At 68.0% G+C, this 44,764-nt stretch carries 43 protein-coding genes and 1 pseudogene; 13 read left to right on the forward strand and 31 right to left on the reverse strand.

The window, feature by feature from the left end; genetic code table 11:
• The 12 genes from C666_RS09200 to C666_RS09255 all read right to left on the reverse strand — a co-directional run.
• Positions 1–395 (reverse strand): S8 family serine peptidase (locus C666_RS09200; protein WP_039919157.1); only part of this gene is annotated, 395 nt, incomplete at its 3' end.
• On the reverse strand, positions 392–2,143 hold the full coding sequence (locus C666_RS09205) for an ABC transporter ATP-binding protein (RefSeq protein WP_004337381.1): 1,752 nt from the start codon (positions 2,141–2,143) through the stop codon (positions 392–394). The genes C666_RS09200 and C666_RS09205, both read right to left, overlap by 4 nt.
• A 26-nt stretch (positions 2,144–2,169) precedes the next feature.
• The gene (locus C666_RS09210) at positions 2,170–3,090 is read right to left on the reverse strand and encodes an MBL fold metallo-hydrolase (RefSeq protein ID WP_004337382.1); all 921 of its coding nucleotides are present in this window, start codon (positions 3,088–3,090) and stop codon (positions 2,170–2,172) included.
• Entirely contained in the window at positions 3,087–3,293 is a 207-nt protein-coding gene (locus C666_RS09215; protein ID WP_004337384.1) for a DUF1289 domain-containing protein, read from the reverse strand. The genes C666_RS09210 and C666_RS09215 overlap by 4 nt, the downstream gene beginning before the upstream one ends.
• A complete protein-coding gene (locus C666_RS09220; protein ID WP_004337386.1) occupies positions 3,290–3,490 on the reverse strand; it encodes a DUF1289 domain-containing protein in 201 nt (66 codons plus the stop codon). The genes C666_RS09215 and C666_RS09220 overlap by 4 nt, the downstream gene beginning before the upstream one ends.
• Positions 3,491–3,644: 154 nt before the next feature.
• Positions 3,645–4,583: a hydroxymethylglutaryl-CoA lyase gene (locus C666_RS09225; protein ID WP_004337388.1), complete on the reverse strand. Its 939-nt coding sequence runs from the start codon at positions 4,581–4,583 to the stop codon at positions 3,645–3,647.
• Positions 4,584–4,605: 22 nt separating this feature from the next.
• Positions 4,606–6,297 carry an AMP-binding protein gene (locus tag C666_RS09230; RefSeq protein ID WP_004337390.1) on the reverse strand — a complete coding sequence of 564 codons (1,692 nt, stop codon included), beginning with the start codon at positions 6,295–6,297 and terminating at the stop codon, positions 4,606–4,608.
• Positions 6,298–6,392: 95 nt separating this feature from the next.
• Positions 6,393–8,399: an acetyl/propionyl/methylcrotonyl-CoA carboxylase subunit alpha gene (locus C666_RS09235; protein ID WP_004337393.1), complete on the reverse strand. Its 2,007-nt coding sequence runs from the start codon at positions 8,397–8,399 to the stop codon at positions 6,393–6,395.
• A gap of 39 nt (positions 8,400–8,438) precedes the next feature.
• On the reverse strand, positions 8,439–9,104 hold the full coding sequence (locus C666_RS09240; RefSeq protein ID WP_004337395.1) for a DUF4126 domain-containing protein: 666 nt from the start codon (positions 9,102–9,104) through the stop codon (positions 8,439–8,441).
• Positions 9,105–9,125: 21 nt separating this feature from the next.
• Complete coding sequence (locus C666_RS09245; RefSeq protein WP_004337398.1) at positions 9,126–9,923, reverse strand: enoyl-CoA hydratase/isomerase family protein; 798 nt, start codon at positions 9,921–9,923, stop codon at positions 9,126–9,128.
• Positions 9,924–9,941: 18 nt separating this feature from the next.
• On the reverse strand, positions 9,942–11,549 hold the full coding sequence (locus tag C666_RS09250) for a carboxyl transferase domain-containing protein (RefSeq protein ID WP_004337399.1): 1,608 nt from the start codon (positions 11,547–11,549) through the stop codon (positions 9,942–9,944).
• A 15-nt stretch (positions 11,550–11,564) separates the two neighbouring features.
• Positions 11,565–12,746: an isovaleryl-CoA dehydrogenase gene (locus C666_RS09255; RefSeq protein ID WP_004337401.1), complete on the reverse strand. Its 1,182-nt coding sequence runs from the start codon at positions 12,744–12,746 to the stop codon at positions 11,565–11,567.
• Positions 12,747–12,906: 160 nt separating this feature from the next.
• Between C666_RS09255 and C666_RS09260 the strand changes: the two genes are divergently transcribed.
• Both C666_RS09260 and C666_RS09265 read left to right on the forward strand, forming a co-directional pair.
• On the forward strand, positions 12,907–13,956 hold the full coding sequence (locus tag C666_RS09260) for an AraC family transcriptional regulator (RefSeq protein ID WP_028792331.1): 1,050 nt from the start codon (positions 12,907–12,909) through the stop codon (positions 13,954–13,956).
• A gap of 102 nt (positions 13,957–14,058) precedes the next feature.
• A complete protein-coding gene (locus tag C666_RS09265) occupies positions 14,059–14,679 on the forward strand; it encodes a DUF5610 domain-containing protein (protein WP_004337406.1) in 621 nt (206 codons plus the stop codon).
• A 24-nt stretch (positions 14,680–14,703) separates the two neighbouring features.
• Here the strand turns inward: C666_RS09265 and C666_RS09270 are convergent, their stop codons facing one another.
• Positions 14,704–15,615 carry a LysR family transcriptional regulator gene (locus C666_RS09270; RefSeq protein WP_211206735.1) on the reverse strand — a complete coding sequence of 304 codons (912 nt, stop codon included), beginning with the start codon at positions 15,613–15,615 and terminating at the stop codon, positions 14,704–14,706.
• An 83-nt stretch (positions 15,616–15,698) separates the two neighbouring features.
• On the opposite strand from C666_RS09270, the gene C666_RS09275 reads away from it, so the two are divergent.
• On the forward strand, positions 15,699–16,436 hold the full coding sequence (locus C666_RS09275) for a sulfite exporter TauE/SafE family protein (RefSeq protein WP_004337411.1): 738 nt from the start codon (positions 15,699–15,701) through the stop codon (positions 16,434–16,436).
• A 45-nt stretch (positions 16,437–16,481) separates the two neighbouring features.
• On the opposite strand, the gene C666_RS09280 is transcribed toward C666_RS09275, so the two are convergent.
• From C666_RS09280 to acuR, 5 genes are all read right to left on the reverse strand, one after another.
• On the reverse strand, positions 16,482–16,940 hold the full coding sequence (locus C666_RS09280) for a PaaI family thioesterase (protein ID WP_004337413.1): 459 nt from the start codon (positions 16,938–16,940) through the stop codon (positions 16,482–16,484).
• 9 nt (positions 16,941–16,949) lie between these two features.
• Positions 16,950–17,861: an AEC family transporter gene (locus C666_RS09285; protein WP_028792330.1), complete on the reverse strand. Its 912-nt coding sequence runs from the start codon at positions 17,859–17,861 to the stop codon at positions 16,950–16,952.
• Positions 17,862–18,008: 147 nt separating this feature from the next.
• A complete protein-coding gene (locus C666_RS09290; protein WP_004337417.1) occupies positions 18,009–18,587 on the reverse strand; it encodes a peroxidase-related enzyme in 579 nt (192 codons plus the stop codon).
• Between the two features lie 49 nt (positions 18,588–18,636).
• Complete coding sequence (gene acuI, locus C666_RS09295) at positions 18,637–19,620, reverse strand: acrylyl-CoA reductase (NADPH) (RefSeq protein WP_004337418.1); 984 nt, start codon at positions 19,618–19,620, stop codon at positions 18,637–18,639.
• A 47-nt stretch (positions 19,621–19,667) separates the two neighbouring features.
• Positions 19,668–20,306 (reverse strand): acrylate utilization transcriptional regulator AcuR, encoded by a 639-nt coding sequence (gene acuR / locus C666_RS09300; protein WP_028792329.1) that lies wholly within the window; start codon positions 20,304–20,306, stop codon positions 19,668–19,670.
• 84 nt (positions 20,307–20,390) lie between these two features.
• Between acuR and C666_RS20445 the strand changes: the two genes are divergently transcribed.
• Positions 20,391–20,762 carry a hypothetical protein gene (locus C666_RS20445; protein ID WP_157280489.1) on the forward strand — a complete coding sequence of 124 codons (372 nt, stop codon included), beginning with the start codon at positions 20,391–20,393 and terminating at the stop codon, positions 20,760–20,762.
• Positions 20,763–20,874: 112 nt separating this feature from the next.
• Here the strand turns inward: C666_RS20445 and lldD are convergent, their stop codons facing one another.
• The 7 genes and pseudogenes from lldD to C666_RS09340 form a co-directional block, all read right to left on the reverse strand.
• Positions 20,875–22,014, reverse strand: coding sequence for an FMN-dependent L-lactate dehydrogenase LldD (gene lldD / locus C666_RS09310; protein ID WP_004337425.1), 1,140 nt, complete (start codon positions 22,012–22,014; stop codon positions 20,875–20,877).
• Positions 22,015–22,054: 40 nt separating this feature from the next.
• A complete protein-coding gene (gene lldR / locus C666_RS09315; protein WP_004337426.1) occupies positions 22,055–22,840 on the reverse strand; it encodes a transcriptional regulator LldR in 786 nt (261 codons plus the stop codon).
• 19 nt (positions 22,841–22,859) lie between these two features.
• Positions 22,860–24,542, reverse strand: coding sequence for an L-lactate permease (lldP, locus tag C666_RS09320; RefSeq protein ID WP_004337427.1), 1,683 nt, complete (start codon positions 24,540–24,542; stop codon positions 22,860–22,862).
• A 403-nt stretch (positions 24,543–24,945) separates the two neighbouring features.
• Positions 24,946–26,079 carry an acyl-CoA dehydrogenase gene (locus C666_RS09325; protein WP_004337428.1) on the reverse strand — a complete coding sequence of 378 codons (1,134 nt, stop codon included), beginning with the start codon at positions 26,077–26,079 and terminating at the stop codon, positions 24,946–24,948.
• A gap of 14 nt (positions 26,080–26,093) precedes the next feature.
• A complete protein-coding gene (locus C666_RS09330) occupies positions 26,094–27,305 on the reverse strand; it encodes an acetyl-CoA C-acetyltransferase (protein WP_004337429.1) in 1,212 nt (403 codons plus the stop codon).
• Between the two features lie 38 nt (positions 27,306–27,343).
• Positions 27,344–28,504: pseudogene (gene can / locus C666_RS09335) on the reverse strand (carbonate dehydratase); the annotation flags it as partial.
• Positions 28,505–28,755: 251 nt separating this feature from the next.
• The gene (locus C666_RS09340; RefSeq protein WP_004337431.1) at positions 28,756–29,199 is read right to left on the reverse strand and encodes a MerR family transcriptional regulator; all 444 of its coding nucleotides are present in this window, start codon (positions 29,197–29,199) and stop codon (positions 28,756–28,758) included.
• A gap of 166 nt (positions 29,200–29,365) precedes the next feature.
• Here C666_RS09340 and C666_RS09345 point away from each other — a divergent pair, with 166 nt between their 5' ends.
• From C666_RS09345 to C666_RS09355, 3 genes are all read left to right on the forward strand, one after another.
• Positions 29,366–30,388 carry an MBL fold metallo-hydrolase gene (locus C666_RS09345; RefSeq protein WP_004337433.1) on the forward strand — a complete coding sequence of 341 codons (1,023 nt, stop codon included), beginning with the start codon at positions 29,366–29,368 and terminating at the stop codon, positions 30,386–30,388.
• A gap of 50 nt (positions 30,389–30,438) precedes the next feature.
• Positions 30,439–32,265 (forward strand): class I poly(R)-hydroxyalkanoic acid synthase, encoded by a 1,827-nt coding sequence (gene phaC / locus C666_RS09350; RefSeq protein ID WP_004337435.1) that lies wholly within the window; start codon positions 30,439–30,441, stop codon positions 32,263–32,265.
• Positions 32,266–32,345: 80 nt separating this feature from the next.
• On the forward strand, positions 32,346–32,795 hold the full coding sequence (locus C666_RS09355) for a putative toxin-antitoxin system toxin component, PIN family (protein WP_004337437.1): 450 nt from the start codon (positions 32,346–32,348) through the stop codon (positions 32,793–32,795).
• Between the two features lie 5 nt (positions 32,796–32,800).
• On the opposite strand, the gene C666_RS09360 is transcribed toward C666_RS09355, so the two are convergent.
• On the reverse strand, positions 32,801–33,646 hold the full coding sequence (locus C666_RS09360; RefSeq protein WP_004337438.1) for a helical backbone metal receptor: 846 nt from the start codon (positions 33,644–33,646) through the stop codon (positions 32,801–32,803).
• A 210-nt stretch (positions 33,647–33,856) separates the two neighbouring features.
• On the opposite strand from C666_RS09360, the gene C666_RS09365 reads away from it, so the two are divergent.
• Positions 33,857–34,825 (forward strand): TAXI family TRAP transporter solute-binding subunit, encoded by a 969-nt coding sequence (locus C666_RS09365; protein ID WP_004337440.1) that lies wholly within the window; start codon positions 33,857–33,859, stop codon positions 34,823–34,825.
• Between the two features lie 187 nt (positions 34,826–35,012).
• Here C666_RS09365 and C666_RS09370 read toward each other — a convergent pair whose 3' ends face one another.
• The 4 genes from C666_RS09370 to argS form a co-directional block, all read right to left on the reverse strand.
• Entirely contained in the window at positions 35,013–35,447 is a 435-nt protein-coding gene (locus C666_RS09370; protein ID WP_004337442.1) for a hypothetical protein, read from the reverse strand.
• Positions 35,444–36,079, reverse strand: a complete 636-nt coding sequence (locus C666_RS09375) for a thiol:disulfide interchange protein DsbA/DsbL (RefSeq protein ID WP_004337443.1) — start codon at positions 36,077–36,079, stop codon at positions 35,444–35,446. Before C666_RS09375 ends, C666_RS09370 begins: the two co-directional genes overlap by 4 nt.
• A 75-nt stretch (positions 36,080–36,154) precedes the next feature.
• On the reverse strand, positions 36,155–36,787 hold the full coding sequence (locus tag C666_RS09380) for an SPOR domain-containing protein (RefSeq protein ID WP_004337445.1): 633 nt from the start codon (positions 36,785–36,787) through the stop codon (positions 36,155–36,157).
• A gap of 15 nt (positions 36,788–36,802) precedes the next feature.
• Positions 36,803–38,566, reverse strand: a complete 1,764-nt coding sequence (gene argS / locus C666_RS09385; RefSeq protein ID WP_004337447.1) for an arginine--tRNA ligase — start codon at positions 38,564–38,566, stop codon at positions 36,803–36,805.
• Positions 38,567–38,722: 156 nt separating this feature from the next.
• Between argS and C666_RS09390 the strand changes: the two genes are divergently transcribed.
• The gene (locus C666_RS09390; protein ID WP_004337448.1) at positions 38,723–39,154 is read left to right on the forward strand and encodes a hypothetical protein; all 432 of its coding nucleotides are present in this window, start codon (positions 38,723–38,725) and stop codon (positions 39,152–39,154) included.
• 128 nt (positions 39,155–39,282) lie between these two features.
• Positions 39,283–41,403, forward strand: coding sequence for a TonB-dependent receptor domain-containing protein (locus C666_RS09395; RefSeq protein WP_004337450.1), 2,121 nt, complete (start codon positions 39,283–39,285; stop codon positions 41,401–41,403).
• A gap of 74 nt (positions 41,404–41,477) precedes the next feature.
• Here C666_RS09395 and C666_RS09400 read toward each other — a convergent pair whose 3' ends face one another.
• On the reverse strand, positions 41,478–41,969 hold the full coding sequence (locus C666_RS09400; protein WP_004337451.1) for a hypothetical protein: 492 nt from the start codon (positions 41,967–41,969) through the stop codon (positions 41,478–41,480).
• 237 nt (positions 41,970–42,206) lie between these two features.
• Here C666_RS09400 and C666_RS09405 point away from each other — a divergent pair, with 237 nt between their 5' ends.
• The 3 genes from C666_RS09405 to ubiB all read left to right on the forward strand — a co-directional run bounded on the left by C666_RS09405 (position 42,207) and on the right by ubiB (position 44,517).
• Complete coding sequence (locus C666_RS09405; RefSeq protein WP_004337454.1) at positions 42,207–42,437, forward strand: AAA family ATPase; 231 nt, start codon at positions 42,207–42,209, stop codon at positions 42,435–42,437.
• Positions 42,438–42,517: 80 nt separating this feature from the next.
• Positions 42,518–42,904 carry a hypothetical protein gene (locus tag C666_RS09410; protein WP_004337456.1) on the forward strand — a complete coding sequence of 129 codons (387 nt, stop codon included), beginning with the start codon at positions 42,518–42,520 and terminating at the stop codon, positions 42,902–42,904.
• Between the two features lie 83 nt (positions 42,905–42,987).
• Positions 42,988–44,517, forward strand: coding sequence for a ubiquinone biosynthesis regulatory protein kinase UbiB (gene ubiB / locus C666_RS09415; protein WP_004337458.1), 1,530 nt, complete (start codon positions 42,988–42,990; stop codon positions 44,515–44,517).
• Positions 44,518–44,764 lie beyond the last annotated feature (247 nt).

The following is a 44,764-nucleotide window of genomic DNA, read 5'->3' on the forward strand; positions in this document are numbered from 1 at the left end:
GCCGACGCGCACAGCACCACCCCCGCCGCCAGCGCGCGCGCGCAGGCCGCCGCCAGCACCGGGCGCGGCTCGCGCAGGCCCAGGCTCAGGTTGATCAGCCGGGCGCCGCCGTCCACCAGCCAGTCGATCGCCGCCGCCACCTGCGCGGCGGAGGTAGTCAGGCGCTCACGGAACACCTGGGCGACGAGCAGCTCGGCCTGCGGCACGCAATGCAGCAGGCTGTCGCCGACGCGGCTGCCGTGTCCGAGCCTGTCCGGCTCGGCAGGTACGCGGCACGGCTCGCCACCAACGAGCACAAAAGCAGCGGACGCAGCCACGTGCGGCGCCTGGGCGGCAGCGTGGCTGCTATCGACCACGCCGATGCGTATCCGCCCACTCGTCCAGCCCTGATTCATCCGATGTCCCCGGCGGCCGGCAGCACCGCCAGGCGCCCCGCCTGCAGGCACACCCGCAGATCGCAGCCGGCCAGCGTGGCCGGGCGATGGCTGATGAGGATGCGGGTGCGGCCGGCGAACAGCGTGTCCACTTCGGCGATGATGCCGGCTTCGGTCGCCTCGTCCACCGCCGAGGTCGCCTCGTCGAGCACCAGCACGCAGGGCTGCTGCAGCAGCGCGCGCGCGATCGCGATGCGCTGGCGCTGGCCGCCGGAAAGCTGCTGGCCGCGCTCGCCCAACGGCGTGTCCAGGCCCTGCGGCAGGCGCTCGACGAGTTCGTCCAGCCGCGCCCGCCGCACGGCCTCGCGCACCGCCTCGTCACCGGCCTGCGGTGCGGCATAGCGGATGTTGTCGGCGAGCGTGCCACGGAACAGCACGATGTCCTGGCTGACCACCGCCACCGCGCGCCGCAGCTCGCCGAGCGCGAGCTGGCGCAGGTCGGCGCCGTCGAGCCGGATCGCGCCCGCGGCCGGGTCGTAGTGGCGGTGCAGCAGGTCGATCAGCGTCGACTTGCCGGCGCCCGACGCGCCGGTCAGCGCCACTTTCGCGCCGGTCGGAATCGACAGGCTGGCGCCGTCGAGCACCGCGTCGGCCCGCTCCGCATGGCGGAACACCACCGCGTCGAACTCGATCGCGCCGCGCCATGACGGCCGTCCGCCCGCCGCGGCGCCGGACGCATAAGCTCCGTCGCTGTCATCATCACCGCCAGCCACGTCGGCCCGCGCCTCGCGCAGTTCGCTGACCCGCATCAGGCTCACGCTCATGCGCTGGACGGCGACGTACAGGCCGAGCAGGCTGTTGACCGGGCCGGTCGCCATGCCCAGGTAGGTGGAAAACGCGATCAGCGCGCCGAGCTGCCAGCTGCCTTCGATGACCCACCAGCCGCCGATCAGGAAGGCCGCGGCGCGCGTCAGCGAGGTCAGCGTGGACGGCACGGCCTGGGTGAGGAACTCGGTCCACTGCAGCCGCAGCAAGTCGTCGAGGTAGCGCCCGCCGAGGCCGTCGAGCCGCGCGCGCTCGTCGGTTTCGCGGCGCGAGGCCTGGATGAACTTCATCGCCGGCAGGGTTTCGACGAGAAAGCTCGACATGTCCGCCGCGCGCTCGCGCACGGTGCGCGTGCGCGCCTCCACCTTGCGCCGCATCCAGCGCAGCCAGGCCGTCTCGGCCGGCACCAGCAGCAACACCAGCAGCGACAGCTCCCACGACAGGCTCAGCATCAGCGCCAGCGCGCCGACCAGGCCGATGACGCTGCTGACCGCGGCGAACAGGCTGTCGACGGCGAAGCGCTGGATCTCCGCCACGTCGCCATCGAGGCGCGACATCAGATCGCCCATGCGCTGGCGGCCGTAGAAGGCCGGCGACAGGGTCTGCAGGTGGCGGTAGAGGTCGCTGCGCAGCGCGAACAGGATGCGGCCCGACAGGCGCGTGTGCAGTTGCCGGTTGACGCCGGCCAGCACGGTGCCGGCGATGCCGGCCAGCACCATGCCGCCAGCGACCGCCACCAGCGTGCGGTAGTCGCGCGCGATCAGGCCGTCGTCGATCAGCATCTTGGTCAGCCACGGCTGCAGCAGCACCAGCAGCGTCGCGCACAGCGACAGCAGCAGCAGGCCGGCGATCGCGCGCCGCTGCGGCCGCACGAAGCCGTACAGCCAGCGCAGGCCGCGGCGCAGTTCGTCCGGCCGCTCGGCGTGGATCAGGCGGTTCAGCACGGCGCCCCCTTCACTCCCCGCATGGCTCAGTTCGCCACCAGCGAATCATGCTCCCGCCGCGCGACGCCGGCGCGCTCCAGTTCCTTGACCAGCCAGGCAGCCAGCGCATCGGGGGCGAGGCCGAGGAAGCGCCGGTTGGCCTCGCGGTACAAGGGCGTCTCATCGAGATGGCGCGGCAGTTCGTCGAGCGCCATGCGCCGCACGTCGAGCAGCCTGAAGGTGATGCAGGCGCGGATGGCGTTGCGCGCCATGCGCGCGCCGTCGGCCTCGAAGGCGCGCAGGCGGGCGAAAGCGCGCTCGAGCGCATCGTCGAATTCGGCGAAGGGCGCGCCATGGCCGGGGATGACTGCGTCCACCGCCAGCCGGCCGATGGCTTCGAGCGTGCGCCGCGCCTCGCCGAGCGCATCGCCGGTGCCGAGCACGTCGGCGAACAGGATGCCGAAGCCGTCGCGCCACAGCGCGTCGCCCGACATCAGGATGCGGCGTTCGGCGTTGTAGTAGGCCAGCGCGTCCATGTCGTGGCCGGGCGCGGCGATGGCCTGCCATTCCAGCTCGCCGGCGACGAAGCGGCTATCAGCATCAAGCGTGGCATCGGCCTGGAAAGGCTCGCCGGCCTGGTCGATGACGCTGAGCAGCAGCGCGGCCTCGTCCCAGTCCGCCACCGCCTGCGCCATGCCCTTCGGCACCGTGATTCTGCAGCCGAAAGCACGCTGCACGGCGGCATTGCCGCCGATGTGGTCGGAATGCGAATGAGTGTTGACCAAGCGGCCGAGCCGCCGGCCGCCGAGCGCGGCGCGCAGCAGCGCCACGGTCTGCGCCGCGTGCGTGACGTAGCCGCTGTCGACCAGCGTCGCCTCGCCGCCGTCGAACAGCAGCACGTTGTTGGCCGACAGCCAGCCGCGTTCGAGCACCTGCAGCGTGGCGGGCAGGCGGGGCGGCGTGCTCAAGCGCCGTCCTTTCCGGCGTGTGCGGATTCGCCGGCGGCCGGCGGCGCATCCGCGGTCGGCGCGTGTCCGGCGGGCGGCGGTGGCGCTTCTTCGGCGGACGTCGTCTCGCCGTAGATTTCGCTGGTCGTGCGGCCGCAACCCTGGCAGATGCCTTCGTCCCAGTCGATCACGCACACGCCGACACACAGTTCGTCGCCACTCATGCGCATCCCTCCACGGGCCGGCCGGCCTCGCCCAGCCATTCGCGGCGCTCGGCCACGGCGGCGAGGATGGCGCGGCGGTCATCGTCGGTCGTGCGGCTCCAGCGCGCGATCTCCTCGATCGTGCGCTGGCAGCCTTCGCACCAGCCGGTTTCCGGGCTCATGCGGCAGATGTTGATACAGGGCGAAGCAAGGCTCATGGCGGCTGTCTCTGTCGGGTGCGGGCGCATGCGCGGGCGCCGTCTTCTGGCTTTGTGCCCGGATTATGAACGAGTCCGGGCAGCGCGCGGACGAATCGGCGTCCCACCCGGCCGCGGCGGCCTCCCACACCGCTGCCCGCCCCACCCGCGCGCGCTACGCGCAGCCGGCCTGCGCGCGCTTGGCCAGCACCGCGCGCGCCACGCGCGAAGCCGGTTCGCGCTCCAGCTGCGCGCTGATCCAGGCGGCGACGTCGACCAGCGCGTCGAGGTCGATACCGGTGCCCACACCGAGCCCGTTCAACAGCCAGACCACGTCCTCGGTGGCGACGTTCCCCGACGCGCCCGCCGCGTAGGGGCAGCCGCCCAGGCCGCCGACCGAGGCGTCGAACACCGCCACGCCCATCTGCAGCGAGGCGTGGATGTTGGCCACCGCCATGCCGTAGGTGTCGTGGTAGTGGCCGGCCAGCCTGGCGGCCGGCACCCGGCGCATCACCGCTTCGAGCATGCGCGCGATGCTGGCCGGGTTGCCGCTGCCGATGGTGTCGCCCAGCGATATCTCGTAGCAGCCCATGTCCATCAGCGTCGCCGCCACCTCGGCCACGGCCTGCGGCGCTACCGCGCCTTCGTAGGGACAGCCGGCGACGCAGGACACGTAGCCGCGCACCCTGACGCCCGCCGCCCGCGCCGCCTCGGTGACCGGGCGGAAGCGTTCGAGCGATTCGGCGATCGAGCAGTTGATGTTCTTGCGGCTGAAGGATTCGGAGGCGGCGCCGAACACCGCCACCTCCTTCGCGCCGGCAGCCAGCGCGGCCTCGAAGCCCTTGAGGTTGGGCGTCAGCACCGGGTAGGCGACGCCGGGCACGGCGGCGGCGAGCACGCGGCCCAGGACCTCGGCGTTGTCGCCCATCTGCGGCACCCACTTGGGCGACACGAAGGCGGTCGTCTCGATCGCCTTCAGCCCGGCGGCTTCCAGGCGGCGCACGAGCTCGACCTTGGTGTCGGCGGACACGAGCCGCTTTTCGTTCTGCAGCCCGTCGCGCGGCCCCATCTCGACGATGCGGACGGCGGCGGGCAGGGCGGGGCTTGTGGTCATGGGTCGGCCTCTTGCGGAATGGTCAGGCGGTTTTCGTTTCGTCGAGCCCGAGCGCTTCCTTCATCTTCTGGCGGATCAGGAACTTCTGGATCTTGCCCGTCACCGTCATCGGGAAGCTGTCGACGAAGCGGATGTGGCGCGGGATCTTGTAGTGGGCGATCTGCCCCTGGCAGAAGGCGCGCACGTCGTCCTCGCCGATCGCGCCTTCCTCGCGCAGGATGATCCAGGCGCACAGCTCCTCGCCGTATTTTTCGTCGGGCACGCCGACTACCTGCACGTCGAGGATCTGCGGGTGGGCGTAGAGGAATTCCTCGATCTCGCGCGGGTAGATGTTCTCGCCGCCGCGGATCACCATGTCCTTGATGCGGCCGACGATGTTGCAGAAGCCTTCGTCGTCGATCACCGCCAGATCGCCGGTGTGCATCCAGCCGCCGGCGTCGATGGCTTCCCGGGTCTTGGCCTCGTCGCCCCAGTAGCCGAGCATCACCGAGTAGCCGCGCGTACACAGTTCGCCCGGCGTGCCGCGCGGCACGATGCGGCCTTCGGTATCGACGATTTTGACTTCGAGATGCGGCTGGATGCGGCCGACGGTGGACACGCGGCGGTCGAGGGGGTCCTCGGTGCCGCTCTGGAAGCTGACCGGCGAGGTCTCGGTCATGCCGTAGGCGATGGTCACCTCGGCCATGTTCATCTTGCCGATGACGCGCTTCATGACCTCGATCGGGCAGGGGCTGCCGGCCATGATGCCGGTGCGCAGACTGGAGAGGTCGAATTCGGCGAAGCGCGGGTGGTCGAGCGCGGCGATGAACATCGTCGGCACGCCGTACAGGCCGGTGCATTTTTCCCCGGCGACCGCCTCCAGCGCCGCCAGCGGCTCGAAGGCCTCGGACGGATACACCATGGTGGCGCCGTGCGTCAGGCAGCCGAGGTTGCCCATCACCATGCCGAAACAGTGGTACAGCGGCACCGGAATGCACACCCGGTCGCCCGGCACGAGCTTGATCGCCTCTCCGACGAAGAAGCCGTTGTTGAGGATGTTGTGGTGCGACAGCGTGGCGCCCTTGGGGTGGCCGGTGGTGCCCGAGGTGAACTGGATGTTGATCGGGTCGTCGAACTGCAGCTCGCTCGCCAGCAGCGCCAGCGCGGTCTGCTCCTCGCGCGTGGGCGCCGCCAGCAGGTCGTCGAAGTTGAGCATGCCGGGCGTGCGCCCGCCGCCCATGCGGATGACGAACTCCAGCGTCGGCAATGCATGGCTGCGCAGCAGGCCGGGCTCGCAATGGCCCAGCTCGGGCGCGAGGTCGGCGACCATTTCCAGGTAGTCGCTGGTCTTGAACGCGGGCGACAGGATCAGCGCGCGGCAGCCGACCTTGTTCAGCGCGTATTCCAGCTCGGCGCGGCGGTAGGCCGGATTGATGTTGACCAGCGTCAGGCCGGCCTTGGCGGTGGCGAACTGGGTCAGCGCCCATTCGGCGTTGTTCTGCGACCAGATGCCGATGCGCTCGCCCGGCTTCAGGCCCAGCCGCATCAGGCCGCAGGCCAGCGCATCGACGCGGCTGCGCAGTTGCGCATAGGTGAGCCGCAGGTTCTGGTGGCGCACCACCAGCGCCTCGCGTTCGGCGTGGCGGGCGCAGGCCTCGTCGAAGAAGCGGCCGATGGTCTGGCCGATCAATTGCTTGCCGGACGCGCCATGCACGTAGCTCGCGGTACTGTTCATCGTTTTCGTCTCCTCTCGTTCTTCATCGCCGCGCCGGCTCTTCATGGCCGGTTTGCAGCATGCTCGAATGCGCTCCCCAGGTGCGCGTGACCTCTTCAGGCAGCCGCGGCCGCCTCGAATTCGACCAGTTCGGCGCCGTCGCCCACTTGGTCGCCGACGGCGAAGCGGAAGGCCTTGACCGTGCCGGCGGCGGGCGCGGTGATGGTGTGCTCCATCTTCATCGCCTCCAGGATCAGCAGCGGCGCGCCCTTCTCCACCCGGGCGCCTTCGGCCGCGACCAGGGCGATGACCTTGCCCGGCATCGGCGCCAGCAGGCCGCCTTCGGCACCGCCGCCCTCGCCGCTGTGGTGCAGCGGGTCGACCGCGGCGAGCTGCCAGGCGCGGCCGCGGGCAAAGACGTGGCGGCGGCCGGCGGCCGCGATCACGGTGGCGTCCATGCGCGTGCCGTCGAGCTCGACGCGCAGCAGGCCGCGCGGATTCAGTTCGCCGCGTGCCTCGACCCCGCGCCCGTCGACCGTAAGCTGGTAGGCGCCGGGCAGGTAGGCGGCCTCGACCGCGTAGCCGGCCTCGCCGTGGCGGAACAGCAGCGTGCGGCGCGCGGTGGCGTTCATGCGCCAGCCGTCGCGCGCGTGCCAGGGCGAACGCGCGTCGGCGCTGCGCTGCGCGCGCTTGTCGGCGAGCGCGGCCTCGCGCAGCAGTTCGGCCAGCGCGGCAATGTGCAGCACCTCGTCGGGCAGCGCCGCGTCGCCGGGGAAGAGATAGGCCTTTTCGCGCTCGATGAGCCCGGTGTCGAGGTCGGCGCCGGCAAACGCCGGGCAGGCCGCCAGGCGCGACAGGAAGTCGATGTTGTTGGCCACGCCGACCACGCGGTAGTCGGCCAGCGCCTGCAGCAGGCGTGCCAGCGCGCGCTCGCGGTCGATGTCCCAGACGATGAGCTTGGCGATCATCGGGTCGTAGTGCGGGCTGATCTCGTCGCCCTCTTCCACGCCGGTATCGACGCGCACGTGCAGGCCTTCGGCCGGCGGCGCCAGATGGATCAGCCTGCCGGTGGAAGGCAGGAAGCCCTTGGCCGGGTCTTCGGCATAGATGCGTGCTTCCAGCGCATGGCCGCGGATCTGCAGCTGCTCCTGCTCCAGCGGCAGGGCTTCGCCGGCGGCCACGCGCAACTGCCACTCGACCAGGTCCAGCCCGGTGATCATCTCGGTGACCGGGTGCTCGACCTGCAGCCGGGTGTTCATCTCCATGAAGTAGAAGGAGCCGTCCTGGTTGGCGATGAACTCCACCGTGCCGGCGCCGACGTAGCCTACCGCCTGCGCCGCGTCGACCGCCGCCTTGCCCATCGCCGCGCGGCGCTCGGGCGTCATGCCGGGCGCGGGCGCTTCTTCCAGCACCTTCTGGTGGCGGCGCTGCACCGAGCAGTCGCGCTCGAACAGGTAGACGACGTTGCCGTGGCTGTCGCCGAACACCTGGATCTCGATGTGGCGCGGCCGGGTGATGTACTTCTCCACCAGCACGTGGTCGTCGCCGAAGCTGGAGGCCGCCTCGCGCTTGCACGAGGCCAGCAGGTCGATGAAGTCTTCCGCCTTGTCGACCAGGCGCATGCCCTTGCCGCCGCCGCCGGCCGCGGCCTTGATCAACACCGGGTAGCCGATGGCGTCGGCCTGGCGGTGCAGCAGCTCGGGTGTCTGGTCGTCGCCGTGGTAGCCGGGCGTCAGCGGCACGCCGGCCGCTTCCATCAGCTTCTTGGCCTCGGACTTGGAACCCATGGCGCGGATCGCCGACACCGGCGGGCCGATGAAAACGATGCCTTCGCGTTCGCAGGCTTCACAGAAATCCTCGTTCTCGGACAGGAAGCCGTAGCCGGGGTGGATGGCCTGGGCGCCGGTCTGCTTCGCCGCGGCGATGATCCTGTCGATGACGAGATAGCTCTCGCGCGCCGCGGCCGGGCCGATCAGCACCGCCTCGTCGGCCAGACGCACGTGGCGGGCCCTGGCATCCGCCTCGGAATAGACCGCGACGGTCTTGATGCCCATGCGGCGGGCGGTCTTGATCACTCTGCACGCTATCTCGCCACGGTTGGCGATAAGGATCTTGTCAAACATCTTGTCTCCCCCAGTTTGGGTCAATCTTGTCGCGTTTGGTCACACAGCGGTCGGCCGGGGCCTCGGCCGGAAAATGCGTTTGAGGAAACGCCACAACAGCACGATGAGCACGATCGCGCACAGCACGAACACCACCAGGCCGAAGGCGAACCACAGCGGGTTGTTGAACATCAGCCACAGGCCGCCGATGAAAATCCCGTCCTCGCCGAACGAGGCCAGCACGTTGCTCACCGGCTCCGGCGAGGTGTTGAGCGCGGCGCGCGCGGTGGCCTTGGCGAAATGGGTGCCGGCCGCGAGCGAGCCGCCCAGCAGCGCGCCGGCAAGCTGCAGCGCGGCTCCCTGGTCGCCCATCACGCCAGCGGCCAGCGCCGCGCCGGCGGGGATGCGGATGAAGGTGTGCAGCGCATCCCACAGCGAATCGAGCCAGGGCAGCTTGTCGGCGAAGAATTCGGTGAACAGCATCAGGCCGGACAGGCCGAGCACCCAGGGATGGGTCAGCACTTCCAGCCCGCCCGGCAGGTGAACGCCGCCCCAGCGGCCCATCGCGCCCAATACGAACACCAGCGCGTACAGCCGCAGCCCGCTCGCCCAGCCCAGTCCGGCGGCCAGCACCGCCAGCGAGGCGAGGTCCAGCGGCAGCCCGCTCCAGTCCAGCAGCGGCGTCAGGCTGCCCAGCGCGGCAAACCATCCGGACAGGGTGTCCACGTGCGTCGCCTCCGGCGCCGCTCAGCCCTGCTGCCCCGGCACCCAGGCCGCCGGGCGCTTGGACAGGAAGGCATCCAGGCCCTCGCTGGCCTCGGGCGTGACGCGCAGGCTGGCGATGCGGCGCGCGGTGTCTTGCACCAGCGCGTCATCCACCGGCCGGTTCGCCACCGCGCGGATCAGGTCCTTGCCCGCGGCCTGCGACTTCGGCCCCCCCTGCAGCAGCGCCTCGACGACGGCCCGCACGCGGGCGTCGAGTTCGTCGCCGGCCACCGCCTCGTGCGCCAGCCCCAGCTCGGCCGCGCGCCGGGCGTCGATGCGCTCGGCGGTCTGGAAGTAGCGATAGGCCTGGCGCTCGCTGATGGCGCGGATGACGTAGGGGCTGATCGCCGACGGGATGATGCCGAAGCGGACTTCGGAGGTGGCGAACACCGCCCTCTCGCCCGCGATGCAGATGTCGCAGGCGCTCGCCAGTCCCATGCCGCCGCCCAGCGCCGCGCCATGCACGCGGGCGATGGTCGGCTTGGCCATGCCGGACAGCGCGCGCAGCATGCCGGCCAGCTTCATCGCGTCGGCGAAGTTGTCCGCTTCGCTGGCTTCGCCGGCGGCCTTCATCCAGTTGAGGTCGGCGCCGGCGGAAAAGCTCTTGCCGCGCCCGGCCAGCACCACCACGCGCACGCCATCGTCGGCGTCCAGCGCCTGGCAGGCGGCGGTGAGATCGGCGATGAGCTGCGCGTTGAAGGCGTTGTGCACGTCCGGACGGTTCATCCAGACCGTCGCCACGCCGCCGTCGCGCTGGATATCCAGGGTTTCGTAGTCCATCTTTCTGCCCCCTGTCGCTTACATGCGGAACACGCCGAAGCGGGTCGGCTGGATCGGCGCGTTGAGCGCGGCCGACAGCGACAGGCCGAGCACGCGGCGAGTCTGCGCCGGATCGACCACGCCGTCGTCCCACAGGCGCGCGGTGGCGTAGTAAGGGTGGCCCTGAGCTTCGTACTGGTCGCGGATCGGCGCCTTGAAGGCTTCCTCGTCCTCGGCGCTCCAGCTGCCACCCTTGGCCTCGATGCCGTCGCGGCGCACGGTGGACAGCACGCTGGCGGCCTGTTCGCCGCCCATCACGCTGATGCGCGCGTTGGGCCACATCCACAGGAAGCGCGGGCTGTAGGCGCGGCCGCACATGCCGTAGTTGCCGGCGCCGAACGAGCCGCCGATGAGCGCGGTGATCTTGGGCACCTGCACGGTGGCGACCGCGGTGACCATCTTGGCGCCGTCCTTGGCGATGCCGCCGTTCTCGTACTTGCGCCCGACCATGAAGCCGGTGATGTTCTGCAGGAACAGCAGCGGGATGCCGCGCTGGCCGCACAGTTCGATGAAGTGCGCGCCCTTCTGAGCGGATTCGCCGAACAGGATGCCGTTGTTGGCGACGATGCCCACCGGATAGCCGTGGAGCTGGGCGAAGCCGCACACCAGCGTGCTGCCGTAGCGCGCCTTGAACTCGTCGAAGCGCGAACCGTCGACAACGCGGGCGATGATCTCGCGCACGTCGAAGGGCTTGCGCGTGTCGGTGGGGATGATGCCGTAGATCTCTTCCGGGTCGTACAGCGGCGCTTCGCCCTGGCCCAGCGCCAGGCCGACCGGCTTGGTCCGGTTGAGGTTGGCGACGATGCGGCGCGCGATGTAGAGCGCGTGGGCGTCGTTCTCGGCCAGGTGGTCGGCCACGCCGGACAGCCGCGTGTGCACGTCGCCGCCGCCGAGGTCTTCGGCGCTGACGACCTCGCCGGTGGCCGCCTTCACCAGCGGCGGGCCGCCGAGGAAGATGGTGCCCTGGTTCCTGACGATGACGGTCTCGTCGCTCATCGCCGGCACATAGGCGCCGCCGGCGGTGCACGACCCCATCACGACCGCGATCTGCGGGATGCCCTGGGCCGACATGTTGGCCTGGTTGTAGAAGATGCGGCCGAAGTGGTCGCGGTCGGGGAAGACTTCGTCCTGCTTCGGCAGGAAGGCGCCGCCCGAATCGACCAGGTAGATGCAGGGCAGGCGGTTCTGCTCGGCGATCTCCTGCGCGCGCAGGTGCTTCTTGACCGTCATTGGGTAGTAGGTGCCGCCCTTCACCGTGGCGTCGTTGGCCACGATCATGCATTCGACGCCCTGCACCCGGCCGATGCCGGTGATGACGCCGGCGCTAGGCGCCTCGTCGCCATACATGCCGAAAGCCGCCATCTGGCCGACTTCGAGGAAGGGCGTGCCGGGGTCGAGCAGGTGGTCGACGCGGTCACGCGGCAGCAGCTTGCCGCGCGCGGTGTGCTTGGCGCGCGCGGCCTCGCCGCCGCCCAGGCCGAGTTGCGCCGCCTTGGCCTGCAGGTCGCCGACCAGGCCGCGCATGGCCGCCGCGTTGGACTGGAAATCCGCGCCGCGGGTGTTGATGCTGGATTTGATCACGCTCATCGTCGCGCGCTCCGCTCAACGGGTTTCGGAAAAAAGTTCGCGGCCGATCAGCATGCGGCGGATCTCGCTAGTGCCGGCGCCGATCTCGTACAGCTTGGCGTCGCGCCACAGGCGGCCGACCGGGTATTCGTTGGTATAGCCCACGCCGCCCAGGGTCTGGATGGCTTCGCCCGCCATCCAGGTGGCCTTCTCGGCGGTGTAGAGAATGACGCCGGCAGCGTCCTTGCGCAGCGTGCGTGCGTGGTCCGTGCGGTCGCAGGCCTGGCCCACGGCGTAGGCGTAGGCACGGCAGGCGGACCAAGTGGAGTACAGGTCGGCGACCTTGCCCTGCATGAGCTGGAATTCGCCGATGGGCGTGTCGAACTGCTTGCGCTCGTGCAGGTAGGGCACGACCGCATCCATGCACGCCGCCATGATGCCGAGCGGGCCGCCGGACAGCACCGCGCGCTCGTAGTCGAGGCCGGACATCAGCACCTGCACGCCACGGCCGATGTTGGCCTCGCCGCCGAGCACGTTGTCCACCGGCACCTCGACGTCGTCGAAGAACATCGGGAAGGTGTTGGAGCCGCGCATGCCGAGCTTGTCGAGGTGGGTGCCGTGGGAGAAACCCTTCATGCCCTTCTCGATGATGAAGGCGGTGATGCCCTTCGGGCCGGCGTCGACGTCGGTCTTGGCATACACCACCAGGGTGTCGGCGTCGCCGCCGTTGGTGATCCACATCTTGCTGCCGTTGAGGATGAAGCGGTCACCCTTGCGCTCGGCGCGCAGCTTCATCGACACCACGTCGGAGCCGGCGTTGGGTTCGGACATCGCCAGCGCGCCGACCTGTTCGCCGGAAATCAGCCCGGGCAGGTACTTGCGCTTCTGCGCCTCGGTGCCGTTGCGGCGGATCTGATTGATGCACAGGTTGGAATGCGCGCCGTAGGACAGGCCCACCGAGGCCGACGCGCGCGAGATTTCTTCCATCGCCACGATGTGGGCGAGGTAGCCCATGTCGGTGCCGCCGTATTCCTCGCTGACCGTCATGCCATGCACGCCGAGGTCGCCGAGCTTCTTCCACAGGTCGGCGGGGAATTCATTGACGCGGTCGATCTCGGCCGCGCGCGGCGCGATCTCGGCCGCACAGAAAGCCTGCAGCGTGTCGCGCAGCGCGTCGATGGTCTCGCCGAGGTTGAAGTTCAGGCTGGGCACGTTCATGGGGCGTCTCCTTCTCGATTTGTCCTGGCGCCGGGGGCTGGCCGCACGGTCCGACGATGGACGGCGCGCACCCGGGGATGGAGCGAGATTAGTCCGAAGCGGCGCGCGACAACTGCCATCGGGGTTGCAAATCGTGCCATGCGGACTAGCATCCATGATCATGAAGATCCTCACCCCCTCGCCCGCCGAACTCACACTCGGCCGGGCCGCCACGCCGATCGCCTTCATCCGCGCGATCGCCACCGCGTACCACCGCCGGGGGATGGATCCGGCCAGCGCACTGCAACAGGCCCAGATCCCCGCCAGCCTGCTCGACGACCCCGATGCACGCGTCACCGCCGCGCAGATGGAAGCGATCTCCGGCATCGCCATGCAGGCGCTGGACGACGAGGCGCTGGGCTGGTTCTCGCGCCGCCTGCCGTGGGGCAGCTACGGCATGCTGTGCCGCGCCTCGCTCACCTCGCCCACGCTGGAAGTGGCGCTCAAGCGCTGGTGCCGCCACCATCGCCTGCTGACCGAGGACATCGTCTTCGAGTTCGACCAGCAGCGCGGCACGGCAACGGTCCGCGTCGCCGAAAACACCGCACTCGGCGAACTGCGCGAGTTCTGCCTCGTCACCACGCTGCGCTACCTGCTGGGCTACGCCAGCTGGCTGATCGACTCAAGCATCGCGCTGGCGGAAACCCGCCTCCCCTTTCCCGTCCCACGCCACGCCGACGCCTATCCCTACCTGTTCCCCGGCCCGCTGCGCTTCGCCGCCGACACCGCCGGCTTCGCCTTCGACGCACGCTACCTGTCGCTGCCGGTGCGGCGAGACGAGCGCGCGCTGCAGGCGATGCTGCAGCGCGCGCTGCCGCTCACCGTGCTGCAATACCGCCGCGACCGTCTGCTGGTGCACCGCGTGGCGCAGCTGCTGGACGCCACGCCCAGCGGCGCCCACACCGCCGAGGACGTGGCCGCCCGGCTCAACCTGTCGGTACGCACCCTGCACCGGCAACTGAAGGACGAAGGCGTGTCGCTGCAGCGGCTGAAGAACGAGGCCCGCCGCGAACACGCCATCCGCCTGCTGCTGCAGACGAAGAGGCCGGTCAAGCAAATCGCCGCCGCGGTCGGCTTCGACAGCGAAAAGAGCTTCGCGCGGGCGTTCCGGAGCTGGACGGGGGCGGCGCCGAGCGCGTTCAGGGCGGAGGCGCCGGAAGAACTGGCGTGAGGCACATGCAAGCCTCACCATCAAGTTTGCCCATCCCCGGCCGTTAACCCGCCCGTGCGGCGCCAGCCCGGACCACGCGGACAGCAGACGAAGGAGAACACCATGGCAACGACAGGCAGCGGCATCAACCAAGCGGCAGGCGGCAGCGCGGCGCAGGCGCCTCAGGCGGCAACGAGCATACAGCGCGGCGAAAGCGCCAGCCGCATGTCGACCGCGGAAACAGTGCGCCACGAACAGAACGCAGCGATCATCACCGCATCGCTGCAGGTGTCGATCAAGGCCGGCAACGACTCGCTCGCCTTGCTCTACCGTTCGGCCATCGACCACCTGAACGAAGTGCTGGCGCCGGGACAGAACGTCGACGTCATCGGCAAGGCCATGGAGCAGGACAACTCGCCCGAAGCCACCGCCGAGCGCATCCTGAGCTTCGCCACCGGCTTCTTCGACGCCTACGCGGCGCAGCACCCCGGCAAGGACACCGACACACTGGCACGCGACTTCACCGACCTGGTGCGGGGCGGCTTCGAGAAAGGCTTCAACGAAGCGCGCGACATCCTGCAGGGGCTGGGCGTGCTGGGCGGCAGCGACATCGAAAGCGGCATCATGAAGACCTACGAGCTGGTTTCCAAAGGCTTCGACGACTTCCTCGCCGCCAAGCTGAAACCCGCGGCCGAGGCGCAGCCACAGACGGACGAAGGGGCGAAGCCGGCGGAGAAGGCTTGAGCGCGCGCTGAGGCCCGCGGGCCGTCAGGCGCCGTGGCGGGCGAGGAAGTCGAGCAGCTCCGCCGCCCGCCCTTCGGGCGGAGTCTCGCCCGCGGTGCATAGGAGCAGCTTTCTGGCCGCCCAGGCGTCCGTGATCCTCGCCACCCCGATGCCGGCGCAGGCCAGTCGCCTGGCGGCGGCCGCAGGCACGACGGCGATGCCGACGCCATCGCCCACCAGGCCGATGACGGCTTCGAAGCTGCGCACGCGGACCCGGTAATGGAGCCCCCGCCCGTACTGCATCGCCCGCCCCTGCAGGAAGCGGCTCAATCCGCTCTCGGCCGGCAGGCCGACGAAAGGGTGTTCGAGCAGGTCGGCGAAGGGCACGCCGGCACCCGCCGGCCGGGATTCGGCCGGGAAGACCGCGACCAGATCGTCCTCTGCGAACAGGCGGGTGTGCAGCCCTTCGGTGCCGACGTAATCGGCGACGATGCCGATGTCGGCCTGCTCCTGCCGCATGGCGAGCAGGACGTCCTGGCTGCCCAGCTCGCGCAGGTCGATATCCACGTCCGCGCGCCCGGCGAGGAAGCGCCCGATGAGCGGCGGCAGATGCTCGGTCATCGCCGCGGTGTTGCACAGCAGCCGTATCGTGCTGCGGATGCCGTGCGCGTGGGCAGCCATCTCCGCATGCAGTATTTCCAGCTCGCGTTCGAGGCGGCCGGCATGCCGCAGCAGGGTGCGGCCGGCATCGGTCGGGCGGATGCCGAGCTTGGAGCGGTGCAGCAAGGCCGTGCCCAGGGCGTGCTCCAGCTTCTGCAGGCGCGTGCTGGCGGCCGCCAGCGAGAGGTGCATGGCCGCAGCGCCGCGCGTGATCGAGCCCGCTTCGACGACGGCGGCGAACAGATGAAGGTCAAACGTGGAAATACGATAGGGAACCACCCCCTCTCTTGGCGCCATCGTCGTCATCCTTCTGTTTTGACGAAGGATATCATCGCCGATGCGTGATCGACACGTGGCCTGCCGGCCCCGATCATCGCCCCATGGAAGCGACATTCCTCTTCATTGTTGCCGCGGTGTTCCTGGCGGCCGGCGCGGTCAAGGGCGTTTCCGGCATGGGGCTGCCCACGGTCTCGATGGCGCTGCTCGGCCTGCTGATGCCGCCGGCCGAGGCGGCGATGCTGATGGTGCTGCCGTCGCTGGCGACCAACGCCGCGCAATGCGCAGGCCCGCACTGGACGATGCTTGCGCGGCAGTTGTGGCCGATGTGGGCCGGCCTGCTGCTAGCGGCCTTGTTCAGCCCGATTTCGGCCGCCGATATCCCCGGGGGAGGCGCCTCGCGGGTCCTCGGGCTGGTGCTGATGGTCTACGGCATCTGGGGGCTGGCACGCCCCGCGCTCCCCGCCCTCGGGCACCATGCCCGGCTCGCCGGCAGTCTAGCCGGCTCGGCGACGGGGCTGGTGACCGCCGCGACCGGCGTTTTCGTGATCCCCATGGTGCCCTATCTGCAAGCGCTGAAACTGCCCAGGGATGCCTTCATCCAGGGGCTGGGCATCAGCTTCATGGTGGCGACAGCGGCCTTGATGCTGCGCCTGGGGAGCACCAGCGCGGCCGGCTGGGCAGCCAGCGCGCCGGCATGCGCGACGGCGCTCATCGCGGCCTTCGCAGGGCTGTGGGCGGGGTCGCGGCTGCGGGGACGCCTGGACCCCGCGCAGTTCCAGCGTGTGCTCCATGGCGTTTTCCTGCTGCTGGGGCTCGTGATGGCCGGACGGTCGCTGTGACCGCCGAGGGGCGCCCATCCATGGCGGATTTCCTCCAGGCACGCTTCATTGCCGGTAGCGGACCGCCAGCATTTCCCCGCTTGCGCACACCTCTCCATTTGCGGACAGCGTCAGGTCCACCCACACTTTTCGCTCATCCATGCTGCGCAGTTTGCCCTTGATGACGAGTTCGATACCCATCGGCGTGGGCCTCCGGAAATCGACCTTCAGGGACGCGGTCACGTAGCGGATGGGTTCGCCTTCCGACCCCATTTCGCGGTTCTGGGCCCGATGGGCGAACGCCGCGGCAGACGCTGCGCCGTGGCAATCCAGCAAGGAGGCAATCAGGCCGCCGTAAACGTGATCCGGAACGCCGCCGCTGTATTCGGGCTTCGGCAAGAAGCGTGCAATCGTGTCGTCGCCATCCCAACGGCTCTTCAGGTGATGCCCTGCCGGGTTGTTCTTGCCGCAGCCATGGCAATGGCTGAATTTCTCGGCATAAAAATCCTGGAATGCAGCGTCCATTTCGTTTCCTTAGATTTGCGCCAGCGCCGCCATCACCAGCAGAAGGCTGATCGCGGACAGCAAGGTTTGAAAAGTGATGATGCCGGCCATCAGATGGCTGTCTCCGCCCAGTTGTCGTGTCAGGACATAGGACGTCGGGGCGGTCGGCAGGGCGAAGAACAGCACGAGGACGGCGGTTTCGATGGCGGGCAGCGCCAGCGCCCTGGCGCTCAGAAACGCGAGCGCCGGCACCAGAATCAGTCGGATCAGACTGTTCCCGATCAGCGCGGCGCCCTGCCCCCGGAGCTCATCGAGCTTCAGCGCGGCCCCCACGCACAGCAGCCCCAGCGGCAGGCTGGTATTCGCCAGCAGGCTCAGCAGCTTGTCCATGCCCCATTTCAGTTCGAGCCCCGCCAGATTGAAAATTACGCCGGCCAGGCAGGCCAGGATCAGCGGATTCTTTGCGACCGGAATCAGCAATGCCACGGGATGCTTGCCATTGCCGGCCGACAGCGCCAGCACCGACAGCAGGTTCACGGCCGGCACGAGCACCGCGAGAATCACCGCGGCGAGAACCATGCCTTCCTTGCCATACAGGCCGCTGACGGCGGCAAGGCCCAGATAGGTATTGAAGCGCAGCAGGCCCTGCAGCAACACACCGAAGCGGGCAGCCGGCCAGCGCCTGAAGCGGCAGGCGACGACCAGGCCGGCGGTGACCGCTCCCAGCACGACGAGCGCTGCGGCGAGCAGGCGCGGCAGCGCGGGGCTGTCCAGCGGGGCGGTGGCAAGGCTGCTGAAGAGCAGCGCCGGAAACAGGACGAAGTAGTTGAATCGCTCCGCGCCCGGCCAGAAACCCGCCCCCGGGAAACCCGATCGCTGCATGGCATGGCCGGCCACGATCAGGATGAAGAGAGGCCAAAGCGAAACCAGTATGTAGCTCATCGGAATGCCCTTCATCGCAGGCCCTCCGGCGCGTCCTGCATGCCTTCGGCGGCCGGCCGGATCCGTGGCAGGCCCCCTTACCGGAAGCCCCTCCTCCACCGGATCCGGCCGGCCGTCCCGAAACCAGGCGGACGACGCCTGGAAACCTTACCGGCCCAGCGAATAGAACTCCGCATTGGGCCGCATGTTGGTCACGTTGGCAATACGGTTGGACATGCCGAAGAAGGCCGAAATGCCTGCGATGTCCCAGGCGTCGTCCTCGCTGAAGCCATGCGCCTGCAGCGCTTCGAAGTCGGCCTCGCCGACCAGGTGGGCCGTCTGCGAGACCTTCATGGCGAAGTCGAGCATCGCCTTCTGGCGCTCGGTGATGTCGGCCTTGCGGTAGTTGGTGGCGACCTGGTCGGCAATCAGCGGGTTCTTGGCACGAATGCGCAGGATGGCGCCGTGCGCGATCACGCAGTACTGGCATTGATTCACGCCGCTCGTCGCCACCACGATCATTTCCCGCTCGGCCTTGGTCAGGTTGCCGGGCTTCTCCATCAGGGCGTCGTGATAGGCGAAGAAGGCCCGGAACTCATCCGGCCGGTGGGCCAACGTCAGGAACACGTTGGGGATGAAACCGGACTTCTCCTGAACGGCGACGATCCGGGCCCGGATGTCTTCGGGCATGTCCTGCAGATCGGGGACGGGGAAACGGCTCACGGCGGCTTGTTGTGCTTGGGTCATGCTTTTCTCCTTCGAATGGATGGGTCAGGCTCTGGATGCTGCAGTTCTCTTATCGATTGACGTCCACGACGACACGGCCGCGCACCTCGCCCTTCAGAATGCTTTCGGCAAGGGGAATCGCCTCGGCAAGGCCGACCTCGCGGCTGATCTGGCCGAGCTTGGCGATGTCGAGGTCGCTGCCCAGGCGCTGCCACGCCAGCAGGCGGTCGGCGCGCGGGCACATCACGCTGTCGACACCCGCCAAGGTGACGCCGCGCAGGATGAAGGGCGCGACACTCGCCGGCAGGTCCATGCCCGCCGCCAGGCCGCAGGCGGTCACCACGCCGCGGTATTTCGTCGTCGCGCAGACGTTGGCCAGCACATGGCTGCCGGCGACATCGACCGCACCCGCCCAGCGCTCTCTGCCCAGCGGTTTGCCGGGGGCAGAGAAATCGGCGCGGTCCACCACGTCCTTCGCACCAAGCGCCTTCAGGTAATCGGCATCCTTGGTGCGGCCGGTCATTGCAACCACCGCATAGCCCAGTTTTGCCAGCACCGCGACGGCGACGCTGCCCACGCCGCCCGCCGCGCCGGTGACGAGAATTTCGCCATCCGCCGGCTTCACGCCATGCCGTTCCAGCGCCAGCACGCACAGCATCGCGGTATAGCCCGCGGTGCCGATCGCCATCGCCTGCTGCGGCGAGAACGCCGCGGGCAGCGGCACCAGCCAGTCGCCGTTCAGCCGCGCCTTCTGCGCCAGGCCGCCCCAGTGCGTTTCGCCGACGCCCCAGCCGTTGAGCAGCACCGCATCTCCGGCCTTGTATTCCGGATGCGAGCTGTCCTCGACCACGCCGGCCAGGTCGATGCCCGGCACCATCGGGAACTTCCGCACCACCGGCCCCTTGCCGGTGATCGCCAGGCCATCCTTGTAGTTGATCGTCGAATGGCTGACGCGGACCGTGACGTTACCCTCGGGCAACTGCGCCTCGTCGATGTCCTTCACGCTGGCGCGGTAGCCTGCTTCGTCCTTCTCGATCAATATGCCCTTGAACATGCCTTCCTCCTTCATTTAGACCGATCGTCTACGAAAAAACAAAAAAATCAGCCCGTCGGCAGGCTGGCAAAGAAAAAATCAGCAAACACTTCGAGCGGCTCCGCGCTGCGCTCGAGCTTGGCACGCAGCACCGCGCCCTCCCAGCCGATCCAGAAAAACGCTGCAAACCGCTCGGCGTCCGCCTCGGGGGCCAGTTCCCCCGCCTTCCGGGCCTCGCCCAGGCAGGCCGCGAAACGGACCTGCCAGTCTTCGAAGGTCTCCTTGAGCCGGGCGCGAAAGCTCTCGGGCAGCGCGCCCATTTCCTGCCCCAGGTTTCCGATCAGGCAGCCGCGGCGGAATTCGTGGCGGGCCATGCCCTCCGTCGCATCGGCCACGAAGGCGCGCAAACGGTTCAAGGGCGAGAGAGACGGGTTGCCGAGATGGCGATCCAGCTTGCGCGCGAAAAACACCCCGTAGCGCTCGATCAGGTCGAGGCCGAAGACTTCCTTGCTGCCGAAATAGTGGTAGAAGGAACCTTTCGGCACCCCGACCCGGCCCAGGATTTCCTCAATGCCGGTCGCGGAGAAACCCTTCTCGGTGAGCACTTCCAGACCGGCGCGCAGCAGCAGTTCGCGTGTCTCCATGAGGTTTTCACGCTGTCTGGGCGGCCTGCCGCGGCGACGGGGAACTTGCTGTTCGGCTTCCATGCAGCGACATTAAACTGATCGTCTCTTAAAATCAACCCCCAAACCATCTCAACCCACTCCAGACTCCAGCACGCCGGAAGCAACATGAAAACCCACGAACTGCTGGCCGGAGGACCCTCAGTTCCCAGACGGCCGCCACACCACCAGCCAACCGAGCACGGAACCCGCCACGCTGCCGATCAGGCCGGCGCCGAGCGGCATGGGCTCATCCGTGAAATAGCCAAGCGCGGCGCCGATGCCGAAACCGACGAGGGCAAACCCGGCCACCCGGCGGCGGCGAGCCTCGGCCTGCGCCTCGTCGAGGCGCTTGCGGCGGGCTTCCTCGTGGGCACGAAAGCCCGGTTCGAGAACGGCTCGGACCATCGCCTCTGCCTGTGTCTTGTTCATTGGCATACCTGGACGGAAAAAAACAGCAAGTGTGTGATCAAGGGCTGCTGCTGCCTCATGAAAAAGTGAAATGACATAAATCCTCCGACATGAACCAACAAGCAAAACGGCCGGCCCCGCTCGCATCGAGCAGGACCGGCCGTTCGCCGTAGCAGCAAGCGCGCGCCGGGACGGCGCCCCTTCAGGCTTCGTGCACCAGCAGGTCGGAGGTGATGTCCGCCACCCGGCTGACGCTGGTCAGCGTCATGGCCACGCGCATTTCCTTTTCCAGCAGTTCGAGCAGGTGAGCCACGCCGGCCTCGCCGGCGGCGGCCAGGGCGTAGATGTAGGCACGGCCGATCATCACCGCGTCGGCGCCGAGGGCGATCATGCGCACCACGTCCAGGCCGTTGCGTACGCCGGAGTCGGCGAGGATCTTGATCTGGCCCTTGACCGCATCTGCGATCGCCGGCAAGGCGCGCGCGGACGACAGCACGCCGTCGAGCTGGCGGCCGCCGTGGTTGGAGACGATGATGCCGTCGGCGCCGAAGCGGACCGCGTCCCTGGCATCTTCGGGGTCGAGGATGCCCTTGATGACCATCGGGCCTTTCCAGAATTCGCGGATCCACTCCAGGTCCTTCCACGAGATGGAGGGGTCGAAGTTGGCGCCCAGATAGCCCATGTAGTCTGCCAGCCCGGTGGGCTTGCCCAGATAGGCCGAGATGTTGCCCAGATCGTGCGGCTTGCCCATCAGGCCCACGTCCCAGGCCCAGCGGGGGTGCGTCACCGCTTGCAGGTAGCGACGCATGGCGGCGTTGGGGCCGCTCATGCCGGAATGCGCGTCGCGGTAGCGCGCGCCGGGCACCGGCATGTCGACGGTGAATACCAGCGTCGAGCAGCCGGCGGCCTGCGCGCGTTCGAGCGCGTTCTGCATGAAGCCGCGGTCCTTGAGCACGTAGAGCTGGAACCACATCGGGCGTTTGATCCGGGGAACGACTTCCTCGATGGGGCAGACCGAGACGCTGGACATGCAGAAGGGCACGCCCTTGGCGTCGGCGGCGCGCGCGGCCTGCACTTCGCCGCGGCGGGCATACATGCCGGTAAGGCCGACCGGCGACAGGGCGACGGGAATGGACAGCTTTTCGCCGAACAGCTCGATGCTGGTGTCGAGCTTGCTCATGTCCTTGAGCACGCGCTGGCGCAGGGCCACTTCGGCGAGGTCGTCGACGTTGCGGCGCAGCGTCTTTTCGGCGTAGGCGCCGCCGTCGATGTAGTGGAACAGGAAGGGCGGCAGGCGCTTTTGCGCGGCGGCCCGATAGTCGCTGGCGGAAGAAATGATCATTGTGCTTGTCTCCAGATGTCGAGACCGGGGTTGCGGGACATCAGCCCGGTTCGTCGGGAATCAGGGTGGGTACGCGCGCTTCCTCGGGCAGGCGGCCATAGCGGGCGCGCCGGGCGTCGTCGTCGTCGAAGCGGCGCACGGTGTCGCGCACGTAGTCGAGGTGGTTGCCGATCTGCGCGCGCGCCTGCGGTGCGTCGCCGTCGAGGATGGCCTGCATCAATGCCCGGTGCTGGTTCGTCAGCTCGTGGATGGTTTCCGGCGAGCTCAGCGTGAACATGGTGCGGCGGCTTTGCATGACGGTGGAGAACACCAGCTCGAACAAGCTGTGCATCACGCGCAGCAGGACCACGTTGTGCGAGGCTTCGGCGATGGCGAGATGGAACTGCGCATCGGCGCGCGCGGACAGTTCGGCGTGGCCGCTCTTCTGGTGGCGCACCATGACGTCGTAGCAGCGCTGGATGCGGTCCTTGTCGGTCTGCGTGGCGCGCAGCGCGGCATGCCAGGCGGTGCTGCTTTCCAGCGCGTGGCGCGCTTCCAGCACGTCGTAGCGGTACTCGGGGTCGGCGGTGAGCAGGTTGGCCAGGGGCTCGAAGGTGCCCGCGAGCAGGAAGCCCCGGTTGCGCTCCTGGACGAAAGTGCCCGCGCCGCGCCGGCTGCTGAGCACGCCCTGGCTGACCAGCTTCTGGATGGCTTCCCGCAGTGAAGGCCGGGAAACCCCCAGTTGCTGGGCGAGCTGCCGTTCGGCCGGCAGGCGCTCGCCCGGCCGCCACTGGCCTTGCCGGACGAGGGCATGGAGCTGCTCGGCAACGTGGTCAGCCAGGCGCATCGCGTGGTTCCGTACTTGCTCAGTGTGCCGCGTGAACGACGGGGATCATCCACGGGAAGACATAGGCCTGCAGCGTCGTCATGGCGCCGATGATAACAGCGAAGACCAGGCTATGTTTCACGGTGAAACGGAACAGATCCGACTCCTTGCCGGCCAGGCCCACGGCCGCGCACGCGATGGCGATGGACTGCGGCGAGATCATCTTGCCGGTGACGCCGCCGGTGGTGTTGGCCGCGACCGTCAGCACTTCAGGCAGGCCGAGCTGCTGCGCGGTGGTCGCCTGCAGCGCGCCGAACAGGGCGTTGGCCGAGGTGTCCGAGCCCGTCAGGAACACGCCGATCCAGCCCAGGAAGGGCGAGAAGAACGTGAACGCGTCGCCGGTGTGTGCCAGCGCCAGCGCCAGCGTCGCGGACAGGCCAGAGTAGTTGGCGATGAAGGCGAACGCCAGCACCATGCCGATGGAGTAGATCGGCAGCGCCAGGCTCTTGAGCGTTTCGCCGAAGGTGGCGACGGCCCTGGCCGGCTTCAGGCGCAGGAAGGCGACGGTAAGCACCGCGCCGATCATGATTGCGGTACCGGTCGCGGAGAACCAGTTGAACGCATAGACCGCGCCGTAGGGCGTTGCCGAAGCCACCACCGGCGGAGCCTTTTCCACCAGGTTGTGGAGCAGCGGCACCGGAATGCTGAGCACCCAGTCGGCCAGCGCGCCATTGGCGGCGAACAGCGCCTTGAAAGGCTTCAGGCTCCAGATCGTCACCATCGCGGTGAGGATGATGAACGGCGACCAGGCCTTGAGCACGACGCCGGCGGTCAGCGTCACCGGCGCGCTGTCCGGGCTGCCAGCCGTGGTGGTGGCGCCCTCGGTTTCGAAGCGGAAGATGCGCTTGGGCTGCCAGACCTTGAGGAAGGCCGTCAGCGCGACCAGCGAGACGATGGCCGAGGTGATGTCCGGCAGTTCGGGGCCGATGTAGTTGGCGGTGAGGAACTGCACGATGGCGAACGAGCCGCCGCCGACCAGCACGGCCGGCCAGGTTTCCTTGATGCCGCGCCAGCCGTCCATGATGGCCATCAGCCAGAACAGCACGATGATGGTCATGAATGGCAGCTGGCGGCCGGCCATCTGGCCGATCGCGAACGGATCGATGCCCGAGACCTGCCCGGCGACGATGATCGGGATGCCCATCGCGCCGAAGGCCACCGGCGCGGTGTTGGCGATCAGGCACAGACCGGCGGCATACAGCGGCTTGAAGCCCAGACCGACCAACAGCGCGGCGGTGATCGCCACCGGGGCGCCGAAGCCGGCCGCGCCTTCCAGGAAGGCGCCGAAGCAGAAGCCCACCAGGATCAGTTGCAGGCGCTGGTCGGGCGTGACCGACAGGATCGACGAACGGATGATGTCGAACTGCCCGGTCTCGATCGAGATCTTGTACAGGAACACCGCGGCGACGATGATCCACGCAATCGGCCACAGGCCGTAGAAGAAGCCGTACACACCCGAAGCCAGGGCCGCCGAAACCGGCATCCGGTAGAACAGCAGGGCCACGGCCAGCGCCAGCACCACGGTGATGGTGCCCGCCACGTAGCCCTTCAGGCGCAGCTTGGTCAGTGCGAGAAAGAAGAAGATGATCGGTATCAGCGCTACCAGCGCCGAAATCCAGACGTTCCCAGCGGGATCGTAGTTTTGCTGCCAGATGGATTCCATGTCCTGCCTTCCTTGGTCGATGTACACGGCCTCTGAAGTTATCGCTCCTCAGGTGGCCACTCCGCGCGTCCGCAACCCGATACCGCGGCATCCGCCAGGACAAGCGCTCCGCCCAGACGGGCAGCCCAACGCCTTCATCCTCGCTTTACCGGACGGGCCCCTGCCTCGGCATATTGGTCTTACCAAAACAGGGCTGATCACGCTGCGCGATTATATGTTTTAGTTTTTTTACCAAGAGCATGGGTAAACCCGAAAAGCTCAGCTATAGGTGCCCATCAGCAATTATTATCGAATTGGTCATACCAAAGCAGGCCTTCCCCTTGCAGACAGCCGGTACGGAAAACGAAACGGCCGGCCCCGCTCATCCCGAGCGGGGCCGGCCGTCATTCCGGTCGGTGGTGGATCAGCCCGCCAGCGCGCGGCCGATGACCAGCTTCTGGATGTCGCTTGCGCCTTCGTAGATCTGGCACACCCGCACGTCGCGGTAGATGCGTTCGACCGGGAAGTCGGTGACGTAACCATAGCCGCCATGCACCTGGATGGCGTCGGAGCACACGCGCTCGGCCATCTCGGACGCGAACAGCTTGGCCATCGACGCCTCCTTGAGGCAGGGCCGGCCGGCGTCCTTCAGGCTGGCGGCGTGCCACACAAGCTGGCGCGCGGCCTCCAGTTGCGTCGCCATGTCGGCGAGGCGGAAATTGACCGCCTGGTGCTCGAAGATCGGCTTGCCGAAGCTCTCGCGCTCCTGCGCATACTTGATCGCCGCCTCCAGCGCGGCGCGCGCCATGCCGAGGCACTGCGCGGCGATGCCGATGCGGCCGGCTTCCAGATTGGACAGCGCGATCCGGTAGCCTTCGCCCTCCGCGCCGATCACCGAATCCGCCGGGATGCGGCAGTTCTCGAACAGGATCTGCGTGGTGTCCGAGGCCCGCTGGCCCATCTTTTCCTCGATGCGCCCCACCTGGTAGCCCGGCGCGCTGGCCGGCACCAGGAAGCAGGTGATGCCTTTCTTGCCCGCCGCCTTGTCGGTGACGGCGAAGACGATGGCGACGTCGGCGTGCTTGCCGGTGGTGATGAACTGCTTGACGCCGTTCAGCACCCATTCGTCGCCCTCGCGCACCGCAATGGTGCGGATGGCCGCGGCGTCGGAGCCGACGTGGGGTTCGGTGAGGCAGAAGCAGCCCAGCTTCTCGCCGCGGGCCAGCGGCCTGAGCCAGGTTTCCTTCTGCGCCTCGGTGCCGAAGCGGTTGAGGATGCCGCAGGGCAGCGAGTTCTGCACGCTGAGGATGGTCGAGGTGGCGCCGTCGCCGGCGGCGACTTCTTCCAGCGTCAGCACCAGGCTCATGTAGTCCATGCCGGCACCGCCCCATTCCTCGGGCACCACCATGCCGAGCGCGCCGAGTTCGGCCAGCTCGTTCAGCGCCTCGCGCGGAAAGGTGTGATTGCGGTCCCATTCGGCCGCGAACGGGGCCAGGCGCTCCTGCGCGAAGGCCCGCATCGAGTCGCGGATGAGTTCCTGTTCCTGGGTGAGAATCATGATCGATGCCCCTTTCAGCCGCCGCAGCCGACAGCCGCGTCGACCTCGATCGCCATCGCCGTCGCCTCGCCGCCGCCGATGCACAGGCTGGCCACGCCGCGCTTCAGGCCGCGCTTGCGCAGCGCGCCGATCAGCGATACCAGAATGCGCGCGCCGGAGGCACCGATCGGATGGCCCAGCGCGCAGGCGCCGCCATTGACGTTGACCTTGTCGTGCGGCAGCTTCATCTCGTGCATCGCCGCCATCGCCACCACCGCGAAGGCCTCGTTGATTTCCCACAGATCGACCTCGTCGGTGCGCCAGCCGGCCTTTTCCAGCACCTTCTGCATCGCCCCCACCGGCGCGGTGGTGAACCAAGCCGGCTCCTGCGCGTGGGTGGCATGGCCGACGATGGTCGCCACCGGCTTCAGGCCGAGCCTGTCGGCGGTGGACCTGCGCATCAGCACCAGCGCCGCGGCGCCGTCCGAGATCGAGCTGGAGTTGGCCGGCGTCACCGTGCCGTCCTTGCGGAAGGCCGGCTTCAGCGACGGGATCTTGTCGATCTGCGCCTTCAGCGGCTGCTCGTCCTTGTCGACGACGACATCGCCCTTGCGCCCGGACACCGTCACCGGCACCACTTCCCAACTGAAATCCCCATTGTTGATCGCGGCCTGGGCGCGGGTGGTCGAAGCGATGGCGAATTCATCCTGCGCCTGGCGGCTGAAGCCGAAGTGGCCGGCGCAGTCCTCGGCGAAAGTGCCCATCAGGCGGCCCTTGTTCTCCTTGGAATAGCTGTCTTCCAGGCCGTCGAGGAACATGTGGTCCAGCGTCTGGCCGTGGCCGAGGCGGTAGCCGGCGCGTGCCTTGGGCAGCAGGTAGGGTGCGTTGGACATCGACTCCATGCCGCCCGCGACCATCACCTCGTTGGTGCCGGCCAGGATCAGGTCGTGCGCCAGCATCGCGGCCTTCATGCCCGAGCCGCACACCTTGTTGATGGTGGTGCAGCCGGCCGACAGCGGCAGGCCGGCGCCGAGCGCGGCCTGGCGGGCCGGCGCCTGGCCGAGGCCGGCGGGCAGCACGCAGCCCATGATCACTTCCTGCACCTGCTCCGGTTTCAGGCCGGCGCGCTCGACCGCCGACCTGATGGCTGCGGCGCCGAGCTGCGGCGTGCCGAGGCTGGACAGATCGCCCTGGAAGCCGCCCAGCGGGGTGCGGGCGGCGGAAACGATGACGACGGGATCGGACATGCTGTTCTCCTGTTTTGATGCCTTGTTGCGAACCGCGCTCAGTGACCGAGCGCTTCGAGCGCCGCGACGTAGCGCGGCATAAGATCCTGCGGGCGGCCGACGTTGAGCCCCAAGTCGCGGATCAGGCCGTTCTTCAGGCCGTAGATCCAGCCATGCACGGTGACGCGCTGGCCGCGCCGCCAGGCGTCCTGCACGACCACGGTCTGCGCGACATTGACCACCTGCTCGAGCACGTTCAGCTCGCACAGGCGGTCGTGACGCAGTTCGGGCGGCAGCGTGTCGACCGCCTGCAGGTGGCGCACGTACACGTCCTGCACATGGCGCAGCCACAGGTCGACGAGGCCGACACGGGCGCGCTCGAGCGCCGCCTTGACACCGCCGCAGCCATAGTGGCCGACGACCATGACGTGTTTCACCTTCAGCACATCCACCGCGTACTGGATCACCGCGAGGCAGTTGAGATCGGTATGCACCACCACGTTGGCAACGTTGCGATGCACGAAGACTTCGCCCGGCAGCAGGCCGACGATCTGGTTGGCCGGCACGCGCGAATCGGAGCAGCCGATCCACAGGTACTCCGGGCTCTGCAGGTGGGAGAGCTTCTCGAAGAAATCCGGGTCGAGCTGCTGCATCTGGCGCGACCACGCCTGGTTGTAGTCGAACAGGTGGAAAAGGTTGTCGTTGCCGATCTGTGCCTCGGACCACTGTGACAGATCGAGCGTGAGGAAGATCGTGCCTTCGACCGGGCTCGGGTAGTAGGCCGGCGCTTCGGTGAACCCCAGTTCGCGGTAAAGCTTCACCGCGATGCGCATCGCCGGCAGGGTGTCGAGCAGGATGCGGCGGTAGCCCAGCGCCTGCGCCGCCTTGATCGCCGCCAGCGCGAGCTGGCGCCCCAAGCCGTGCCCGCGCGCGTCCGGGTCGACGTAGAGCCGCTTCATCTCGCACACGCCTTCGGAAAAGCGCCGCACGCCCACGCAGCCGGCCGGGCGGCCGTCCAACTCGGCGAAAAACAGGTGCCCGTCGGCTTCGCCATACGCACCGGGCAGATTCGCGACTTCGTCGGCAAAGCCCTGGTAGCTGAGATCCACACCCAGCCACGCCGCGTAATTGCGGAAGAACTGCCGCACCTGCTCGAGTTCGACCTTGTCGTCCGCCGTCAGTGCACGCAGATGAAGAGTCATTTCAGTTCCTCGGGAACGATCGTTCCGCCGCGCCGCAGCGGCAAGGCCGGGCGCCCGTCAGCACGGGTGCTCGCTCTTGCCGTGCACCGCCAGGCGCGGCCCGTCGGCGGAGTTCTGAGGCTGGAACTGCAGCATCTCCGGGCGCATGGCATCTGTCTCCGTGGCAGTGGTCTTGTTCGCGGCGTGTTCTTCGAGTCCGTATTTTCGTTGTTTTTACGTTTACGTCAACGTAAGCTTGGATATCGAAAAAACGGGGCACGCCCCGTCGCTCAGTCGACGTCGGCCTGATCGATGCGCCGCGCGAGTTCGGCGCGCGCGGCGGCGGCGCCCTCCGCGTTGTGGCCGAGCAAGGCGTGGCACTGCTGCTCCAGCATGTCGATCTCGAGCAGGACGGCTTCGATGTCCAGGCGCTGCTGCTCCATCGCCGCGCGCCGGGTGGCGAGCACATTGAGGAAACGCTCGAGTTGCGATGCGGAGTTGCGCACCCCGCCGTACATGTCGAGCAGTTCGCGGATCTCGGCGAGCGACAGGCCCAGGCGCTTGCCCCGCAGCGTGAGCTTGAGGCGGGTGCGGTCGGCCTTGGTATAGACGCGGGCCCGTCCCGAGCGTGCGGGCGTCAGCAGGCCTTGATCCTCGTAGAAGCGGATTGCCCGGGGCGTGATGTCGAATTCGCGCGCAAGCTCGGTGATGGTGTAGGTTTGTTCGTCGCCCATGGTCGTCCGGGTAGCCACTGACACCGCGCAGCGCACGGCAAAAACAGCAAGATGTTGTTTTGTAAATAGAAAATTATATAAACCTGCGAGAGTTAAGCAGATTTCAACGGTTTCGGCAACGCCAGGCCGCCGCAGCCACCGATCCCAGAGAGCAGGAGACGCCCCCATGCCCCAACTGCATTACCCTTTCCCCGAACTCCCCGCCGAGGCGGCGACGATCCAGGTCGCCGACGGCGTGCACTGGGTGCGCATGCCCCTGCCCTTCGCCCTCGACCACATCAACCTGTGGCTGCTGGACGACGGCGGCGAACGCGTGATCGTCGATGCCGGCTACGGTTCGGAGCAGACGCGGGCCGCATGGGCAAGCCTGCTCGACAACGACGCGCGCGCGGTCACGCGCGTCGTCGTCACCCATCACCACCCCGACCACCTCGGCCTGGCAAGCTGGCTGGCCGCGCGCGATGGCGCGAGCGTACACATGAGCCTAGGCGAATATCTCACCGGCAAGGCGATCTGGCATCAATCGCCGGGCTACGGCGCGCCGGACATGGTCGCGCAGTTCCGCGCCCACGGCCTCGACGAGGCGCGCGCCGCCGCGCTCGCCGCGCGCGGCAACGCCTACCGCCACGGCGTCCCCGAGATCCCCGCGCACTACGAGCGCCTGCGCCATGGCAGCACGCTGTCGATCGGCGGCCGCCAATGGCGCGTCATCGTCGGCTACGGGCACGCGCCCGAGCACGCCAGCCTGTACTGCGGCGAACTCGGAGTGCTCATTTCGGGCGACATGCTGCTGCCGCGCATCTCGACCAACGTCAGCGTCCATGCGGCAACGCCGCATGACGACGCCCTCGGCGACTTTCTCGACGCCATTCGGGAGCTTTGCAACTTGCCCGATGACACGCTCGTGCTACCATCGCACGGCAAGCCTTTCAAGGGTATTCGGTCAAGAGTGGAACAACTCGTCGCCCACCACCGCGAACGCTGTGCTGCACTGCAAGCCGAGTGCGGCACCGCCAGAACGGCAGCAGATTTGCTGACGACGCTGTTTCCGCGCGAGCTCGACACCCATCAGGTCATGTTCGCCATGGGGGAGGCCATCGCCCACCTCAACTACCTGGAGAAGCGGGGTGCGCTTCGCCGGGAAGTCGGCGCCGATGGCCTGGCCCGTTTCGTCAATATCAATCAATAAAGAAACCTGCCGGAGAGACATTCCGGTCGCAAACCAGGAGTTCAAACAACATGGCTGCACCTTCGAACGAGACCCCTCACGCCGAACTGCCCGATCCCCAGGAGGTCGCCAAGACCTATGCCGAGGTCGCCCGCCGCGCCTCGCACCTGATCAGCGATCATGTGAACCGCCAGTTGAAGAAGGGCATCACCGCCCCCGCCGACGAACTGGGCATCGCCCAGGCCTTCATGGACATGATGGCCAAGCTGCTGTCGAACCCGTACAAGCTCGCCCAGGCGCAGATGAGCCTGGTGTGGGATTACTTCTCGCTGTGGCAGCACTCGATGATGCGCTTCGCCGGCCTCAACGCCTCGCCGGTCGCCGCACCCGAAAAGTCCGACAAGCGCTTCAAGGACGAGGAGTGGGAACAGCACTTCCTGTTCGATTTCATCAAGCAGTCCTACCTCATCGCCGCGCGCCACATCCACGACACCGTGTGTTGCGTGGATGGCCTGGACGAACAGACGCAGAAGAAGGTCAACTTCTACACCCGCCAGTACATCGACGCCCTGTCGCCGTCGAACTTCGCGATCACCAACCCCGAAGTCTTCCGCGAAACCGTCAAGAGCAGCGGCCAGAACCTGCTGAAGGGCCTGAACAACCTGCTGCGCGACGTCGAGGACGGCGGTGGCCAGTTGCGCGTCAAGATGACCGACACCTCGGCCTTCGAGCTGGGCAAGAACGTCGCCACGACGCCGGGCAAGGTCGTGTTCCAGACCGACATGATGCAACTGGTCCAGTACACGCCGAGCACCGACAAGGTGCTGAAGAAGCCGCTGCTGATCATTCCGCCCTGGATCAATAAGTTCTACATCCTCGACCTGCGCGAGAAGAACTCGTACATCAAGTGGTGTGTCGACCAGGGGCACACCGTGTTCGTCATCTCGTGGGTGAACCCCGATGAGCGCCACGCGGAAAAGACCTTCGACTCCTACCTGCTGGAAGGCGTGATCGCCGCGCTCGACGCCATCGAGCAGCAGACCGGCGAGAAATCCATCAACGCCGCCGGCTACTGCCTGGGCGGCACGCTGCTCGCCACCGCGCTCGCCTACCTGGCCGGCAAGCGGCAGGCCAGCCGGATCTCGGCCGCGACCTTCTTCACCACGATGACCGACTTCACCGAGCCGGGCGAACTCGGCGTCTTCATCGACGAAGGCCAGGTCTCCAGCCTCGAGAAGAAGATGTTCGAGCGCGGCTACCTCGAAGGCTCGGAAATGGCCGGCACCTTCAACATGCTGCGCGCCAACGACCTGATCTGGTCCTTCGTGGTCAACAACTACCTGCTGGGCAAGGACCCGTTCCCGTTCGACCTGCTGTACTGGAACTCGGACTCGACCCGCATGCCGGCCAAGATGCACAGCTTCTACCTGCGCAAGCTGTACATGGAAAACCAGCTCGTCGAGCCGGGCGGCATCAGCGTCGACGGCGTGGCGATCGACCTCGGCAAGATCAAGACGCCGTGCTACTTCATCTCGACGATCGAAGACCACATCGCACCGTGGAAGAGCACCTACATGGGCGCGCGCAGGTTCGGCGGCCCCGTGCGCTTCGTGCTGGGCGGATCGGGCCACATCGCAGGCATCGTCAACCCGCCGGCGGCCAACAAGTACGGCTACTGGATCAACCCGGCCGCCAAGCTGCCGGCCAGCGCCGACGACTGGCTGGCCGGCGCCCAGCAGAACCAGGGTTCGTGGTGGACCGACTGGCAGTCCTGGCTGACCGCCATCGACGGCGAGCAGACCGAGCCGCGCGACCCGGCCAAGGGCAAGCTGAAGGTGCTGGAAGACGGACCGGGTTCCTTCGTCAAGATCCGCATCGACGCCACGCAAGCGGCCTGATCGGGCCGGACCGGTCGAAGCGGGGAGGGGCGACCCTCCCCGTTTTTTCGTCCACCGCCCCGCCGCGCCACCTCTCCGCCATGCCTGCCAGACTCGTCCTCGACACGAACACCATCCTCGCCCTGTGGATGTTCCGCGACCCTCGCCTGTCCTCGCTGCGTGAATGGATAGAAGGCGGCGCCTGCACGCTCGCATCGCGCGAGGATGCGCTGGACGAACTGCGGCACGTCCTCGCCTACCCGCAGTTCAAGCTCGACGAGGCCGGCCGGCAGGCGCTACTCGACGGCTACCGTGCGCGCCTGGACATCCTGCCCGGCGCAAGCGCGGATACGATGCGGCCGCTACCCGCCTGCCGCGATGCCGACGACCAGAAGTTTCTCGAGATCGCGCTCGACGCGGACGCCAGCCACCTGCTGACTCGCGACAAGCTCCTGCTCAGGGCCGGCCGCCACCGCCTGCTGCGCGGCCGCTACCAGGTGCTGACGCCGGAGCGCTTCATCGCCGACGGGCTGCCCGCCCGCAGCGCCTGACAGCCTCAAGCGGCTGCCAGCCCGGCCAGCTCGCGCCGCAAGCCGAGCAGATAGCGCAGCCCCGCGACAGCCCTGCTGCCATACCACGACACCATTTCGCCATCGATCAGGGCCGCCGGCCGGCCGCCGAGGGATTCGACTTCGGACAGGTGGCTGGCGTTGAAATGATAGGGTTCGGACGACAGGAACACCCGCTCCGCCCGTGCCGCGAGCGCCCAATCGAACGCGGGATAGCGCGGCCCCGTGCCTTCCGGCAGCGTGCGCCAGCCGACCGTATCGAGCATTGCCGAAATGTAGGTCTCGCGGGACACCGTCATCCACGGCTGGCGCCAGATCAGGTAGAGCACGGCCTCGCCGGCAAGCTGCGCGCGCAAGGCGGCGGCCTCGTCCAGAGCGGACTGCAAGGCGGCGCACAACGCCTCGGCCTCGCGTTCGCGCCCGAACACGCCGCCGAACAGCCGGTACAGCCCGAGGTTGTCCGCCGGAGCGCAAGGATGCGTGACGATCACGTTCGGCACGAAGGCGGCAAGCTCCTCGACCGTTTCCCGCCGGTTCTCATCGACGTTCACGATCAGGTGGCTCGGTTCGAGCGCCCTCAGCACATCGACCTTCACGTCCTTGGTTCCCCCGACCTTGGGCACCGTGCGCAGCGTCTCGCGGGGATGGATGCAGAACCCGGTACGACCCACGAGCTGCGCGCCCAGGCCCAGGTCGCAGATCAGTTCGGTCAGCGACGGCACCAGGGAAACGATGCGGGCATCGCCACCCGCCTGCGGATGCCTGCGCCCGCAGGCATCGACATGCGTATCAGGTGCGCCGCCCGTCCTGAAGGTTTCGATCGCCGGATTCATGGAGCGAATGATAGCAGGGGCCCCGTGGCCCGGCCTTCCGGCCGCGCGCCGCATGGCACACATCCGATCCGCGACGCTGCGGCAAAGCGGCGTTAGTATGGCGTGCCGATCCATTGCGGGCCGCTCGTGCCCTCAGACCCCACGCAGGGGCGGGATGAGACGGCATCCGGCGCGCGGCGCGTTCACGCGACGATCCATCGAGGAGGAAGGATGAAGAGACTCAGTGTTCTGGCGGCAGCGCTCGCCGTCTTCGGCGGCTTCGGTGCAGGCGCGGCGCATGCCCAGCAGAAATTCATCACCATCGGCACCGGCGGCGTGACCGGCGTCTACTACGCCGCCGGCGGCGCGATCTGCCGCCTGATGAACAAGGACCGCATCCGCCACGGCATCCGCTGCTCGGTGGAGAGCACCGGCGGATCGGTTGCCAATATCGACGCCCTCAAGGCCGGCGGACGCGAGTTCGGCATTTCCCAGTCCGACATCCAGTACAAGGCCCTGAAGGGCCAAGACCAGTTCAAGGGCAAGGGCGCGTTCGCCGATCTGCGCGCGGTGTTCTCGCTGCACAGCGAACCCCTGACCGTACTGGCGCGCAAGGAAGCCGGCATCGGCCGCATGGAAGACTTCAAGGGCAAACGCTTCAACATCGGCAATCCGGGGTCCGGCCAGCATGCCACGCTGGAAGTGCTGCTGCCCGCGATCGGCATGCGCTTCGCCGACTTCTCGCTCGCCGCCGAGTTCAGCCCGGACGAGCACGGCGCCGCCCTGTGCGGCGACAAGATAGACGGCCTCGCCTATGTCGTCGGCCACCCGGCCGCCAACATCCAAGACCCGACCGCCACCTGCGGCGCCAGACTGGTGCCGATCACCGGCCCCGGCGTGGACAAGATCCTCGCCCAGCACCCCTACTTCGCGTCCGCGACCATCCCTGGCGGCATGTATGCCGGCAACCCCGAGCCGACCCGGACCTTCGGCGTGGTGGCGAGCGTCGTAAGCTCGGCCAAGGTACCGGCGGACACGGTGTATGCGATGGTGAAGGCGGTGTTCGAGAACTTCGACGACTTCAGGAAACTGCACCCGGCCTTCGCCGGACTGGAGCCGGAAGACATGGTCAGGAACGGCATCTCCGCCCCGCTGCACGAGGGCGCGATGCGGTACTACAAGGAAAGGGGCTGGATGTAGCCCGCGCATCCACCGGCCCGAAAGGCCTGGCGGACGGACGGGCAGAAAGCCGCGGAGCCTAGACCCAATACCGTTCAGATAAGCGCGGCTTGTTTCCGCAGGAGCGGATCTGGCCGCGAACACGGCCTGATTGACGGCTAAAGCCGCTCCTGCCGTGACGGGGCGCGCTAACTGAACCGCATTGAGCCTAGATCAGGGACGGACCCGACACGATCGCCGCCGCGTCTTTCTCGGTGATGCGAACCGTCGCGGTCATCAGCACATGGGCGATGAGCCAGTCGCGCAGGCGCTCCGCGCCATCGTCTTCGAGGCTGACGAAGCGGCAGCCGGTCTGCGCCGCCCCGGCAAGGAAGTTCGCCACTTCGGCACGGCCCCGGATCTCGTCGGGCACGCCGTCGCGCTGCAGCACGAAGCCGAAGGCGCCGCCGCTTTCCCGCGGCTCGTCCGCCGGGTACGAGAAACCTTCGGCGGACAGGTCGTTGAGCGCGATGCGCTCCTCGCCCACCACGACCCAGAAGCAGGGCTCGCCCCGGCGCCGGGCGACGAAGCGCTGGCTGCCCCGGCGTTCGCCGGCGGCATCGTCGATGGCGGGGACCGCCTCGCCGGGCCGGTCCCCGCTCATTTTGCGCCGCGCTCCTTGCGTACCCGCCCGGCCAGCTCGTCCACCACCTTCAGCGTCCCCTCATGGCCGCCCGCCATCGTCGCCGAGGTCAGGAAGCGGCCATCCACCGCCATCGTCGGCACGCCCTGGACCTTCATCGCGCGCGCGAGCTGGTCGGCACGCTGCAGCTTCGAATTGACGCCGAACGACTTGTACGCATCCATGAACTTGGCGGGATCGGCCACCTTGCCCCCGATCCATTCACCCACCCCATCCTCGGTGTGCAGCGGACGCCTTTCGTCCTGCACCGCGACGAACACCTTGCCATGCAGCGCGTGCAGGTCGCCCGAGGCCTCGGCGGCATAGAACAGGCGCGCCAGCGCCGCGAGCTGCGGATTGTTCCAGATCGCCGGCACCTGGCGGAAGCTGACGTCGGCCGGCAGCTTCTTGCTCCAGGCCTCGACCAGCGGATCGAAGTCGCGGCAGTGCGGGCAGCCGTAGTGGAAGAACTCGAGGATCTCGATCTTGGACGGATCATCGGTCTGCTGCGCCGGGTTCAGGACCACGAACGGTTCCTTCGCCCAGGCGAGGTTGGCGAGCGGCAGGGCCGCGGACACGGCGGCAAGCTGCTTCAGGGCATCACGACGGTTCATTCAGGGCGACTCCAGTATCGATAACGGCTTTCAGACGCCGGCAACGCCGCAGCGTTCCCACCGTCCGCGAACTAATCAGGGGGTACTGCGGCTGACCGAAGCATTGAAGCCGGCCTCGGCCAGGCGGGCGCGCGTCGGATTCATGTCCTCGGGCCGGGCAAACGGACCGATGCGCACGCGATGCACGATCCGGCCGTCCGCCAGTTGCGCCCGCTGGGCACTGGCCTCGATGCCCGCCAGCGCCAGCCTCGCCTTCAAATTGTCGGCCTCGCCCGGATTCTCGAAGGCACCCACCTGCAGGTACAGGCGCTCGGCCGGCTTCACCGACACATCCTGCACCGGCGCAGGCGCCTGCTGGGCGGGCACCGCCACCGGCTTCTGCGGCACGGTGGGCCTCGCCTGCGGAGCGGCGGGAGCCGGCACGTTGTCGCCCTCGGGCAGGATCTTGTAGAACTCGAAATCCTGCTTCACCACGGGGCGGTCGCCGGGCTTGCCCGGCAGCGCGGCCGGCGCCTGCCGCTCGGTGGCCGGCATGCGTGGCGCCGCAGGCGCCGACTGGAAAGGATTGGCGCGGGTGAAATACCAGGCCGCGCCGGCGGCGATCAGGGCACCGAACACTAGGCCGATGAAGATGCCGATCAGGGTGCCGCCGCCGCTGCGCGACGGTGCGCGCGCGGGCTTGCGGGCAGGCTTGCGATCACGACTCACGAAGGTCTCCGTGGCTTACATGGATTCCGGCGCAGACACGCCGAGCAGCGCCAGCCCGCTGGCCAGCACCTGGCGTACCGCCCCGGCCAGCGCCAGGCGGGCGAGCTTGAGCGCCTCGTCCTCGACCAGCATGCGTTCGGCGTTGTACCAGCCGTGGAAATCGGCGGCGAGGTCCTTCAGGTAGAAGGCCACCTGATGCGGCGCGTGGTCGGCCGCGGCGTTCTGCACCAATTCGGGGAAGGCCGACAGGCGCGCGCACAGCGCCAGTTCGCGCTCGTGCTGCAGCAGGCCGAAGTCCGCCCCGGCCAGTTCGGAGGCTTCGCCGCCCCATTGGTTGAGCACCGAGCATACGCGGGCATGGGCGTACTGCACGTAATACACCGGGTTCTCGTTGCTCTGGCTCTTGGCCAGGTCGAGGTCGAAATCGAGGTGCTGGTCGGACTTGCGCAGCACGTAGAAAAAGCGGCAGGCGTCGTTGCCGACTTCGTGGCGCAGCTCGCGCAGCGTGACGAACTCGCCCGAGCGCGTCGACATCGAGGTCTTCTGGCCATTGCGGTACAGCACCGCGAACTGCACCAGGGCCACTTCGAGCTTTTCCGGCGGCAGGCCGAGCGCGGCGATGGCGCCCTTCACCCGCGGGATGTAGCCGTGATGGTCGGCGCCCCAGATGTCGATGATGCGGTCGAAGCCGCGCTCGTACTTGTTCAGGTGGTAGGCGATGTCGGAGGCGAAGTAGGTGTACAGCCCATTCTCGCGCTGCACGACGCGGTCCTTCTCGTCGCCGAACGCGGTCGATCGGAACCACTTGGCGCCGTCCTGCAGGTAGATGTGGCCCTGCTTTTCGAGCTGCGCCACCGCGCGCTCGACGAGGCCGGTGTCGAACAGACTCTGCTCGGAGAACCACTTGTCGAAGTGCACGCCGAACTCGCCCAGGTCGTCGCGGCCGTCGCCGAGCTGCTCGTTGAGCGCGAAGCCGTGCACCCAAGCGTAGTCGTCGCCCAGCAGGCGCTTGGCATTGGCGATCAGCGCATCGAGGTGCTCCTCGCGCTGCTGCTTGGCCTCGTCGTCATTGCGCTCGGCGGGCGGCAGGCCCGGCGTGCCGGCCAGCACCTGCTCGGCCGTGACGCGCGCGAAACGGTCCTGGTGGGCATCGCGCATGTCGTGCCCCATGCCGACGACGTAGTCGCCCTGATAGGCATTGGGCGGGAAGGCGATCTCGATGCCGAACGCGGCCAGGTAGCGCAGCCAGGTCGACAGGGCGAGGATGTCCATCTGGCGGCCGGCGTCGTTGACGTAGTACTCGCGCGTCACCTCGAAGCCGGCGAAGGCCAGCACATCCGACAGCGACGCGCCATAGGCCGCGCCGCGGCCGTGGCCGACGTGCAGCGGCCCGGTCGGGTTGGCGGAAACGAACTCCACCTGCACCTTCACGCCCTTAGCCGCGCCGCGCCCGAAATCCGCTCCCCTGGCCAGCACGTCGGCCACGACGGCGGTCTTGGCATCGGCGGCGAGGGTGAAATTGATGAAGCCCGCCCCGGCCACCTCGGATCCGGCGATCAGCTTCGACGCCGGCAACTCCGCCAGCAGCATCGCCGCCAGCTCGCGCGGGTTGCGCTTCAGCGGCTTGGCGAGCTGCAGGGCGAGGTTGGTGGCGAAGTCTCCATGGCTCGCCTGTTTCGGGCGCTCCAGCAGGATGGGGGTATCGACATGGTCCGGCGCCACGCTCTTCAGCGCGGCCTTCAGCAGATCGGTCAGCAGGACTTTGGGGTCGGCGCTCATGGCACTCGGCAAGGAATCTAAACGCTGGATTATAACGGATCGCCCCCAACACTCCGCGGCAGGCTTGTGAGCGCGGATTTCCGGCTTTCGAAGGAAAGCCCCGGGCGCTAGCGCAACAAAGTTGCAGATCAGCCATGATGCTCCTAGAATCCGCCCATGTTCGCAGCCGCTCGTGTCAGCCGCCTCCTGGTATTGCGCCGCCTGCCGCGCGCAGGCCGCATCGCGGCCCGGCTGGCGTGGGCCCTGGCATTGGCGCTCGCCTTGCTCGGCGTGCAAGCCCTGGCCCAGGCGCACCTGCTCGGCCATGCCACGGACGCGCTGCAAGACCGGGCCACGATGTCCGACAAGACAGGAGACGCGGGCCAGGACCCGCGCGGCAGCGACGACGACCACGCCAGCGCCTGCCTCGAATGCCTGGCGCTGATCGGCATCGACATGCCGCTGGGCGGCAGCGCCGCTGTCGCGGGCCATGCCGCCGCATCGCTTCGGCAGCCGGCAGCCGCCCTCCTCCCCTCTCCCGACGCGCTCCTGCCCCGGCCGCGCTGCCGCGCCCCACCCGGCTGCCCGCCGTTCGCACTCCTCGCCTGATTGCCGCATAGCGCGGCATTTCCACTGCCGGCACCGCCGGCCGGTGAGGCTTCATGCCATCCGTCGGACACCTGCTGCCCGACGCCGGCATGCGCCCCGGCCAAACAGAAAGAACAAGGGAATCCCCAATGTCTTCCAAGCTTCACCTCACGCCTCGCCCCGCTTTCCGCCTTGCCCTCCACCCCCTCGCGCTGGGCCTCTTCCTGGCTTTCGCCCATGGCGCCGCCACCGCGGACCAAGCTGCCGCCGACGGCGCCACGGCCCTCGCGCCGGTCACCGTGTCCGCCAGCGCGCTCGCGCTCGGCGCGAACGACATGAGCACGCCGGTGAGCGTCCTCGCAGGCGACGAACTCGTCCGCCGCCGCGCCGCCACGCTGGGCGACAGCCTGAACAGCGAACCCGGCATCGCCGCCAGCCAGTTCGGCGCCGGCGCCAGCCGCCCGATCATCCGCGGCATGGACGGCCCCCGCGTCAAGGTGCTGTCCGACGGCGCCGAGATCATGGACGCCTCCAGCATCAGCCCAGACCACGCCGTCGCCCTGGAGCCGATGCTGACCCGCCAGATCGAAGTGCTGCGCGGCCCCTCGGCCCTCGCCTACGGCGGCGGCGCCATCGGCGGCGTCGTCAATGTGCTCGACAACCGGGTCCCGACCGCGGTGCCGCAGAACGGCGTCGAGGGCAGCATCGAACTGCGTGCCGACAGTGCCGCGCGCGCAGGCGTCGGCGCCTTCGAGATCACCGCCGGCTCGGGCAACATCGCCATCCACGCCGAAGGGCTGAAGCGCGATGCGAACGACTATCGCGTCGGCGACGACTGGCATGACGGCCGCCGCGTCGACGGCAGCTACAACACCACCGACAGCGGCAGCCTGGGCCTGTCCTGGGTCGGCGAGCGCGGCTACCTCGGCGTGGCCTGGAGCCGGCAGAAAAACGAGTACGGTCTCCCCGGCCACAGCCACGAATTCGAGGATTGCCACCCGCACGGCGACCACCTGCACTGCGGCGGCCATGGGCACGACCACGGCCATGGCGACGACGATCACGATGACCACGATCACGACCATGAGCACGCGCACGGCGTCCCCTTCGTCAAGCTCGACAGCAAGCGCTGGGACTTGCGCGGCGAACTGTTCAACCCGCTGCCCGGCTTCACCCGCCTGCGCCTGCGCGCCGCGCACACCGACTACGTGCATGACGAAATCGAGAAGGAAGACGGCGAGCAGCACATTTCCACCCGCTTCCGCAGCAAGGCGCACGACGGCCGCATCGAGCTGGAGCACGCCCCGCTCGGCGGCTGGCGCGGCACCGTCGGCCTGCAGACCTCGCGCCGCGACTTCAGCGCCAACGGCGAGGAAGCCTACGTCCCGCCCACGCTGACGAAGAAGCACGGCCTCTTCCTCGTCGAGGAATACACCACCGGCGACTGGCGCTTCGAAGCCGGCCTGCGCCACGAATGGCAGGACATCGACGTCGACTCGGCACAGCGCGACCGCAGCCACCGCGGCAACTCGGTATCGCTCGGCGCGGTATGGAACTTCGCCCCGCAATACGCCCTGGGGCTGTCGCTGTCGCGCACCCAGCGCCTGCCGAGCGCGGAGGAGCTCTACGCCAACGGCATCCACCTCGCGACCAGTACCTGGGAGGTCGGCAACCCCGACCTGAAGGCGGAAACCTCGCGCAACATCGACCTGTCGCTGCGCAAGACCGAAGGCGCCACCACCTTCTCGGTCGGCGTCTTCCACAACCGCGTCAAGGACTACATCTACGCCAACACCCTGGATACGCACGAGAGCTTCCAGCTCATCGAGTACGCCCAGCGCGACGCCAGCTTCACCGGCATCGAAGGCCGGCTCCGCCAGCAGTTGAGCCCGGTGTTCGGCGCCACGGTGTTCGGCGACTACGTCCGCGCCCGCCTCGACAGCGGCGGCGACCGCGACCTGCCGCGGATCCCCGCCCATCGCATCGGCCTGCGCCTCGACGCCGACTGGAACAACTGGACGGGCGAAGTAGAGCTGTACCGCGTCGGCCGCCAGGACAAGGTCGCGGCCTTCGAAAGCGAGACCGCCGGCTACAACATCCTGAACCTGGGCGCGAGCTACCGTGGCAAGTACGAGGGCCTGCCGTGGCTGCTCTACGTCAAGGCCAACAACCTGACCGACAAGCTCGCCTACAACCACAGCTCCTTCATCAAGCACGTCGCACCGCTGGTGGGGCGCAACCTGACGGTGGGGGTCAGGCTGGAGTTCTGATCCAGCCGCGTGTCGCAGCATGGCCCGCCGCACGGCGGCGGGCCATGACCGCCCCCGCGTGCCTACGGGCACCGTCAGGAACCGGACCAGGCCCTGAAGTTCATCACCATGTGCACGGCCCAGACCAACGGAAGCCCCAGGCCCAGCAGCATGGTGCTCAACGGCTTCAATAGCCCGTGAAGCAGTCCGCCACCGACGGCATCCAGCAGCCCGACGGCGAAGAAAAGGCAGATGAAGCCGCCGACCGCGAAAGCCAGCGTGATGGTCACGGTACTGAGGATGAAGAGGATCGGCTCCTGACGCTCGGTCCGCCCTTCGCGAGTCACCGACAGCAGCCAGCGCCAGGTCAGGAAGTGCCCCAGCCGGATGACCGAATCCGGATCGCCGCCGGCTTCGTCGAGCACGCAGTCCATCTGCGGATCGGTCACCAGATCCCGCAGGCGGTATGGCCCCAGATCGATATAGGCCCGACGCCGCCATCCGCTCTCCCACATGCCGTCGGAAACGGCGTCCACCGGCCCGGGAAAGGCCACCTTGAAATAAGGCAGCCGCTGTTTCGTCGCCATCGTCGTTCGCTCCTTGCCGTTCCTACCCGCAGCAACGGCGCTGCCAGCGGCGTGAAGGGCAAGCTTAATGCATATGACGCAAAACTATACTTTAGGTCAACAAAAAAATGAATACCTGAAGAAACAATTTACAGCGCCGGCACGGGCCTTCCCTTCGGCCATCACGGGGGTCGCGGGCTTGTCGCTGCGCCGCGGCCCTCACAATGCAGGCATGTCAGAACCCCGCGAGCGCCGCCCATGAGCCGCAAGAAGCTGCCGATCGGCATCCAGAACTTCCGCGAAATCCGCGAGGAAGGCCATTACTACGTCGACAAGACCCCGTTCGCGCTGCGCCTGTTCGACGAAGGCAAGTACTACTTCCTGTCGCGCCCGCGTCGCTTCGGCAAGAGCCTGTTCATCGACACCCTGGCCGAACTGTTCGCCGGCCGCGAGGCGCTGTTCCGCGGCCTCCACTGCACGAGCCGGTGACATCGAATCCAAAAATTGACTTCAGGTCAACTTAAACACTTTTACCGATAGGGGGTTTACGCACTGCTAGCGTTACCTCCATGCAGCACTACCTCGAACGCGACGCTTTCAGCACCCGGCTGCGCGATGCCATTGCACGTGTGGCGCCAGGCGTGGCGCGCCCCACGCCGCTGGCACGTGAATTCAACCGCCGCTATGCGGGCTCTCCGGTGACGCTCCACGCCACGCGGAAGTGGCTGGAAGGCGAGGCGATTCCCGCACAGGACAAACTGCGGGTACTGGCCGACTGGCTCGGCGTGAGCGCCGAATGGCTGCGTTTCGGCGAAGGAAGCACGGCCGTCCGCGCCTGTGAACCGGGCGCGGAATTCGACTACCAATTGATGCGCGACATCGCGGCGCTCACCGACGCGCATCAGCGCGTGGTCAGGGATCTGGTCAAGTCCCTGCGCCAGGCGGAAACCCGCTAGCGCCGCCGCCGGCCGCCCCGCTCTTTCCCCGCCCGGCGCTTTCCGGCTAAAGTCCGGCCTTTGCCGCCGCCACACTCCCTACCGTGCGCCTCTTCCGCCTCACCAAGATCGTTTCCGTCAGCCTGCGCTTCGGCCTGGACCGCATGATCCTCGATGCCGACAGCAGCGGCCGGCTGGCGCGGGCTTGGCAGGCCGTCTTCTTCTGGCGCAGCTTTTCCGAACCCCGCGCGGTACGGCTGCGCCGCGCGCTGGAATCGCTCGGCCCGATCTTCGTCAAGTTCGGCCAGATGCTGTCCACCCGCCGCGACCTGCTGCCGCCGGATCTCGCCGACGAACTGGCGCTGCTGCAGGACCGCGTGCCACCCATTCCCACCGAGCAGGCGCTCGCCGTGCTGGAAGGCTTCTACGGCCGGCCGATCGACGAGGTGTTCCGCGACTTCGGGCGCACGCCGGTGGCCTCGGCCTCGGTCGCGCAGGTCCATTTCGCCTGCCTGCCGGACGGCACAAAGGTCGCGGTCAAGGTGTTGCGCCCGGGCATCGACCGCGTCATCGCGCACGACCTCGCCCTGCTCGACGCCGCGGCGGTGCTGCTCGAAAAGATCTGGCCCGAAGGCCGGCGCCTGAAACCGCGCGAAGTGGTGGCCGAGTTCAACAAGCACCTGCACGACGAACTCGACCTGATGCGCGAAGCCTCGAACTGCTCGCAATTGCGGCGCAACTTCAAGGATTCGTCGCTGCTGATCGTGCCGGAGGTGCACTGGGACTGGTGCGGTAGCCGGGTCATGGTCATGGAGCGCATGCACGGCGTGCCGATTTCGCAGACGCCCGCGCTGCTCGCCCAGGGCAACGACCTGAAGGCGCTGTCGCGCGCCGGTGTCGAGATTTTCTTCACCCAGGTGTTCCGCGACGGCTTCTTCCATGCCGACATGCATCCGGGCAACATCTTCGTGCATCGCGACGGGCGCTACATCGCACTCGACTTCGGCATCATGGGCACGCTCAACGAAGTGGACAAGAACTACCTCGCGCAGAACTTCCTGGCTTTCTTCAAACGCGACTACCGCCGCGTGGCCCTTGCCCACATCGAAGCCGGCTGGGTGCCGGCGAAGACCCGGGTGGATGAGTTCGAAGCGGCGATCCGCACCGTGTGCGAACCGATCTTCGACAAGCCGCTCAAGGACATCTCCTTCGGCAAGACCCTGCTGCGCCTGTTCCAGACCGCGCGCCGCTTCGAAATGGAAGTGCAGCCGCAGCTGGTGCTGCTGCAGAAGACCCTGCTCAACATCGAAGGCCTGGGCCGCCAGCTCGACCCGGACCTCGACCTGTGGAAGACCGCCAAGCCCTTCCTCGAACGCTGGATGGACGAGCGCATGGGCGTTCGCGCGCTGGTGCATGGCGTCAAGGAAGAAGCGCCGTCGTGGGCGGGGATGCTGCCGCAACTGCCGCGCCTGATCCACCAGAACCTGACCGAGGCCGGCAAACAGCAGGCCGCCCAGCAGCAGCGCCTCGACCAGCTCGCCGCCGGCCAGCGCCTACAAGGGCGCATGCTGGCCGTGATCGGCGCGCTGGCCGCCGCGCTGCTCGGCCTGGAGCTGTACCGCCTGTTCGGCTGAACGGCTGAACGAATCGCCGCCGCCCCCGTCCACATCGGCAAGGCGCCCAGCCGGAGAATCCAGCGGCTCCCGCACGAGGCGGGACGGGAGGTGTGCGATGACGAATGCAAGCTTGCGGCCGTCCGGGCCGCGTTCCCGAGTCAAGATCATCGGCGCCGCCTCCGCCCTCGGCGCGCCCCACCCTGGCAGTGCCGCCGCCCCGGCGGCGCTGCAGCGCCACGGGCTGGCCCGAACCCTGGCGGCGGCC

This window comes from Thauera linaloolentis 47Lol = DSM 12138, from assembly GCF_000310205.1.
Classification (GTDB): Bacteria; Pseudomonadota; Gammaproteobacteria; order Burkholderiales; family Rhodocyclaceae; genus Thauera; species Thauera linaloolentis.

Coding starts and splice junctions, on each gene's coding strand:
- C666_RS09215 (WP_004337384.1), bottom strand. CDS start 3,293: ATGAGTGGCGACGAACTGTGTGTCGGCGTGTGCGTGATCGACTGGGAC.
- C666_RS09220 (WP_004337386.1), bottom strand. CDS start 3,490: ATGAGCCTTGCTTCGCCCTGTATCAACATCTGCCGCATGAGCCCGGAA.
- C666_RS09225 (WP_004337388.1), bottom strand. CDS start 4,583: ATGACCACAAGCCCCGCCCTGCCCGCCGCCGTCCGCATCGTCGAGATG.
- C666_RS09230 (WP_004337390.1), bottom strand. CDS start 6,297: ATGAACAGTACCGCGAGCTACGTGCATGGCGCGTCCGGCAAGCAATTG.
- C666_RS09235 (WP_004337393.1), bottom strand. CDS start 8,399: ATGTTTGACAAGATCCTTATCGCCAACCGTGGCGAGATAGCGTGCAGA.
- C666_RS09245 (WP_004337398.1), bottom strand. CDS start 9,923: ATGGACTACGAAACCCTGGATATCCAGCGCGACGGCGGCGTGGCGACG.
- C666_RS09250 (WP_004337399.1), bottom strand. CDS start 11,549: ATGAGCGTGATCAAATCCAGCATCAACACCCGCGGCGCGGATTTCCAG.
- C666_RS09255 (WP_004337401.1), bottom strand. CDS start 12,746: ATGAACGTGCCCAGCCTGAACTTCAACCTCGGCGAGACCATCGACGCG.
- C666_RS09260 (WP_028792331.1), top strand. CDS start 12,907: ATGAAGATCCTCACCCCCTCGCCCGCCGAACTCACACTCGGCCGGGCC.
- C666_RS09265 (WP_004337406.1), top strand. CDS start 14,059: ATGGCAACGACAGGCAGCGGCATCAACCAAGCGGCAGGCGGCAGCGCG.
- C666_RS09270 (WP_211206735.1), bottom strand. CDS start 15,615: ATGGCGCCAAGAGAGGGGGTGGTTCCCTATCGTATTTCCACGTTTGAC.
- C666_RS09275 (WP_004337411.1), top strand. CDS start 15,699: ATGGAAGCGACATTCCTCTTCATTGTTGCCGCGGTGTTCCTGGCGGCC.
- C666_RS09280 (WP_004337413.1), bottom strand. CDS start 16,940: ATGGACGCTGCATTCCAGGATTTTTATGCCGAGAAATTCAGCCATTGC.
- C666_RS09285 (WP_028792330.1), bottom strand. CDS start 17,861: ATGAGCTACATACTGGTTTCGCTTTGGCCTCTCTTCATCCTGATCGTG.
- C666_RS09290 (WP_004337417.1), bottom strand. CDS start 18,587: ATGACCCAAGCACAACAAGCCGCCGTGAGCCGTTTCCCCGTCCCCGAT.
- acuI (WP_004337418.1), bottom strand. CDS start 19,620: ATGTTCAAGGGCATATTGATCGAGAAGGACGAAGCAGGCTACCGCGCC.
- acuR (WP_028792329.1), bottom strand. CDS start 20,306: ATGGAAGCCGAACAGCAAGTTCCCCGTCGCCGCGGCAGGCCGCCCAGA.
- C666_RS20445 (WP_157280489.1), top strand. CDS start 20,391: ATGAAAACCCACGAACTGCTGGCCGGAGGACCCTCAGTTCCCAGACGG.
- lldD (WP_004337425.1), bottom strand. CDS start 22,014: ATGATCATTTCTTCCGCCAGCGACTATCGGGCCGCCGCGCAAAAGCGC.
- lldR (WP_004337426.1), bottom strand. CDS start 22,840: ATGCGCCTGGCTGACCACGTTGCCGAGCAGCTCCATGCCCTCGTCCGG.
- lldP (WP_004337427.1), bottom strand. CDS start 24,542: ATGGAATCCATCTGGCAGCAAAACTACGATCCCGCTGGGAACGTCTGG.
- C666_RS09325 (WP_004337428.1), bottom strand. CDS start 26,079: ATGATTCTCACCCAGGAACAGGAACTCATCCGCGACTCGATGCGGGCC.
- C666_RS09330 (WP_004337429.1), bottom strand. CDS start 27,305: ATGTCCGATCCCGTCGTCATCGTTTCCGCCGCCCGCACCCCGCTGGGC.
- C666_RS09340 (WP_004337431.1), bottom strand. CDS start 29,199: ATGGGCGACGAACAAACCTACACCATCACCGAGCTTGCGCGCGAATTC.
- C666_RS09345 (WP_004337433.1), top strand. CDS start 29,366: ATGCCCCAACTGCATTACCCTTTCCCCGAACTCCCCGCCGAGGCGGCG.
- phaC (WP_004337435.1), top strand. CDS start 30,439: ATGGCTGCACCTTCGAACGAGACCCCTCACGCCGAACTGCCCGATCCC.
- C666_RS09355 (WP_004337437.1), top strand. CDS start 32,346: ATGCCTGCCAGACTCGTCCTCGACACGAACACCATCCTCGCCCTGTGG.
- C666_RS09360 (WP_004337438.1), bottom strand. CDS start 33,646: ATGAATCCGGCGATCGAAACCTTCAGGACGGGCGGCGCACCTGATACG.
- C666_RS09365 (WP_004337440.1), top strand. CDS start 33,857: ATGAAGAGACTCAGTGTTCTGGCGGCAGCGCTCGCCGTCTTCGGCGGC.
- C666_RS09370 (WP_004337442.1), bottom strand. CDS start 35,447: ATGAGCGGGGACCGGCCCGGCGAGGCGGTCCCCGCCATCGACGATGCC.
- C666_RS09375 (WP_004337443.1), bottom strand. CDS start 36,079: ATGAACCGTCGTGATGCCCTGAAGCAGCTTGCCGCCGTGTCCGCGGCC.
- argS (WP_004337447.1), bottom strand. CDS start 38,566: ATGAGCGCCGACCCCAAAGTCCTGCTGACCGATCTGCTGAAGGCCGCG.
- C666_RS09390 (WP_004337448.1), top strand. CDS start 38,723: ATGTTCGCAGCCGCTCGTGTCAGCCGCCTCCTGGTATTGCGCCGCCTG.
- C666_RS09395 (WP_004337450.1), top strand. CDS start 39,283: ATGTCTTCCAAGCTTCACCTCACGCCTCGCCCCGCTTTCCGCCTTGCC.
- C666_RS09400 (WP_004337451.1), bottom strand. CDS start 41,969: ATGGCGACGAAACAGCGGCTGCCTTATTTCAAGGTGGCCTTTCCCGGG.
- C666_RS09405 (WP_004337454.1), top strand. CDS start 42,207: ATGAGCCGCAAGAAGCTGCCGATCGGCATCCAGAACTTCCGCGAAATC.
- C666_RS09410 (WP_004337456.1), top strand. CDS start 42,518: ATGCAGCACTACCTCGAACGCGACGCTTTCAGCACCCGGCTGCGCGAT.